General features: G+C 71.4%; 45 protein-coding genes and 1 riboswitch (1 of these 46 cut by a window edge). Of the genes, 12 read left to right on the top strand and 33 right to left on the bottom strand.

Going from position 1 to position 57671, the window contains the following annotated elements; translation table 11 throughout:
- Positions 1–97: 97 nt before the first annotated feature.
- From ACWDGI_RS37625 to ACWDGI_RS37640, 4 genes are all read right to left on the bottom strand, one after another.
- Positions 98–745, bottom strand: coding sequence for a thymidine kinase (locus tag ACWDGI_RS37625; RefSeq protein ID WP_450766993.1), 648 nt, complete (start codon positions 743–745; stop codon positions 98–100).
- Between the two features lie 40 nt (positions 746–785).
- On the bottom strand, positions 786–1979 hold the full coding sequence (locus tag ACWDGI_RS37630; protein ID WP_450766995.1) for an alkaline phosphatase family protein: 1194 nt from the start codon (positions 1977–1979) through the stop codon (positions 786–788).
- Positions 1979–2575, bottom strand: a complete 597-nt coding sequence (locus tag ACWDGI_RS37635; protein WP_352225937.1) for a DUF5998 family protein — start codon at positions 2573–2575, stop codon at positions 1979–1981. The genes ACWDGI_RS37630 and ACWDGI_RS37635 overlap by 1 nt, the downstream gene beginning before the upstream one ends.
- A gap of 81 nt (positions 2576–2656) precedes the next feature.
- Positions 2657–5719 carry a GNAT family N-acetyltransferase gene (locus ACWDGI_RS37640; protein ID WP_450766997.1) on the bottom strand — a complete coding sequence of 1021 codons (3063 nt, stop codon included), beginning with the start codon at positions 5717–5719 and terminating at the stop codon, positions 2657–2659.
- A 176-nt stretch (positions 5720–5895) separates the two neighbouring features.
- Here ACWDGI_RS37640 and ACWDGI_RS37645 point away from each other — a divergent pair, with 176 nt between their 5' ends.
- Complete coding sequence (locus ACWDGI_RS37645; protein WP_030563197.1) at positions 5896–6177, top strand: HPr family phosphocarrier protein; 282 nt, start codon at positions 5896–5898, stop codon at positions 6175–6177.
- Between the two features lie 312 nt (positions 6178–6489).
- On the opposite strand, the gene ACWDGI_RS37650 is transcribed toward ACWDGI_RS37645, so the two are convergent.
- The 4 genes from ACWDGI_RS37650 to ACWDGI_RS37665 form a co-directional block, all read right to left on the bottom strand.
- Positions 6490–7185 carry a GntR family transcriptional regulator gene (locus tag ACWDGI_RS37650; protein WP_351709601.1) on the bottom strand — a complete coding sequence of 232 codons (696 nt, stop codon included), beginning with the start codon at positions 7183–7185 and terminating at the stop codon, positions 6490–6492.
- Positions 7186–7395: 210 nt separating this feature from the next.
- Positions 7396–8151, bottom strand: a complete 756-nt coding sequence (locus tag ACWDGI_RS37655; protein WP_450767000.1) for a M23 family metallopeptidase — start codon at positions 8149–8151, stop codon at positions 7396–7398.
- A gap of 12 nt (positions 8152–8163) precedes the next feature.
- Positions 8164–8327, bottom strand: a riboswitch (cyclic di-AMP (ydaO/yuaA leader).
- Between the two features lie 246 nt (positions 8328–8573).
- Entirely contained in the window at positions 8574–9962 is a 1389-nt protein-coding gene (locus ACWDGI_RS37660; protein ID WP_450767002.1) for a M16 family metallopeptidase, read from the bottom strand.
- The gene (locus ACWDGI_RS37665; protein ID WP_450767004.1) at positions 9959–11362 is read right to left on the bottom strand and encodes a M16 family metallopeptidase; all 1404 of its coding nucleotides are present in this window, start codon (positions 11360–11362) and stop codon (positions 9959–9961) included. Before ACWDGI_RS37665 ends, ACWDGI_RS37660 begins: the two co-directional genes overlap by 4 nt.
- A gap of 284 nt (positions 11363–11646) precedes the next feature.
- Here ACWDGI_RS37665 and ACWDGI_RS37670 point away from each other — a divergent pair, with 284 nt between their 5' ends.
- Positions 11647–14103: a DNA gyrase/topoisomerase IV subunit A gene (locus tag ACWDGI_RS37670; protein ID WP_450767179.1), complete on the top strand. Its 2457-nt coding sequence runs from the start codon at positions 11647–11649 to the stop codon at positions 14101–14103.
- Here the strand turns inward: ACWDGI_RS37670 and ACWDGI_RS37675 are convergent.
- The gene (locus tag ACWDGI_RS37675) at positions 14100–15173 is read right to left on the bottom strand and encodes a CobW family GTP-binding protein (RefSeq protein ID WP_450767006.1); all 1074 of its coding nucleotides are present in this window, start codon (positions 15171–15173) and stop codon (positions 14100–14102) included. The two genes, ACWDGI_RS37670 and ACWDGI_RS37675, sit on opposite strands and share 4 nt — an antisense overlap.
- Before the next feature lie 150 nt (positions 15174–15323).
- Positions 15324–16487, bottom strand: coding sequence for a citrate synthase/methylcitrate synthase (locus tag ACWDGI_RS37680; RefSeq protein ID WP_450767008.1), 1164 nt, complete (start codon positions 16485–16487; stop codon positions 15324–15326).
- 109 nt (positions 16488–16596) lie between these two features.
- On the opposite strand from ACWDGI_RS37680, the gene ACWDGI_RS37685 reads away from it, so the two are divergent.
- The 4 genes from ACWDGI_RS37685 to ACWDGI_RS37700 all read left to right on the top strand — a co-directional run bounded on the left by ACWDGI_RS37685 (position 16597) and on the right by ACWDGI_RS37700 (position 21344).
- On the top strand, positions 16597–17853 hold the full coding sequence (locus tag ACWDGI_RS37685; protein ID WP_450767010.1) for a citrate/2-methylcitrate synthase: 1257 nt from the start codon (positions 16597–16599) through the stop codon (positions 17851–17853).
- A 78-nt stretch (positions 17854–17931) separates the two neighbouring features.
- Positions 17932–18876, top strand: a complete 945-nt coding sequence (locus ACWDGI_RS37690; protein WP_450767012.1) for a sucrase ferredoxin — start codon at positions 17932–17934, stop codon at positions 18874–18876.
- Between the two features lie 141 nt (positions 18877–19017).
- Entirely contained in the window at positions 19018–20667 is a 1650-nt protein-coding gene (locus ACWDGI_RS37695) for an ATP-binding protein (protein ID WP_450767013.1), read from the top strand.
- Positions 20664–21344: a response regulator gene (locus tag ACWDGI_RS37700; protein WP_450767015.1), complete on the top strand. Its 681-nt coding sequence runs from the start codon at positions 20664–20666 to the stop codon at positions 21342–21344. The genes ACWDGI_RS37695 and ACWDGI_RS37700 overlap by 4 nt, the downstream gene beginning before the upstream one ends.
- Positions 21345–21432: 88 nt before the next feature.
- Here the strand turns inward: ACWDGI_RS37700 and ACWDGI_RS37705 are convergent, their stop codons facing one another.
- From ACWDGI_RS37705 to ACWDGI_RS37715, 3 genes are read right to left on the bottom strand one after another with little or no spacing between them, the layout of a single operon-like run.
- Positions 21433–22476, bottom strand: coding sequence for an ABC transporter substrate-binding protein (locus ACWDGI_RS37705; RefSeq protein ID WP_450767017.1), 1044 nt, complete (start codon positions 22474–22476; stop codon positions 21433–21435).
- 51 nt (positions 22477–22527) lie between these two features.
- Entirely contained in the window at positions 22528–23394 is an 867-nt protein-coding gene (locus ACWDGI_RS37710) for an ABC transporter permease (protein ID WP_450767019.1), read from the bottom strand.
- Positions 23384–24199, bottom strand: a complete 816-nt coding sequence (locus ACWDGI_RS37715) for an ABC transporter ATP-binding protein (RefSeq protein WP_450767021.1) — start codon at positions 24197–24199, stop codon at positions 23384–23386. Before ACWDGI_RS37715 ends, ACWDGI_RS37710 begins: the two co-directional genes overlap by 11 nt.
- A gap of 158 nt (positions 24200–24357) precedes the next feature.
- On the opposite strand from ACWDGI_RS37715, the gene ACWDGI_RS37720 reads away from it, so the two are divergent.
- A complete protein-coding gene (locus ACWDGI_RS37720; protein ID WP_450767023.1) occupies positions 24358–25050 on the top strand; it encodes a response regulator in 693 nt (230 codons plus the stop codon).
- A gap of 48 nt (positions 25051–25098) precedes the next feature.
- Here the strand turns inward: ACWDGI_RS37720 and ACWDGI_RS37725 are convergent, their stop codons facing one another.
- From ACWDGI_RS37725 to ACWDGI_RS37750, 6 genes are all read right to left on the bottom strand, one after another.
- Positions 25099–26691 carry a solute symporter family protein gene (locus ACWDGI_RS37725; RefSeq protein WP_450767025.1) on the bottom strand — a complete coding sequence of 531 codons (1593 nt, stop codon included), beginning with the start codon at positions 26689–26691 and terminating at the stop codon, positions 25099–25101.
- Positions 26688–27245: a DUF485 domain-containing protein gene (locus ACWDGI_RS37730; protein WP_450767027.1), complete on the bottom strand. Its 558-nt coding sequence runs from the start codon at positions 27243–27245 to the stop codon at positions 26688–26690. The genes ACWDGI_RS37725 and ACWDGI_RS37730 overlap by 4 nt, the downstream gene beginning before the upstream one ends.
- A 69-nt stretch (positions 27246–27314) precedes the next feature.
- Positions 27315–27992, bottom strand: a complete 678-nt coding sequence (locus ACWDGI_RS37735; protein WP_450767029.1) for a response regulator — start codon at positions 27990–27992, stop codon at positions 27315–27317.
- Positions 27989–29140 carry a sensor histidine kinase gene (locus tag ACWDGI_RS37740; RefSeq protein WP_450767031.1) on the bottom strand — a complete coding sequence of 384 codons (1152 nt, stop codon included), beginning with the start codon at positions 29138–29140 and terminating at the stop codon, positions 27989–27991. The genes ACWDGI_RS37735 and ACWDGI_RS37740 overlap by 4 nt, the downstream gene beginning before the upstream one ends.
- Positions 29137–29670 (bottom strand): DUF1453 domain-containing protein, encoded by a 534-nt coding sequence (locus tag ACWDGI_RS37745; protein ID WP_450767033.1) that lies wholly within the window; start codon positions 29668–29670, stop codon positions 29137–29139. Before ACWDGI_RS37745 ends, ACWDGI_RS37740 begins: the two co-directional genes overlap by 4 nt.
- A gap of 448 nt (positions 29671–30118) precedes the next feature.
- Positions 30119–32242, bottom strand: a complete 2124-nt coding sequence (locus ACWDGI_RS37750; RefSeq protein ID WP_450767035.1) for a DNA gyrase/topoisomerase IV subunit B — start codon at positions 32240–32242, stop codon at positions 30119–30121.
- Positions 32243–32683: 441 nt separating this feature from the next.
- Between ACWDGI_RS37750 and ACWDGI_RS37755 the strand changes: the two genes are divergently transcribed.
- Entirely contained in the window at positions 32684–32914 is a 231-nt protein-coding gene (locus ACWDGI_RS37755) for a DUF7455 domain-containing protein (protein ID WP_351326738.1), read from the top strand.
- A 99-nt stretch (positions 32915–33013) separates the two neighbouring features.
- On the opposite strand, the gene ACWDGI_RS37760 is transcribed toward ACWDGI_RS37755, so the two are convergent.
- The 7 genes from ACWDGI_RS37760 to ACWDGI_RS37790 form a co-directional block, all read right to left on the bottom strand.
- A complete protein-coding gene (locus ACWDGI_RS37760) occupies positions 33014–33880 on the bottom strand; it encodes a serine protease (protein WP_450767037.1) in 867 nt (288 codons plus the stop codon).
- 121 nt (positions 33881–34001) lie between these two features.
- The gene (locus ACWDGI_RS37765) at positions 34002–35558 is read right to left on the bottom strand and encodes an RNA polymerase sigma factor (RefSeq protein WP_450767039.1); all 1557 of its coding nucleotides are present in this window, start codon (positions 35556–35558) and stop codon (positions 34002–34004) included.
- 520 nt (positions 35559–36078) lie between these two features.
- Entirely contained in the window at positions 36079–36966 is an 888-nt protein-coding gene (locus tag ACWDGI_RS37770) for a FadR/GntR family transcriptional regulator (RefSeq protein ID WP_360488655.1), read from the bottom strand.
- Positions 36967–37128: 162 nt separating this feature from the next.
- Positions 37129–39918: an ATP-binding cassette domain-containing protein gene (locus ACWDGI_RS37775; protein ID WP_450767041.1), complete on the bottom strand. Its 2790-nt coding sequence runs from the start codon at positions 39916–39918 to the stop codon at positions 37129–37131.
- 80 nt (positions 39919–39998) lie between these two features.
- Positions 39999–40757 carry an NUDIX hydrolase gene (locus ACWDGI_RS37780; protein ID WP_360488650.1) on the bottom strand — a complete coding sequence of 253 codons (759 nt, stop codon included), beginning with the start codon at positions 40755–40757 and terminating at the stop codon, positions 39999–40001.
- A gap of 165 nt (positions 40758–40922) precedes the next feature.
- Positions 40923–42839: a glycogen debranching N-terminal domain-containing protein gene (locus tag ACWDGI_RS37785; RefSeq protein ID WP_450767181.1), complete on the bottom strand. Its 1917-nt coding sequence runs from the start codon at positions 42837–42839 to the stop codon at positions 40923–40925.
- A 557-nt stretch (positions 42840–43396) separates the two neighbouring features.
- On the bottom strand, positions 43397–44893 hold the full coding sequence (locus tag ACWDGI_RS37790) for a DUF4192 family protein (RefSeq protein WP_450767043.1): 1497 nt from the start codon (positions 44891–44893) through the stop codon (positions 43397–43399).
- 129 nt (positions 44894–45022) lie between these two features.
- On the opposite strand from ACWDGI_RS37790, the gene ACWDGI_RS37795 reads away from it, so the two are divergent.
- Positions 45023–47188 (top strand): RecQ family ATP-dependent DNA helicase, encoded by a 2166-nt coding sequence (locus tag ACWDGI_RS37795; RefSeq protein WP_450767045.1) that lies wholly within the window; start codon positions 45023–45025, stop codon positions 47186–47188.
- 285 nt (positions 47189–47473) lie between these two features.
- Entirely contained in the window at positions 47474–48094 is a 621-nt protein-coding gene (locus tag ACWDGI_RS37800) for a hypothetical protein (RefSeq protein WP_450767047.1), read from the top strand.
- A 312-nt stretch (positions 48095–48406) separates the two neighbouring features.
- On the opposite strand, the gene ACWDGI_RS37805 is transcribed toward ACWDGI_RS37800, so the two are convergent.
- The 3 genes from ACWDGI_RS37805 to ACWDGI_RS37815 form a co-directional block, all read right to left on the bottom strand.
- Complete coding sequence (locus tag ACWDGI_RS37805; protein WP_450767049.1) at positions 48407–49033, bottom strand: hypothetical protein; 627 nt, start codon at positions 49031–49033, stop codon at positions 48407–48409.
- A 68-nt stretch (positions 49034–49101) separates the two neighbouring features.
- Positions 49102–49803, bottom strand: a complete 702-nt coding sequence (locus tag ACWDGI_RS37810; RefSeq protein ID WP_450767051.1) for a ribonuclease HII — start codon at positions 49801–49803, stop codon at positions 49102–49104.
- A gap of 82 nt (positions 49804–49885) precedes the next feature.
- On the bottom strand, positions 49886–50509 hold the full coding sequence (locus tag ACWDGI_RS37815) for a TetR/AcrR family transcriptional regulator (protein ID WP_450767053.1): 624 nt from the start codon (positions 50507–50509) through the stop codon (positions 49886–49888).
- A 193-nt stretch (positions 50510–50702) separates the two neighbouring features.
- Here ACWDGI_RS37815 and ACWDGI_RS37820 point away from each other — a divergent pair, with 193 nt between their 5' ends.
- On the top strand, positions 50703–52250 hold the full coding sequence (locus tag ACWDGI_RS37820; protein WP_450767055.1) for an MFS transporter: 1548 nt from the start codon (positions 50703–50705) through the stop codon (positions 52248–52250).
- A gap of 574 nt (positions 52251–52824) precedes the next feature.
- On the opposite strand, the gene ACWDGI_RS37825 is transcribed toward ACWDGI_RS37820, so the two are convergent.
- From ACWDGI_RS37825 to ACWDGI_RS37835, 3 genes are all read right to left on the bottom strand, one after another.
- Positions 52825–53766, bottom strand: coding sequence for an ADP-ribosylglycohydrolase family protein (locus ACWDGI_RS37825; RefSeq protein WP_450767057.1), 942 nt, complete (start codon positions 53764–53766; stop codon positions 52825–52827).
- 10 nt (positions 53767–53776) lie between these two features.
- Positions 53777–54436, bottom strand: coding sequence for a histidine phosphatase family protein (locus tag ACWDGI_RS37830; protein ID WP_450767059.1), 660 nt, complete (start codon positions 54434–54436; stop codon positions 53777–53779).
- 86 nt (positions 54437–54522) lie between these two features.
- On the bottom strand, positions 54523–55128 hold the full coding sequence (locus ACWDGI_RS37835; RefSeq protein WP_362579437.1) for a YdbC family protein: 606 nt from the start codon (positions 55126–55128) through the stop codon (positions 54523–54525).
- 122 nt (positions 55129–55250) lie between these two features.
- On the opposite strand from ACWDGI_RS37835, the gene ACWDGI_RS37840 reads away from it, so the two are divergent.
- Complete coding sequence (locus tag ACWDGI_RS37840) at positions 55251–55814, top strand: TerD family protein (protein ID WP_450767061.1); 564 nt, start codon at positions 55251–55253, stop codon at positions 55812–55814.
- A 75-nt stretch (positions 55815–55889) separates the two neighbouring features.
- Here ACWDGI_RS37840 and ACWDGI_RS37845 read toward each other — a convergent pair whose 3' ends face one another.
- Positions 55890–57671: the 3' portion of a vitamin B12-dependent ribonucleotide reductase gene (locus tag ACWDGI_RS37845; protein WP_450767063.1), read on the bottom strand. It continues 1113 nt past the right edge of the window; the window shows 1782 of its 2895 coding nt (coding positions 1114–2895); its start codon lies off the right edge, out of view; it ends in the stop codon at positions 55890–55892.

Consider the following 57671-nt stretch of genomic DNA (forward strand, 5'->3'; position numbering starts at 1 on the left):
CCGGGAGTCAGGTCGTGACGGGCAGGACGTCCGGGAGTCAGGTCGTGACGGGCAGGACGTCCGGGAGTCAGGTCGTGACGGGCAGGACGTCCGGGAGTCAGGTCGTGACGGGCAGGACGTCCGGGGAGAGGGCCGCCGCGCGAGCCGACGCGGCGGTCATCCGGCGCCGGTGGTGGCGACGGCACAGCACCTCGTAACCGACCTTCCCGGCCGACTCGTTGACATCGCCCACGACCACCTGGGCACCCTCGACGACCATCTCGCCGCCCACCGTGCGGGCGTTGTGCGTGGCACGGGCGCCGCACCAGCACAGGGCCTCGACCTGGAGCACCTCGACCCGGTCGGCCAGCTCCACCAGCCGCTGGGAGCCGGGGAACAGCTTGGAGCGGAAGTCGGTGGTGATGCCGAACGCGTAGACGTCCAGGCCCAGATCGTCCACCACGCGCGCGAGCTGGTCGATCTGCTCCGGCACCAGGAACTGCGCCTCGTCGGCGATGACGTAGTCCGCGCGGCCGCCCTGCGAGAGATGGTCGACCAGGTACGCGTACAGGTCCTGGCCGTCCTCGACCTCCACGGCGTCGGTGACCAGGCCGAGGCGGGAGGACAGCTTGCCGTGACCGGCGCGGTCGTCACGGCTGAAGATCATGCCGACGAGACCGCGGGCCGACCGGTTGTGCTCGATCTGCAGAGCCAGGGTCGACTTCCCGCAGTCCATCGTTCCGGAGAAGAAGACCAGCTCGGGCATGGGGAGTTGAGCACCTTTCGGGGAGGGGGGACGAGGGGCGCTAGGAGCGTACTTCGAGCAGCGGGACGAGCTGTTCGACGGGGGTCATCGAACCGTGGTTGCCGACCATCGCCGACTCCTTGGGCTCCCGCTCGGAGGCGATGATCAGGACGTCGTCGTGCGCGGCCGCGACCACATCGCCGATGCGCTCGTAGACCCGTTCGTCGAACCGGTCCGGCGGGCCGAACCACCCGGCCGCGATCGCCTCGTCCCGGGAGGCCACCCAGAACTGCTCGCCGAGCACCTCGCGCCAGCAGGTCAGCACGTCGTTCGCGGCGCCGGGGACCGCGTACACGTGCCGTGCCCGGCCCTCGCCGCCGAGCAGGGCGACCCCGGCCCGCAGCTCCCAGTCCTCGTCGAAGTCGATGCGGTGCTGCTCGTCGAACGGCACGTCGAGCATGCCGTGGTCGGCGGTGACGTACAGCGCGCTGCGCGGCGGGAGCTGCTCGGCGAGCCGCTGCACCAGCCGGTCGACGTGCATCAGCTGACCGCGCCAGGTGTCGGAGTCGACGCCGTAGCGGTGCCCGGCTCCGTCCAGCTCGGCGTAGTACGTGTACACCAGGGAGCGGTCGGCGGCGGCCAGTTGCTCGGCGGCGAAGTCCATCCGCTCCTCGCCGGTCAGCCGGCCGTGAAACGTTCCGCCGCTGAGCGCCACCTTGGTGAGCGGGGTGCGCTCGAAGGTCGGGGAGGACACCTGGGCCGAGTGCACGCCGGCGTCGGCGGCGAGCTGGAAGACGGTGGGGTACGGCTGCCAGGCGGCCGGGTCGCTCCACGGCTGCCAGCGCAGCTGGTTCATCAGCTCGCCGGTGGCGGGGTTGCGGACGGTGTAGCCGGGCAGGCCGTGCGCGCCGGGCGGCAGGCCGGTGCCGACGGAGGCGAGGGAGGTGGCGGTGGTCGCCGGGTAGCCGGCGGTGATCGGCCGTCCGGTGCCGCCGCGTGAACTGCCGAGCAGCGAGGCCAGGAAGGGCGCCTCGTCCGGGTGGGACCTGAGCTGCTCCCAGCCCAGACCGTCGACCAGGAAGACGCAGTTCCGGTCGGCCGCGGTCAGTTCCGTGATCGACGCGGTCATTCCGGGTACGGCCATCCCGGCGGCCAGGGTGGGCAGCAGGTCGGCGAGGGAACCGCTGCCGTACTCGGGCAGCGGCGCGGAGCCGAGGGCGAGCGGTTCCGGATGGTCCCAGGCGGCGTACGCCATCAGTGCGTGACGTCCGCGGTCGCCTCGGAGATGGCCTGGGCGAAGGCGAGCGCCTGGCGCACCGTCTCCGGGCCGTCCCCCGCCTCGCTGACGCGCAGGCTCAGGTCGTCCGCCGTGGAGTTGCCCGTGTAGCCGTGGTCGGCCTCGCAGTTGGGGTCGCCGCAGGCGGCGGGCTCCAGGTCGATACGGGAGACGGCGCCCCAGCCGATGGTCAGCACGATCTCGCGGGGCAGGGTGCCCGGCGTGTACTGCTCCGGGTTGGCCACCACCCGGCTGACCACGACCGACGAGATCCGGCCGAGCTTGACCGACTCCGTCGAGGTGGTGGCGTACGGCGTCGGGGAGGTGCTGTCGGCGGCCTGCTCGTCGGTGTGGCTCACGATGAAGCGGTTGCCGGTGAGGACGAGCACGGTCACATGCCGCCGCACCTCGTTCTGGTCGAACGTCGTCTCCTGGTGGACCAGGTACGACCGGATCGGCTCACCGCCCACGGCAGCCTCCACCGCCTCGGCCACGAGGGCCGGGTAGTAGCCGCTGCGCTCGATCGCGACGCGCAGCCCCTGGGTCGTCGTACTGGTCTTGGCCATGGCGTCCATCCTAATCCGTGGGCAAGGGGGGTCCGGGCCAGTCGACGCACCCTGGTCGAAAGCCACCACGGGGGCGGGTGTTCGCCGCGGTCAGTAGGCGGGCAGGGTCCGCGGGCCCAGGTCGTCGCGGGCGGGCGGCGGCGCGAGGCGGACGGTGGCACCGAGGACGCTGACGCCGTGCCGGGCGACCACGACCGGTTCCAGGGTGACCGCCACCACCTCGGGATGGTCGTCGACCAGCCTGGAGACGCGCAGCAGCAGTTCCTCCAGGGCGGGCGTGTCGACGGGGGTCGAGCCGCGCCAGCCGAACAGCAGGGGGGCGGTCCGGATCGACCGCACCAGCGAGGTCGCGTCCCGGTCCGTCACCGGGACCAGCCGGTGGGCCGTGTCGCCGAGCAGCTGCGAGGCCGCCCCGGCCAGCCCGAAGGACAGCACGGCCCCGGCCGCCGGGTCGATCACGGCCCGTACGACGGTGTCGACACCCCGGGGTGCCATCCGCTGCACCACCGGGCGCAGCTCCTGCGGTGGCCCGAACAGCTCGGTCAACTCGGCGTAAGCCCGGCGCAGTTGCTCCTCGTCCGCCAGGTCGAGCCGTACCCCGCCCAGGTCGGCGCGGTGGCGCAGGTGCGGGGCGGTGGCCTTCAGGGCGACCGGGTAGCCGAGGTCGCGGGCGGCCACGGCGGCGGCCTCGGGGGTGGGGGCGGGCAGCGCGCGGTGCACGGCGACGCCGTACCTGCCGAGGAGCGCACAGGTCTCCTCGGTCCCGAGGTTGAGCCCCTCCCCGCGCTCCAGCAGCGCGCCGATCAGCTCGGCGGCCCCCTTCTCGTCGATGTCGTCGTACTCGGGCACCTTCCCGGGATCGGCGGCCTCCCGCCGCCACTGCGCGTACTTCACGGCTTCGGCCAGGGCCCGGACGGCACGCTCGGCGGCGGGGTACGCGGGGATCAGCCGGGAGCAGGGGTGCGGGGTGGGCGACTGGACCGCCTCGGTGACGGCGGCGGGGGGTGTCTGGACGGCTCCCGTGGCGGACGAGGGTGCGCCCGGTCGTACGGTCGCCGCGGTGGGCGGCGTACCCGGTCGCGCGGTCGCCGCGGCGGGCGGCGTACCCGGCCGTGCGGTTGCCGCGTTGGGCGGCGTACCCGGTCGCGCCGTTGCCGCGGTGGAGGGCGGCTCGGCGGAGGGCGGCTCGGTGGGCGGCGGCTCGGCTCCCGCCTCCGTCGGTGCGGGGCGGAACCGGTGGGCACCGCCGGAGGCGCCGGGTGCCATGACCTGTGTCTGCGGTGCGGTGCGGCCCGCGGCCGAGAGCGCCTCCGCCAGCCCCCCGAGCTCCACGTGCACCACCAGCACCGGCTTCCCGTGCGCCCCCTCGGCCGCCGACCGCAGGGCCTCCGCCAGCTCCGCGTCCCCGACCGCGCCCTCCCCGATCGTCGGGATGGCCGTGACGACCACCGCGTCGCACGACTCGTCCGCCAGCGCCTCCGACAGCGCCCGGTGGAAGTCCGCCGGGGTCGCGGTGGTCGTCAGGTCCAGCGGCGGCGCCGGCCGCAGCCCCTCCGCCAGGCAGCGGTCGTAGGTCAGCAGCCCGAGCGACTCGGAGTTCCCGAGGATCGCCACCCGGGGCCCGGCCGGCAGCGGCTGCCGGGCGAGCAGCAGCCCCGCGTCGACCAGCTCCGTGATCGTGTCGACGCGGATCACCCCGGCCTGCCGGAGCAGCGCGGACACCGTGGCGTGCGGCAGCCGCGTGGCCCGTACCGCGTGCCCCTGCGGCGCCGAACCGGCGCTCTGCACCACCACCAGCGGCTTCGCCGCCGCCGTACGCCGCGAGAGGCGGGTGAACTTGCGCGGGTTGCCGATGGACTCCAGGTACATGAGGACGACATCGGTCTCGGCGTCGTCGTACCAGTACTGGAGGACGTCGTTGCCGGAGACGTCGGCGCGGTTGCCGGACGACACGAAGGTGGACACGCCCGTGGTGCCGGTGACGCCGCCGCCGCGCCGGTGCAGCCGGGACAGCAGGGCGATCCCGATGGCACCGGACTGGGCGAAGAGGCCGATCCGGCCGGGGCGGGGCATCTCGGGCGCGAGGGAGGCGTTCAGCCGTACGTCGGCGGCGGTGTTGATGATCCCGAAGGCGTTCGGCCCGATGATCCGCATGCCGTACGTGCGCGCGTGCCGGACGAGTTCGCGCTGGCGTTCGCGGCCGTCCGGGCCGCTCTCCGCGTATCCGGCGGCGAGCACGACGAGTCCCTGGACGCCGTGTTCGCCGCAGTCGGTGACGGCGTCCGGGACCTGCTCGGCGGGTACGGCGACCACGGCGAGGTCGACCGGTCCGTCGATGTCGCGCACGGAGCGGTGCGCGGGCACCCCGTCGACCTCCTTGAGGTCCTCGGGGAAGGCCTGGTTCACGGCGTGCAGGCGGCCGGTGAAGCCGGCGTCCCGGAGGTTGCCGAGGACGCTGCGGCCGACACCGCCGGGCGCCCGGCCGACGCCGATCACGGCCACCGAACCGGGCGTCAGGAGCCGTCGTACCGAACGGGCCTCCGCCCGCTGCTCCCGTGCGCGCTGGACGGCGACCGAGCGGTCGGTGGGCTCCAGGTCGAACTCCAGGCGGACCACGCCGTCCTCGAAGCTGCGCTGCTGGGTGTAGCCGGCGTCCGTGAACACCTTGATCATCTTGCTGTTGGCGGGCAGCACCTCGGCGGCGAACCGGCGGATACCGCGCTCCCGTGCGACGGCCGCGATGTGCTCCAGGAGGGCGGAGGCGACGCCGCGGCCCTGGTGGGCGTCCTGGACGAGGAAGGCGACCTCGGCCTCGTCGGCGGGCGCGGAGGCGGGCATACCGTCGGCGCCAATGCGGTCATAGCGTACGGTGGCGATGAACTCGCCGCCGATGGTGGCCGCGAGTCCCACCCTGTCCACAAAGTCGTGGTGCGTGAAGCGGTGGACGTCCTTGGCGGAGAGCCTGGGGTAGGGCGCGAAGAAGCGGTAGTACTTCGACTCGTCCGAGACCTGCTCGTAGAAGCTGACCAGGCGGTCGGCGTCATCAACGGTGATGGGCCGGACGCGCGCGGTACCACCGTCGCGCAGCACCACGTCCGCCTCCCAGTGGGAGGGGTACGCGTGCCCGTCCTGTCGGTCCGCCGGGGTCTGCATGGACCCCAGAGTACGGCTCGCGTCCGACAGTGGCGCGAGGCAGTCTGTGGAGGACGGAAGCCGGACCGAGGCCGCGGTCCGGCGACACACCCGGAGGGACTCACGTCAGCTCCGGGCATGCTTCACGATATGGGAAACTGGTCTAGACAACCCTGAACACCGAAGGGCAGCATCACATGGCTGAGCGCCGCGTCAACGTCGGCTGGGCCGAGGGCCTCCACGCCCGCCCCGCTTCCATCTTCGTCCGAGCCGCCACGGCCGCAGGCGTCCCGGTGACGATCGCCAAGGCCGGGGGCAACCCCGTCAACGCGGCCTCCATGCTGGCTGTCCTGGGCCTGGGCGCCCAGGGCGGCGAGGAGATCGTCCTCGCCTCCGACGCCGAGGGCGCGGACGCCGCCCTCGACCGCCTGGCCAAGCTGGTCGCCGAGGGTCTCGAGGAGCTCCCCGAGACCGTCTGAGCGCCACAGCGCCCGCACGACCGAGGCCGCGCCACCCCTCCGGGGGCGGCGCGGTCTCGTCGTTCCCGCCGTGCCGTCACCCGGAGATCCCGGAGATCCCGCCGTGGTGTCACCCGGAGCCGGTCTTTATGAACGACCGCCCTTTATCGGGAGCCAGACTTTGCACCGGGCATAGTTAATTCCACTCCGGGCACACCGAAGGCGCGCCATCGGAAATTCCGGGCGTGCGCGAAATAAGGGCGGCAGAACCCGCGAGCGGGCAACGGAAATACCGCTCCACCGAATAACACCTCTTTGTATACGGCGCCCGTGTTAATGCCGCAGGCCCGACATGTTTACGGGATGTTGCGAAGTCCTCACACCGTTGGCCCGGTCCGTGCCGCCGGAGAAGCGCAGCCGGTGGGAGACCGCTGACCGCTCGGTGTGCAGCGCGGTGATCGCCCGCGCGCGCTCGCTGTCGCCGCGCGTCACCGCGTCCACGATGGCGCCGTGCTCGGCCCAGGACTCCACGGGGTTGGCGGGCGCGTCGACGGCGTACATCCAGGCGATCTTGTGCCGCAGCTGGGTGAGTGTCGAGGTGAGGGCGTGGCTGCCGGTGGCCTGGGCGAGTGTCTCGTGGAACCAGCCGCCCAGGGAGCGCAGGTCCTCGCTGCCGCCCCGACGGGCCCGCTCCTGGCCCAGCCTGACCAGTCCGCGCAGCACCTTGAGGTGGGCCTCGGTACGGCGCTGGGCGGCCCGGGAGGCGCCGAGCGGCTCCAGGAGCAGACGCATCTCCAGCAGGTCGGCGGCCTCCTGCTCGGTCGGTTCCGCGACGCACGCGCCCGCGTGCCGGCGCGTCACCACGAAGCCCTCGGCCTCCAGGGTGCGCAGGGCCTCGCGGACGGGGACGCGCGAGACGCCGTAGCGACGGGCCAGGAGTTCCTCGGTGAGCCGGCTGCCGCGCTCGTAGACACCCGCGACGATGTCGTCCCGGATGGCTGTGCATACCGAGTGCGCCGGAATACGCATGTCCGACCTCCGCCTTAATCCCCGTGAAACGCCGCCGAGTGGCGTCCGTTCCGTGACTCTATTGCAATGAGCCGGAATTTCCGACGGGGGCCCTGAATCCATGCATATTTTTTGGACACCGGGCACACGAAAACGACGAAAGCCCCGGCTCGGGGGCCGGGGCTTCGGGGCTCTCGCCGGTGACGTCACATGTTCGTCGCCGTGCTCGGGTCAGACGTTCACGCCGTGCTTGCGGAGATAGGCGACCGGGTCGACGTCCGAGCCGTACTCCGGGGTCGTGCGGGCCTCGAAGTGGAGGTGGGGGCCGGTCACGTTGCCGGTCGCGCCGGAGAGGCCGATCTGCTGGCCCGGGGTGACCTTCTGGCCCACCGAGACGCCGATCGACGACAGGTGACCGTACTGGGTGTACATGCCGTCGGCCATCTTGATGACGATCTGGTTGCCGTAGGACCCGCCCCAGCCGGTGGAGACCACCGTGCCGGTGCCGGCCGCGTGCACCACCGTGCCGGTGGCGGCGTGGAAGTCGATGCCGGTGTGGGCGCCGGAGGACCACAGGGAGCCACCGGTCTTGTAGCCGGTGGAGACGTACGAGTCGGAGATCGGCGCGACGAAGGCGTTGAGGCGCTTGCGTTCGGCTGCCCGCGCGGCGCGCGCCTCGGCCTCGCGCTCCTTCTTGGCCTTCTCCGCCGCCTTCTTGCGCGCGGCCTCCTCGGCCGCCTTGCGCTCGGCGGCGGCCGTCTGCGCGGCGGCCTGGGCGTCGATCTGGTCGGCGACCGAGTCGCTGACCGTGATCACCGGGGTGAGGCCGGTCTGCTCGACGGAGTTCTCCGCGGCGAGCGCCGGGGCGGCCGAGACGGTGCCGATGACACCCGTGGTGGTGAGGGCCGCGATGCCGGCGGCCTGCGCGGTGGTGCGCTTCACCCGGCCGGGGCGACGGTGCTTCCCGGAGGCGCACATGAACGCCATGTAGAGGCTGGTCCTTTCCTTCCCTCTCGCCTACCGGGTTAGCTGACGGGTTCGGAGCAGGAAGGTCTCCTACGGGCCCCCTCGCGGCTCGCGCGGGCGCCCGATTCACCCCAGGGACTGCATGGGTCCCCGGCTCCCCTGGCTCGCGCCGTACGGGGACTCGGCGATGACTGTCCGGTGCCGCGGGCGCGGCGCACTGCCTGACGGACAGTCCGGAAGAACCTACGAGGACGTCCACGCCCTGCTCAAACCGATCACGGTTTTTGTCGCGCATCCCACAGGGCAGACAGGCAACCTCCGCCCCAATTCGGACATTCGGCGGCCCTGGTGACCTGACGGTCACCAGGGCCGCTGCACGCGCGCGTGCCGCTCGTCCGGCCGCGCTCCCTGCTTCGCCGCTCGCGCCGGCCGGTCCGCTCCGCCTACTCGGCGGCGACGACCGTCACTTCGCCGATGCCGAGGGCCTCGACCGGCTCCTTGATCTGCGCCGCGTCGCCGACGAGGACGGTCACCAGGTGGTCGACCGGGAAGGCGTTCACGACGGCAGCGGTGGCCTCCACGGTGCCGGTGGCGGCCAGTTGCCGGTAGAGCGTGGCCTGGAAGTCGTCGGGCAGATGCTGCTCGACCTGGTCGGCCAGGGTGCCTGCGACGGCCGCCGCCGTCTCGTACTTGAGCGGCGCCACGCCCACCAGGTTCTGCACGGCGACGTCGCGCTCGGCGTCCGTGAGGCCGCCGGAGGCGAGGGTGCGCAGCACCGTCCACAGGTCCTGGAGCGCCGGGCCGGTGTTCGGGGTGTCCACCGAGCCGCTGATGGCGAGCATGGCGGCGCCGCTGCCGTCGGGGGCGGACCGCAGGACCTGCCCGAAGGCGCGGACGCCGTAGGTGTAGCCCTTCTCCTCCCGCAGGACGCGGTCCAGGCGGGAGGTGAGGGTGCCGCCCAGGCAGTAGGTGCCGAGCACCTGGGCGGGCCAGACGCGGTCGTGCCGGTCGGCGCCGATGCGGCCGATGAGCAGCTGCGTCTGGACGGCTCCGGGGCGGTCCACGATGACGACACGGCCGGTGTCGTCGGCGGAGACCGGGGGCACCGGCCGGGGCTGGGCGGTGGAGCCGCGCCAGGCGCCCAGGGTCTCGCCGAGCAGTTCGTCCAGGTCGATGCCGGTGAGGTCGCCGACGACGACCGCGGTGCCGGTGGCGGGGCGGACATGCCGGTCGTAGAACGCGCGTACGGCGGCCGCGTCGATCTTCTCGACGGTGTCCTCGGTGCCCTGGCGCGGTCGGGACATCCGCGCGGTCGACGGGAAGAGCTCCTTGTAGAGCTGCTTGGCGGCCCGGCGGCTGGGGTTGGCCAGCTCGTGCGGGATCTCGTCGAGGCGGTTGCGGACCAGCCGCTCGACCTCGCTGTCGGCGAAGGCGGGCGCCCTGAGCGCGTCGGAGAGCAGCCCGAGTCCCTTGGCCAGGCGGGAGGCCGGGACCTCCAGGCTGAGCCGGACACCGGGGTGGTCGGCGTGGGCGTCCAGGGTGGCGCCGGCCCGCTCCAGCTCGGCGGCGTACTCCTCGGCGGAGTGCTTGTCGGTGCCCTCGGAGAAGGCGCGCGCCATGATCGTGGCGACGCCGTCCAGGCCGGCCGGCTCGGCGTCCAGGGGCGCGTCCAGGAGCACCTCGACGGCGACGACCTGCTGGCCGGGCCGGTGGCAGCGCAGCACGGTGAGCCCGTTGTCCAGGGTGCCGCGCTCGGGGGCCGGGAAGGCCCAGGGCCGGGCGTCGCCCGGCTGGGGCTGCGGGTGGAAGTCCATGGTGGCGAGCTCGGTCACTTGGCCGTCTCCTCGTCGTCGTGCTCGGCGGTGGCGGCCTCGACCGTGGCCTCGGCCTCGGGGTCCTCGGGTACGTCGGCGTCCTGGACCGTCTCCGGGGACTTGGGCTCGTAGACGAGCACCGCGCGGTTGTCCGGCCGCAGCCGGGCCTTGGCGACCTCCTGGACCTCCTGCGGGGTCACCGCGAGGACGCGCTGGACGGCGGTCAGGGCGAGCTGCGGGTCACCGAACAGGACGGCGAACCGGCACAGTTCGTCCGCGCGGCCCGCGACGGTCCCCAGCCGGTCCAGCCACTCGCGCTCCAACTGGGCCTGGGCGCGCTCCATCTCCTCGGGCGTGGGGCCCTCCTCGGCGAACCGGGCGAGTTCCTCGTCGATGGCGGTCTCGATGACCGGTACCTCGACGTCACCGGAGGTCTTCACGTCCAGCCAGCCCAGGGAGGGCGCACCGGACAGGCGCAGCAGGCCGAAGCCGGCGGCGACGGCCGTACGGTCGCGCCGTACGAGGCGGTTGTAGAGGCGGGAGGACTCGCCGCCGCCGAGGACGGTGAGGGCCAGGTCGGCCGCGTCGGACGCGCGCGAGCCGTCCTCCGGGAGCCGGTAGGCGGCCATCAACGCGCGCGCGGGCACCTCCTCCACGACGACCTCGCGCAGCTGCTCGCCCATGATGTCGGGCAGCGAGCCGTCGCGCGGGGCGGGCTTGCCGTCGTGCGCCTGGATGGAGCCGAAGTACTTCTCGACCCAGGCGAGGGTCTGCTGGGGGTCGATGTCACCGACGACCGACAGAACCGCGTTGTTGGGCGCGTAGTACGTACGGAAGAACGCCCGCGCGTCCTCCAGGGTGGCCGCGTCCAGGTCCGCCATCGAGCCGATCGGCGTGTGGTGGTAGGGGTGGCCCTCCGGGTAGGCGAGCGCGGTGAGCTTCTCGAAGGCGGTGCCGTAGGGGACGTTGTCGTAGCGCTGGCGGCGCTCGTTCTTGACGACGTCCCGCTGGTTCTCCATCGACTCGTCGTCCAGGGCGGCGAGCAGGGAGCCCATGCGGTCGGCCTCCAGCCAGAGGGCGAGCTCCAGCTGGTGCGCGGGCATGGTCTCGAAGTAGTTGGTGCGCTCGAAGCTGGTGGTGCCGTTGAGCGAGCCGCCGGCGCCCTGGACGAGCTCGAAGTGGCCGTTGCCCTTGACCTGGGCGGAGCCCTGGAACATCAGGTGCTCGAAAAGGTGGGCCAGGCCGGTACGTCCCTTGACTTCGTGCCGGGAACCGACGTCGTACCAGAGGCAGACCGCCGCGACCGGGGTCAGGTGGTCCTCGGAGAGCACCACGCGCAGACCGTTGGCCAAGCGGTGCTCGGTCGCTGTCAGGCCTCCGGAGCCTGTCTCGGCCGTGGTCGTGTGACCCATGGGCATGTACGTCCCTTCACTCGCGTCACTCACGTCACCCGCGGAAGCGGTCTCGGACCGCGGTTTTTCTGCCAGTCCTGCCACTGTATGCAAGCGTGCCGGGACTGGGCGAAGTTCCCGCACCACGTACGCCCACAGCGGATCGCGTAGCCTGCGTCCGACTCGCTCCCGAACGCCTCCCGGCACCGGGGCGGGCCGCGGAGACCGGGGCCTGGCCCGGGTTGTCAGTACCGCGGTCCACAATGGTCAGCGTCAGATCCCGTTCACGCATGAGCAAGGAGCCGGCAGCGATGGCCCGCCGCAGCACGAAGACCCCGCCGCCCGACGACTCGTACGAGGAGAGGATCCTCGACATCGACGTCGTGGACGAGATGCGCGGCTCCTACCTCGAGTACGCGTACTCGGTCATCTACTCGCGCGCCCTGCCGGACGCCCGCGACGGCCTGAAGCCGGTGCACCGCCGGATCGTCTACCAGATGAACGAGATGGGGCTGCGCCCCGAGCGCGGCTATGTGAAGTGCGCGCGCGTGGTCGGCGAAGTGATGGGCAAGCTGCACCCGCACGGCGACGCGTCGATCTACGACGCGCTGGTGCGGATGGCCCAGCCGTTCTCGATGCGCGTCCCGCTGGTCGACGGCCACGGCAACTTCGGCTCGCTGGGCAACGACGACCCGCCGGCCGCCATGCGGTACACCGAGTGCCGGATGGCCGAGGCGACCAGCCTGATGACCGAGTCGATCGACGAGGACACGGTCGACTTCGCGCCGAACTACGACGGCCAGGAGCAGGAGCCGGTGGCGCTGCCCGCCGCGTTCCCCAACCTCCTGGTCAACGGCTCGTCGGGCATCGCGGTCGGCATGGCGACGAACATGCCGCCGCACAACCTCGGCGAGGTGATCGCGGCCGCCCGCCATCTGATCCGGTACCCGAACGCGGACCTGGACACGCTGATGAAGCACGTCCCGGGCCCCGATCTGCCCACCGGCGGCCGGATCGTCGGCCTGGAGGGCGTCCGGGACGCGTACGAGACGGGCCGCGGCACCTTCAAGATCCGCGCCACGGTGGCGGTGGAGACGGTCACCGCCCGCCGCAAGGGGCTGGTCATCACCGAACTGCCCTTCACGGTCGGCCCCGAGAAGGTCATCGCCAAGATCAAGGACCTGGTCAACTCCAAGAAGCTGCAGGGCATCGCCGACGTCAAGGACCTCACCGACCGCGAGCACGGGCTCCGTCTGGTCGTCGAGATCAAGAACGGCTTCGTGCCCGAGGCGGTCCTGGAGCAGCTCTACAAGCTGACGCCGATGGAGGAGTCCTTCGGCATCAACAACGTCGCCCTGGTGGACGGCCAGCCGCTCACCCTGGGCCTGAAGGAACTGCTCGAGGTCTACCTCGACCACCGCTTCAACGTGGTCCGGCGTCGCAGCGAGTTCCGCCGCACCAAGCGCCGCGACCGCCTCCACCTGGTCGAGGGCCTGCTCACGGCCCTGGTCGACATCGACGAGGTCATCCGGCTGATCCGCTCCAGTGAGAACAGCGCGGAGGCCAAGCAGCGCCTGATGGAGCGCTTCTCGCTGTCGGAGATCCAGACGCAGTACATCCTGGACACCCCCCTGCGGCGCCTGACCAAGTACGACCGCATCGAGCTGGAGGCGGAGAAGGAGAAGCTCACCGCGGAGATCGCCGAGCTGACCCGGATCCTGGAGTCGGACGCGGAGCTGCGCAAGCTGGTCTCGGCCGAACTGGCCGCGGTGGCCAAGAAGTTCGGCACCGAGCGGCGCACGGTCCTGCTGGAGGCCTCGGGCGCCCCGGCGTCCGTGGTGCCGCTCCAGGTGGCCGACGACCCGTGCCGGGTGCTGCTCTCCTCGACCGGCCTGCTGGCGCGCACGACGAACGGCGAGCCGTTCCCGGAGGACGCCGACGGCAAGCGGGCCAAGCACGACGTGATCGTCTCGGCGGTCCCGGCGACCGCCCGCGGCGAGGTCGGCGCGGTCACCTCGTCCGGCCGTCTGCTCCGTATCAACGTGGTCGACCTGCCGCAGCTCCCGGAGACGGCGACCGCCCCGACCCTTGCGGGCGGCGCGCCGCTGTCCGAGTTCCTCTCCCTGGAGGACGGCGAGTCGGTGGTCTGTCTGACCACGCTGGACGAGTCGTCGCCCGGTCTCGCCCTCGGCACCGAGCAGGGCGTGGTCAAGCGTGTGGTCCCCGACTACCCGTCCAACAAGGACGAGTTGGAGGTCATCACCCTCAAGGAGGGTGACCGGATCGTCGGCGGGATGGAGCTGCGCACCGGCGAGGAGGACCTGGTGTTCATCACGGACGACGCGCAGCTGCTGCGCTACCAGGCCTCCCAGGTGCGCCCGCAGGGCCGGCCGGCGGGCGGTATGGCGGGCGTCAAGCTCACGGAGGGCGCGAAGGTCATCTCCTTCACGGCGGTGGACCCGGCGGCCGACGCGGTGGTCTTCACAGTGGCCGGTTCGCGCGGCACCCTCGACGACTCGGTGCAGACGACGGCCAAGCTCACCCCGTTCGACCAGTACCCGCGCAAGGGCCGCGCCACCGGCGGGGTGCGCTGCCAGCGGTTCCTGAAGGGCGAGGACTGCCTGGCCTTCGCCTGGGCGGGGCCGGTGCCGGCGAAGGCCGCCCAGAAGAACGGCACGCCGGCCGAGCTCCCGGAGGCCGACCCGCGTCGGGACGGCTCGGGTGTGTCGCTGCCGAAGACGGTGTCGGTGGTGGCGGGCCCGGTCTAGGCCCCGTACCCCTCCTCCTCAGGGCCTTCCTCCAGGCCCTGTACATAGCGCAGGACGCCCCACATGCCGTGCTCGTCGGCGTGTGGGGCGTCGTTCGTGCAGGCGTCCAGTTCCTTGCGCAGGGCGGGCACGTCGATGCCGGAGCCGATGAGCACGAGCTGGGTCAGCCGCTCCTCGTCCCGTCCCCAGGGCTCCGGGTAGAACCGCAGGAACCGCCCCACGGCATGCACGGCGTACCGGTTCCCGGTGTCGTACGGCCCGAAGTCGACGTACCCCTTGATCCGGTACAGCCCCTCGGGCCGGCTGTCGAGGAAGGCCATGAGCCGACGGGGATCGAGGGGCCGGCCGGAGACGAAGGACAGGCTGTCGTAACGGGTGTGCAGGTGTCCCGCGTGCTCATCGCCTTCTGGATGCTCGTGCAGATCGTCGAAGGACAACTGCCCGATGCGCTCCTCGCCCGGCCGGCAGTCGAAGAGGAACTCGGGGTCGATACGGCCGTAGGTGGCCGGGACGACGGCGGCCCCCTGGTCGCAGAGCGACCGCACGAGCCCCAGGACCCGCTCGCCGCCCCGCTCGGCCCGGTCGAGCTTGTTGACGACGACAAGGTCGGCGAGGGCGAGGTGCCGGTCGATCTCGGGGTGCTTCGCGCGCGTGCCGTCGAACTCGGCGGCGTCGACGACCTCGACGAGGCCGCCGTAGACGATGCCGGGGTGCTCGCTGGCGAGCAGCATCCGGACGAGTTCCTGGGGCTCGGCGAGACCGCTCGCCTCGATGACGATCACGTCGATACCGGTGGCCGGGTCGGCGAGCCGCTCCAGGTACCGGTCCAGTTCGCTCGCGTCGACGGCGCAGCACAGGCAGCCGTTGCCGAGCGAGACGGTGGAGTCGCCGAGGGCGCCGGCCACGGCCATCGCGTCGATCTCGATGGCCCCGAAGTCGTTGACGATCGCCCCGATCCGGCTGCCTCCGCTGCGGTGCAGCAGATGATTGAGGAGCGTGGTCTTCCCGGAGCCCAGGAATCCGGCAAGCACGACGACCGGGATCTGCTGGGGGCTGGGGCGGTGCTCCAACGGGGGGCCTCTTTCGTACCGGCGCGGACGTGATCGGTCCAGGATAGGAAACGACCTGCCGCCAAGGACCGCGCCCGTCGCCGCGGACGTGCCGGGCGAGAAGCCACGGTTCGTGACGATCGCCGCAGAGGCCTACCGAGCCGCAGAGGCCTACCGAGCCGCGGCCGCCACCTTCGGTGCCGGCCCCACATACCGTGCCACCGGTCGGATGATCTTCGAGTCGGCCGCCTGTTCCAGGATGTTGGCGCTCCAGCCGACCGCGCGGGCCGCCGCGAACGTGGGGGTGAACATCTCGCGGGGCAGGCCGCACAGTTCCATGACGACGCCCGCGTAGAACTCGACGTTGGTGTGGAGTTCGCGGCCGGGCTTCAGTTCGGCGAGGATGCGCTCCACATGGCGCTCGACCTCGACGGCGAACGCGACCCGGGGGCCCCCGAAGTCCTGCGCGATCTCGCGCAGCATGCGCGAACGCGGGTCCTCCGTACGGTAGATCGCATGCCCGAAGCCCATCACGCGGTCGCCGGCCAGGACCCGTTCCCGGATCCACGGGTCGATCCGGTCCGGCGTGCCGATCGCGTCCAGGGTGTCCAGCGCCCGGCTGGGCGCGCCCCCGTGCAGGGGCCCGGACAGCGCACCGACCGCTCCCACGAGAGAGGCCGCGACGTCCGCGCCGGTCGACGCGATGACGCGCGCCGTGAACGTTGACGCATTGAATCCGTGATCAATGGTTGAGATCAAGTATTGCTCGACCGCACGCGCCCGCCGGGGATCCGGTTCCGAACCCGTCAACATGTACAGGTAGTTGGCCGCGTACGACAGGTCATCGCGTGGCTCCACCGGGTCGAGTCCCCGTCCGAGCCGGTACAGCGCGGTGAGCAGGGTCGGTACGGCCGCACAGGCGGCGACCGTGTCGGCGCGTCGCCGGTCCGCGTCTATGTCGTACACCGGCCGGAACCCCTGCGCGGCGCCGAGCAGCGACAGCGCGGTGCGCATCCCGGCCAGGGGTCCGGACCCGCCGCTCGCCGCGGCCACCGCGGGCAGCGCCGCCCGGACCTCGTCGGGCAGGTGCCGCAGCGCGGCGGTCTCGGCGGCGAAGGCGGCGGCACGCGCCGCGTCCGGCAGTTCGCCGTGGACCAGGAGGTGCCAGACGTCCTCGAAGCCACGGGTGCGGGCGAGTTCGACGGCCGAGTACTGCCGGTAGTGGTAAAAGCCCTCGGCCCCCCGGACGTCCCCCACCTCGGTGTCGGTGACGACGACGCCGGCGAGCCCGCGCGGCACCTCGACAAGGGTCGACGCGCTCCTGTTGACGGTCATGACGTGCCTCCGCTTTCCTCCCTGAACTTGATTCGACTGTCCATGCTTGACTCGTCGTCTGTCAATATTGATTGGATCAATATCCGTCGGACACGGCTACGGTGGCGCCATGCGCGATCAACAACCCGCTCCCGGCAGTCCCGCGCGACGGCTGAGCACCAAGGAGACCGCCGAGCTGCTCGGGGTGAAACCCGAGACCGTGTACGCCTATGTGAGCCGTGGTCAGCTGAGCAGCAGGCGGGAGCCCGGCGGCCGCGCCAGCACCTTCGACGCCGGCGAGGTGGCGGCGCTCGCCCGGCGCAACAGGCGGGATGCCGCGGGGAGTCCGGGGTCCGGCGGGGATCTGTCGGTGCGCACCCGGATCACGCTGATCGAGAAGGACCGCTACTTCTTCCGGGGCGTCGACGCCACCGAACTCGCCCTGCGCCACTCCTACGAGGAGGTGGCCGAGTGGCTGTGGACGGGCCGGATGACTCCGGGCGTGACCCTCACCGCCCCGCGGGACACCGTCGCCGTCGCGCGCCGGGCCGTCGACGCGCTGCCGGAGCACACCTCCCCCACCGACCGGCTGCGGGTCGCCACGATCGCCTCGGCCGCCGAGGATCCGCTGCGCTTCGACCTGTCCGAGGACGCCGTCCTCGGCACCGCGCGCGTGCTGATCCCCACCCTGGTCGCGGCGTTGCCGGTGCAGCGCGAGCGCGGGCACGACGACGGCCCGCTGGCCCACCGGCTGTGGCGCCGGCTGACAGGCATCGACCCCAGCGCCGCCGAACTGCGCGTCCTGGACACGGCGCTCGCCCTGCTCGTCGACCACGACCTGGCCGCCTCCACGCTCGCGGTCCGGCTCGCCGCCTCCGCACGCGCCCACGCCTACGCGGCCGTGTCGGCCGGGCTCGGCGTCCTCGAAGGTCCCCTGCACGGCGCCTCCAGCGGCCTCGCCCACCGGATACTGCTCGACGTCCTCGACCAGGGCACCGCCGTCCCGGTGATCGCGGACGAACTCCGCGCGGGCCGCCGTATCCCCGGCCTCGGCCACCGGCTCTACCAGGGCGAGGACCCCCGCGCGCGGGTCCTGTTCGGCCTCCTCGAGGAGGTCCCCCGCGCGGAGCCCGCCCTGCTCGCGGCCCGGGACGTCGTCGCCACGACCGCCCGGCACGCTCCGCTGCACGCCAACGTCGACCTGGCGCTGGCCGTGTTCACGGCCTCCTGCGGCATGCCCGCCACCGCGGGCGAGACGATCTTCGCCGTCGCCCGGACGGCAGGATGGATCGCGCACGCCCTGGAGGAGTACGGGGAACGCCCGCTGCGGATGCGTCCCAGCGGTCACTACGTCGGCCCGAAGCCGCCGCAGCCGCTGCCGGAGTAGCCGAGGGCGGCCCACCGGAGAGACCGACTGAGCAGGGCCGGAAGTCATCCCGGGCAAAGTCAGGTTAGGCTCACCTCTGTGAGTAGGTGCACAACCGTCTCCCGGATGCTTGACGAGCCCGTTTCCGGCACCGCCGCCACCGCGACGACGTGGCTGCTGCTGGAACAGTCCGGCCCGTGGGGCGCCAAGGCGCTCACTTCGAGCCATCTGGACCCCGCCCTTGGCCGCGCCCTGGAGGCCGCCGCCAAGGGCACCGGCGTGCGGATCGCGCTCATCCGCCGCCCCGGCCGCCACGCCGATCCGGGCACCCCCGCCGTCCGCCAGGTGTACGCGGCCCACACGGTTCCCGGCAACGTCTGGCTGCACAGCGCCGCCACTCGCGACCCCGAACGGCTGCTCGGCCTCGACTTCGCAGCGCTCGGTGCGGGCGACCACCGGACGTTCGGCGCGGCGCTCGACGGCCGGCCGCACGCGGGCGGCCCGCTCGCGCTCGTCTGCACCAACGGCAAGCGCGACCGCTGCTGCGCGCTGCTCGGCCGCCCGCTCGCCGCCGAACTGGCCGCGTCCGGCGTGGCGGGCACCTGGGAGGTCACCCATCTGGGTGGTCATCGCTTCTCGCCGACGGTGCTCGTGCTGCCGTACGGCTACGCGTACGGCCGCGCCGAGGCCCATGCCGTCAAGGAGGTCCTGCACGGCGCCCAGGAGGGCCGTGTGGTGCTGGAGGGGTGCCGTGGGTGTTCCGCCTGGGAACGGCCCGGCCAGGCGGCCGAGCTGGCCGTGCGCGAGGCGGCGGGCGAGTACGCGGCGGGCGTGCTGAGCGTCGTGCGCACCGAGGGCGCGGCCCCGCACTGGGACATCACCGTCGCCCACGCCGACGGCCGCCGCTGGCGGGTCGGCGTGGCCCAGGGCACCTCCCTGCCGCCGCGCGCGGAGAGCTGCGGAGTGTCGGTGCTGGGGTCGCCGGCCCGCATGGACGTGGTGTCGCTGCGGGAACTGCGGACGACGACGGCTCTGGCGAGCTGACGCGGCGGCGAAGGCGGGCTGCCGCAGCCGCGAAGGGTGACCTGACGCGACCCCCGATGACGGATTTCCCCAAGAAATAGTCAAGAGATCCATGCCACACCCCCTACGGCCGGGCCCGCACGCCCACGTACCGTCGTGGGCATGAGCCCCACTCCTCCCGCACGCCGCCTGCGGCTCGGCCTGCCCCGACGGGCGTTCTCGCAGGTCCTGCTGATGCAGGTGGTGATCGCCGCCGGGGTCGCGGTGCTGGCGACCGGGCTCTTCCTGGCACCGCTGAGCAAACAGCTGGACCAGGAGGCGATGCGCCGGGCACTGGCGATCGCCCAGACCACGGCCCAGGATCCGGGGATCGCCGAGGGCGTCCTCACCACGCGGCCGACCACGACCGGCCCGGTGCAGCGGGAGGCGGAGCGGATCCGGCAGGCCACCCACGCCGAGTACATCGTGGTGATGGACCTGCGGGGATTCCGCTGGTCGCACACCACGCTCTCGGAGATCGGCGGCCATGTGTCGACCTCTCCGAATGAGGCGCTGGCCGGCAACGACGTCATGCAGATCGACACCGGCACCCTGGGCCGCTCCGCGCGCGGCAAGGTGCCGTTGTACGACGCGAAGCACCGCATCATCGGAGCGGTCTCGGTCGGTATCGCGTACGACAGCGTGCGGGCGCGCCTGCTGAGCGCGATCCCCGGGCTGTTCGCCTACGCCGGCGGCGCTCTCGCGGTCGGTGCGCTGGCCGCCTGGCTGATCTCCCGACGGGTCCAGCGACAGACCCGCGACCTGGCCTTCTCCGACATCTCGGCGCTGCTCGCGGAGCGCGAGGCGATGTTGCACGGCATCCGGGAGGGCGTCGTCGCGCTCGACCGCGGCGGCCGCATCCGCCTGCTGAACGACGAGGCGAGACGGCTGCTCGGCATCGGCGACGAGGCCGTCGGCCGCTCTCCTGACGAGGCGCTCGGCGAGGGCCGTACGACCGATGTCCTGGCCGGCCGGGTGACCGGCACCGATCTGCTCACCGTGCGCGGCCAGCGGGTCCTGGTCGCCAACCGCATGCCCACCGACGACGGCGGCGCCGTCGCGACCCTGCGCGACCGTACCGAGCTGGAGCAGCTCGGCCGCGAACTCGACTCCACGCGCGGGCTGATCGACGCCCTGCGCGCCCAGGACCACGAGCACGCCAACCGTATGCACACCCTGCTCGGGCTGCTGGAACTGGAGATGTACGACGACGCCGTGGACTTCGTCGGCGAGGTGGTGGGCGACCACCGGGTCACCGCCGAGCAGGTCACCGAGAAGATCCAGGATCCGCTGCTGGCCGCCCTGCTGGTCGGCAAGGCCACCGTCGCGGCCGAGCGCGGGGTCGCCCTGTGGGTGTCGGACCGCACCTGGCTCCCGGACCGGCTGATCGACCCCAGGGGCCTGGTCACGGTCGTGGGCAATCTCGTGGACAACGCCCTGGACGCGGTCGCCGGCACTCCGCACGCGCGCGTGGAGGTCGAGTTGTGCGCCGAGGGCCGCGCGGTCGTCCTCAGGGTGTGCGACACCGGGCCCGGGATCCCGGCGGAGCAGCGGGAGCTGGTCTTCACCGAGGGGTGGTCCACCAAGAAGCCGCCCGCGCACGGCAAACGCGGCATCGGGCTCTCGCTGGTACGCCGGCTCGCCGAACGGCAGGGCGGCAGCGCGGACGTGGGCGAGGCGGACGGCGGGGGCGCGCGGTTCACGGTCGCACTCCCCGAGGCACTGACCGAGCCGGAACCGGCGCTCGTCCCGGCCGACGAGGAGACGCGATGATCGAGGTCCTGGTCGTGGACGACGACACCCGGGTCGCCCGGGTGAACGCCGCCTACGTCGAGAAGGTGCCGGGCTTCCATGTGGCCGGCGAGGCCCACAACGCGGCCGAGGCGCTGCGCCGGTTGGAGACGCTGCCCCGCCTCGACCTGGTGCTCATGGACCACTATCTGCCCGACGACACGGGTCTCGCGGTGGTCCAGGAGATGCGCCGGCGCGGCTACCGGACCGACGTGATCATGGTGACGGCGGCCCGGGACGTGTCGACCGTGCAGGCGGCGATGCGGCACGGCGCTCTGCAGTACCTCGTCAAGCCGTTCGCGTTCGCCGGGCTGCGCGCCAAGCTGGAGGCGTACGCCGAGCTGCGGCGCACCCTGGACGGCGGCGGCGAGGCCGAACAGGCCCAGGTGGACCGCATCTTCGGCGCCCTGTCCACGACGTCCGAGCCGGACCTGCCCAAAGGGCACTCCCCCACCACGGCCGAGCTGGTGCGCCAGTCCCTGATGAACGCCCAGGGCCCGCTGTCGGCCCAGGAGATCGCCGAACGGACGGGGGTGAGCCGCCAGACCGCCCAGCGCTACCTGAAACTCCTGGAGCGCACGGGACGGGCACGGCTGACCCTCAAATACGGCGACGCGGGCCGCCCCGAACACCGTTACGTGTGGGCGACCCGCGGCTGAGACCCGCTCAACCGGCCGTCACTCGGCGACCTCTGCTCAGCAGCCTCTACTTCGCGGCCTCTCCTTGGCGGCCTCTACTTGGCAGCCTCTACTTGGCGGCCTCGACGAACTCGGTCGTGTACGTCTTGCCGAGGTCGACATCCGCGTTCTGGATGTTCGTGTTGAACGCCTTCAGCACCTTCTCCACGGTCTCCGGGCCGTTCTCCGGCATCACACCGTCGTCGGTGAACATCGGCAGCGTGCTCTTGATGGACTGCGTGTAGAGGGCCTTGTCGCCCTGGGCATAGTCGGCGGGCATCTTGGCCGCGATCTCGGTGGCGCTGTGCGTGGACATCCACTTGAGCGTCTTGACGAATGCATTGACCAACTTCTGGACGGTGTCCTTGTGACCGTTGACCCAGTCCGTCTGCATGTACAGGCTCGACGACGGGTACGGGCCGCCCAGCGCCTTCTGGGAGCCTTCGGGCGTCCGCATGTCCAACAGGACCTTGCCCGCCTTCTTGTCCAGGATGGTCGCCACCGTCGGATCGGTCGTCATGCCGCCGTCGATGGAGCCCTGCTGGAGCGCCGAGATGAAGGTCGCGCCCGCTCCGACGGCGACCGGCGAGAAGTCGCTGACCTTCACCCCGTTCTTGACGGCGAGGTACTTGGTGAGGAAGTCGGTCGACGACCCGAGGCTGGTGATGCCGAGCTTCTTGCCCTTGAAGTCCTTGGGGGAGGTGATGTCGCCGGCCGCCTTGGTCGAGACGACCTCCACCTCACCGGGCGCACGCGAGAACTGCACGACGGACTCGACCGCCTTGCCCTTGGTCTGGAGGTCGAGCGTGTGGTCGTAGAAACCGACCGTTCCCTGGACCTGTCCGGCGACGAGCGCGGTCTCGGCCTGTACGCCGGCCGGCTCGGTCAGCAGCTCCACGTCGAGGCCCTCGGCGTCGAAGTAGCCGAGCCGCTGGGTGAGCATGGCCGGCATGTAGATGACCTTGTCCAGGCCACCGACCATGATCTTGACCTTCGTACCCTTGCCGGAGCCGGTGGAAGCCGTGCTCGCCGCGTCGTTGGCGCAGGCGGTGAGGGAGGAGACGGCGAGCAGACCGGCGGCGGCCAGGGTGCTGTATCTGACGGACTTGCGCATGCGGTTCACGTCCTTGTGAGAAGGCGGTGCAGGGAGGAGTGGAGGAGGGGGTCAGCTGTCGGAGCCCGACGGCTTCCACCGGAAGATGCGGCGCTCGGCGAAGGTGAGGAGCCCTTCGGCGGCAAGCGCGACGACGGCGAGGATGGTCATCGAGGCGTAGACACCGGCCGCGTTGAAGGTGCCCTGCGACTGCGCGACGAGCAGGCCGATGCCCTTGGTGGCACCGATGAACTCGCCGACGATGGCACCGATCAGGGCGAAGCCGAAGCTGACGTGGAGGCTGGTGAAGATCCACGAGGTAGCCGACGGGATGACGACCTGAAGGGTCACCCTGCGGTCGCTCGCGCCGAGGATCCGGGCGTTGGCGACCAGGTTGCGGTCGACCTCGCGGGCGCCCTGGAAGGCGTTGAAGAACACCGGGAAGAAGACCAGTACGACGGCGGACGCGACCTTGGACGAGGCGCCGAGCCCGAACCAGATCACGAAGATCGGGGCGAGCACGATCCTGGGGATCGAGTTGAGCACCTTGATGTAGGGGCCAAGTACATCGGCAAGGAAGGCGATCCGCCCGAGGGCGATGCCGAAGAGCACACCGGCGATGACACCGATGACCCAGCCCAGCAGCGCCTCGTAGAGCGTGTACCAGACCTGCTCGCCTAGGGAGCCCTGGGCGGTCCCGTGCAGCACCCAGGTCCAGATCTGGTCCCAGATCTTGGAGGGCATCGAGAAGTTGAACGGGTCGATGACCTCGGCCCGGGACAGGGCCTCCCACAGGCCCAGGACGGCCACCAGGAGAAGCACGCGTACGGCGAACACGATCGCCTTGCGTCTACGGGCGGCCTGGGCCCGCGACCGGGCGCGGTCCGGGCCGGCCTTGACCGTGTCGACGACCGGTGTGCTGAGCACCTCAGGCGACATGAGCGGCACCCCTCTCGCGGGTGATGCGGACCTCTTCGCCGAGGGACTCCCAGATCTCGCGGTAGATCTCGATGAACCGCGGCTCCAGACGCACCGACTCGACCTTGCGGGGGCGGGGCAGGTCGATGTCGAAGACCTGCTTGACGGTCGCGGGCCCGGCGGTCATGACGACGACCTTGTCGGCCAGCGCGATGGACTCCTCCAGGTCGTGGGTGACGAACACCACGGAGGCGCCCGTGCCCTCCCACAGTTCAAGGAGCTCGTCCGACATCAGGGCCCGGGTCTGCACGTCGAGCGCGGAGAACGGCTCGTCCATGAGCAGGATCTCGGGGTCGTTGACGAAGGTCGCGGCGAGTGCGACGCGCTTGCGCTGGCCGCCGGAGAGCTGGTGCGGGTAACGGTCCTCGAAGGCGGCGAGACCGACCTTGGCCAGCCAGGCACGGGCCTTCTCCTTCGCCTCCGCCTTGGGCACGCCCCGGAAGCGGGGGCCGGCCATCACGTTGGACAGCACGGTCCGCCAGGGGAAGGTGGCGTCCTGCTGGAAGACGAATCCGACCTTGTCGCCTACCCCGGCCACCGGCTCACCGGCCACCAGCACGTCGCCCTCACTGGGCTCCTCCAGCCCGCTGACCAGGGTCAGCGTGGTGGACTTGCCACAGCCCGTCGGCCCTACGACGGCCACGAACTCACCACGCCCCACGGTGAGGTCGAGGTCGCGGACAGCCGTGTGCAGACCCCCCGACGGGGTCTTGAAGATCTTGCTCGCGCCCCGCAGCTCGATGGCGGGGCTGATGTCTGCGCTCATGGGCCGGGACGGTAGGTGTGGCCCGGACCACAGCAGCAGTCTTCTGGGCGCAAGCCGTTCTTTTGCTCGCAAGCCTCTGTTGTGCTCTTTTTGCTCGCGCTACAACTGCGGAGCCGAAACACGGGCTTAACGCTCGCCGGCCTTGAAGGAGAGGCCTGATGATTGACGTCCTGGTGGTCGATGACGACTTCCGCGTCGCTGAGATAAACGCCAAGTACGTGGGGAAGGTTCCCGGCTTCCGGGTGGCCGCCCGCGCGCACAGCGCCGCCCAGGCCCTGGCCGCCGTGGAACGCGGCGCCATCGACCTGGTCCTGCTGGACCACTACCTGCCGGACCAGACCGGCCTCGAACTCGTCCACCGGATGCGGGAACAGGGCCATGGCACCGACGTCATCATGATCACGGCCGCCAGCGATGTGGCCACCGTCCAGAGGGCGATGCGGCTGGGCGCCCTGCACTACCTGGTCAAGCCGTTCACCTTCGCCGCGCTGCGCACCCGCCTCGACTCCTACGCGGCGCTGCGCCGCACCGTCGACCGGGTCGGCGGCCGGGGTCTGACCGGCCAGGAGCAGGTCGACCGGATCTTCGGCGCGCTGCGCACCTCACCGGTGCCGTCCGCGCCCGGGCTGCCCAGCGGCCACTCCGAACCCACCACCGACCTCATCTGCGGCGTCCTGCACCGAGCCGACCACCCGCTCTCCGCCCACGAGGTCGCCGCCGAGACGGGCCTCAGCCGCTCCACCGCCCAGCGCTACCTCCGTCACCTGGAACAGGTGGGCCGGCTCCACCTCTCCCTGAAGTACGGCGACACGGGCCGCCCGGAGCACCGGTACGCCTGGGTGGCGCCGTAGCGGCTCCGTAGCGGCTCCGTAGCAGCTCCGTAGCGGGTCCGGCACGGGTCAGACGGCCCCCGCCCCGGTCAGCGACCGCACCTCGGTCTCCGCCTGCTTGGCCTCGTCCGGAACCTCGTCCGAGGTGACCGTGCCGAGCCACCCGGCGAGGAAGCCCAGCGGGATGGAGACGATCCCCGGGTTCTGCAACGGGAAGTACTGGAAGTCGACGGCCGGGAACAGCGCGCCCGGGCTTCCCGAGACCACCGGGGACAGCACGACCAGCACCAGGGCCGGGACCAGCCCGCCGTATACGGCCCACACCGCGCCGCGGGTCGTGAAGCCCCGCCAGAAGAGCGAGTACAGCAGCGCGGGCAGGTTCGCCGAGGCGGCCACCGCGAAGGCCAGCCCCACCAGGAAGGCGACGTTCATGTCGCGGGCCAGCAGGCCGAGGGCGATCGCCACCACCCCGATGCCGACCGCGGCCGTCCGCGCCACCGCCACCTCGCTGCGCTGCTTGGCGTGCGGTCTGCGCAGCGAGGCATACAGGTCATGGGCGACGGACGCGGACGAGGCAAGGGTGATCCCGGCGACCACCGCGAGAATCGTCGCGAAGGCGACGGCCGCGACCACCGCGAACAAAACCGTTCCGCCTGTGGAGCCCGCGCCGCCGCCCAGGTCGAGCGCCAGCAGCGGAACGGCCGTGTTCCCCGACGCGTTCGAGGCGCGCACCGCGTCCGGTCCGACGAGGGCCGCCGCCCCGAAACCGAGCACGATCGTCATCAGGTAGAAGCCGCCGATCAGCCCGATCGACCAGACCGCCGAACGCCGTGCCGCCCGAGCCGTGGGAACCGTGTAGAAGCGGGACAGGATGTGCGGCAGCCCCGCCGTGCCCAGCACCAGCGCCAGCCCCAGACTGATGAAGTCCAGCCGGGCGCTCCAGCTGCCGCCGTACTTGAGGCCCGGAGCCAGGAACGACTTCCCGTGCCCACTGCGGTCGGCCGCCGTGAGCAGCAGGCGGTCGATGTCGCCGTGGAACCGCACCAGCACCAGCACGGTCAGCACCACCGTGCCGCTGAGCAGCAGGACCGCCTTCACGATCTGGATCCAGGTGGTCGCCCGCATCCCTCCCAACGACACGTAGATCACCATCAGCGCGCCGACCCCGATGACCGTCCACGCCTGCGCGGCCTGGCTCGTCCGCCCCAGCAGCAGCGCCACCAGGCTGCCCGCCCCCACCATTTGCGCCACCAAATAGAGAACGGACACGGTGATCGAGGAAGTTCCCGCCGCGATCCGCACCGGCCGCTCCCGCATCCGCGCCGCGATCACATCGGCGAGCGTGAACCGCCCGCAGTTGCGCACCAGTTCGGCCACCAGGAACAACACGACCAGCCAGGCGACCAGGAAGCCCACCACGTACAGCAGTCCGTCGTAGCCGAAGAGCGCGATGAGGCCGGTCACACCGAGGAAGGAAGCCGCCGACATGTAGTCGCCCGCGATGGCAAAACCATTCTCCATCGGGGAGAAGAGCCGCCCGCCGGCATAGAACTCCTCCGCCGAACCGTGCCGCCGTCGGCTCACCCACGTCGTGATCCCGAGCGTCACCGCGACGAACGCGCTGAACAGCAGCAGAGCCAAGGTCTGATGATGCCCCGTCATGACTCACCGCCCCGTGCGCCCCTGGTCAGCTCCTGGGTGTCCCAGCGCAGCTCCAGCGCGGCACGGTCCCTGCGCAACCGCGCGTGCCGGGCGTAGGCCCAGGTGAGCAGGAACGTGGTGAGGAACTGCCCGAGGCCCGCGACCATCGCCACGTTCACGGCCCCCGCGACGGGCCTGGCCATCAGCCCCGGCGCGGTCGTCGCGGTCACCACGTACCCCACGTACCAGGTGAGGAAGACGACGACTCCCGGCACCACGAACCTGCGGTAGCGGCTGCGCACCTCCTGGAAGGCAGCACTGCGCTGCACCTCCAGATACACGTCACGGGCGCGAACGGCCGCCCCCTCCCGCTCCGCCCGCGCGGCCGGTACGGCGGGAACCGGTACCCCGGCGCCGTCCAGCTCGCCCCAGCCGGAGGCCAGCGCGTCGTACCAGGGATCCTCGTAGCTGACTTCTCGGGAGGCCGCGCCGTACTCGCCCTGGTCCTCGTGCTGCTCGGCCGAACTCTCGGGACCGCCCCCGCCGTCGCGGTGACGATCGTTGCTTGACTGCATGCCCAAGGATGGACAGACCGGGAAGATCCCCGACACTTCTTCCCGCGGCTCTTCACCCCATCAGGTGACTCAATTCGCTGGTGGCCGCACCAGTCCCTTCGCATAGGCGTAACGCACCGCCTGGGCCCGGTCCTTGAGGCCCGTCTTGGCGAAGAGGTTGTTGATGTGTGTCTTCACGGTCGCGGTGGAGACATGCAGTCCCCGGGCGATCTCCTGGTTGGTGAGCCCCTCGGCGATCAGCACCAGGACCTCGGTCTCCCGCACGGTCAGCCCGTCGGGCGCCTCCGTGGCCACGGCCGTCGGCTCGGGCTGTGACAGCCTCTCCAGCAGCCGCCGTTGGATGCTCGGCGACAGTCCCGCGTCTCCCGAGAGCACGCTCTGCACCGCCCGCACGATCTCGTCGCCGCCCGCGTCCTTGGTGAGATAGCCACGTGCACCGGCTTTCAGCGCCGGGAACAGCGACTCGTCGTCCGCGAACGTGGTGAGCACCACGACCTGTGTCCCCGGGTACTCCGCCCTGATCCGCCGGGTCGCCTCCACACCGTCGCAACGCGGCATCCGAAGATCCATCAGCACCACGTCCGGGGCGAGTTCGGCGACCAGCCGCACAGCTTCCTCCCCGTCGCCCGCCGCTCCCACGACCTCCACGCCGGGCAACAGGCCGAGGAGCATCACGATGCCCTCCCTGACCACTGTCTGGTCGTCGGCGACCACCACCCGCGCGGGCTTCTGCTCCGCCTCCGTCATACGGGCACCCTCAACGTCACCTCGAACCCCTCGTCATCACGCCCTGCCTCCAGCGAGCCACCCAGCAACTCGGCCCGCTCCCGCATACCCAGCAGACCGTACCCGCTGCCCGCGCCGGTGAGATCGCCGGGACGACCGCCCGAATCCCTCACGTTCAAGGTCACTTCGTGCTCCTGATAGTCCAGCCGTACCTGGACCTTGGCGCCGTGCGCATGTTTGCGGACGTTCGTCAGCGCCTCCTGGGCGACGCGTCGTACGGTCTGCGACGCCTCTGCGGGCAGGGCCCTGCGTTCGCCCGTGACGGTGACCTCGGCACCGTCGGCCGAAGCGACGACCTCCGTGAGGAACTCCTCCAGCGGCGTCAGCTCGCCGCGCAGGGCGGACAGGGCCTGGCGGGTCTCGGCCAGCCCGTTGCTGGCCATTCCCCGGGCGGCCACGACCCGTTCGAGGATCTGCTCCCGGTCGGCTCCGCGCTCGATCAGCAACCGCGCCGCCTCCAGGTGCACCATCTGGGCCGAAAGGCTGTGGGCCAGCACGTCGTGGATCTCCCGTGCGATCCTGGCCCGCTCCGCCAGCGCCGCCGACTCCGCCTCGGCCGCTCTCGCCGCGCGCTCCTGGGCCAGTAGCCGCTGAGCGTGTCCCCGGGCCTCGGCGTCGAGTCTCATCACGTAGCCGCCGAGTGCCAATCCGACGACGGTGGCCGCGGTGGTCAGCCATACGTCGTTGGTGAACGCGGAGTACGAGGCCAGGGCCACGGATGTGACGGGCACCGCGATCGCGATCGGCAGCCGCTCCAGGGCGGAGATGCCGCAGCCGCACCAGATCACGAGGGCCGGTCCCCGGAATCCGTTGGCCTCCGCCGCGACCGCGACGGCCAGGAGGACACCGATGAGGAGCAGGGAGGGCACGAGCCGGTGGGCGTACGTGGTCCGGTAGAAGCCCCAGGAGGCCAGGGCGGTCACGACGACACCCGCCACCGCCGCGGCCATGCCCCAGCCGTGGACGTGCGACTGGTGGAAGGTGCCCCACAGCAGCAGGGCGAGGACCACCACCCGCACGGCCCAGGCGAGCATGCGCCGGGGCTGGGTGACCCCCGCGCGGCCCAGCGCCTCGCGCGAGGGCCAGCGCGTCCAGACGTTCTCCGTCACACGCCTTCCTTCCTGGTGACCCGGGCCATGCCGTCACCGTACGCCCGGGTGAGACCGCCTGCGGACGGGGCGGAGGGGAGGGACTGCGCACGCCAGACGAGGATGCCGGCGCGAACCAGCAGCGTGACCGCCAGGCCGAGCATGAGGGCCGAGCTGTGCTGGTGGACGCCGACGAGGGCGCCGACGGCGACGAGACCGACGCGCACGGCTATCCCGGCGAACCAGACGATCGCGCTGGCCTTGGTGCTCTTGGTCCATACGACCCCGTCGGGCTCCGTCCACACCCGGGTGGTCCAGGCCCAGGCGGCCCCCATCCCCAGCCCCACCAGCAGCTCCGTACCGAGCAGCAAGGCGGATTCGGTGCGGTGATGGGCGTCGAGTATGCCGGGTTCGCGCAGTGCGACGACCGCGAGGATCACGGGCAGCAGCCACCAGCGCCGACCGGTGTCGATCGGGCGGGCACGGAACTGGCGCACGATCACCACGACGACGACTGCCACGATCAGCAACGCGTTGACGAGCCCGGACATCAGTGCCTCCGTGAGCGGAAAGGGACGGTGCCGGGAGCGGGAGCTGCCGACACCTCCGACGCTACGGAAATGCGCAGGTCAACAGATCGCAGCGTGGGTGGATCACGGGTGGAATCCAACGAGTGGGATCTCTCCACCCCCGGGTGGAGGCGCCGCCCTCGCGGGGCCGTGCGGGTGGGGATGCGCCGCGCATCCGGCGGGCGCGCGGCGAATGGTGGCCGCGCGGTGAGTGCCGGGCGCGCGGCGAAAGGCGGGCGCGCGGCGAAAGGCGAGCGTGTTTCACCACCCCTGCCTTCACCGCCGCCCACCTTCACACCGGCGACCAGCGCACCGCCCCGTCCTCACCGGCGACCAACACACCACCCCGCCTTCACCGACGACCAACACACCACCCCGCCGTCACCGGCGACCGGCTCATCGCCCCGTCGGGCAAGGCCCAGCGCAGCGGCTACGCGTCGATCCGCGAGCGGTCCAGCGTCGCCGCCGAGCCGGAGATGAACTCCTTTCGGGGAGCCACGTCGTTGCCCATCAGCAGGTCGAAGACCTGCTCCGCCGCTTCGAGGTCGGAGAGGTTGATCCGGCGCAGGGTGCGGTGGCGCGGATCCATGGTCGTCTCGGCCAGCTGGTCGGCGTCCATCTCGCCGAGACCCTTGTAGCGCTGGATGGAGTCCTTGTACCGGATGCCCTTGCTCTGGAACTCCATGAGCTTGTCGCGCAGCTCACGGTCCGAGTACGTGTACACGTACTTGTCCTGCCCCTTCTTGGGCTGGACGATCTCGATGCGGTGCAGCGGCGGCACCGCGGCGAAGACCCGGCCGGCCTCGACCATGGGACGCATGTAGCGCTGGAACAGCGTCAGCAGCAGGCAGCGGATGTGGGAGCCGTCGACATCGGCGTCGGTCATCATGATGATCTTGCCGTAGCGGGCCGCGTCGATGTCGAAGGTACGGCCTGAGCCCGCCCCTATGACCTGGATGATCGCGCCGCACTCGGCGTTCTTGAGCATGTCCGTCACCGAGGACCGCTGCACGTTGAGGATCTTGCCCCGGATCGGCAGCAGCGCCTGGAACTCCGAGTTCCGGGCCAGCTTCGCCGTACCGAGCGCGGAGTCTCCCTCGACGATGAAGAGCTCGCTGCGCTCGACGTCGTCGCTGCGGCAGTCGGCGAGCTTGGCCGGCAGGGACGAGGACTCCAGGGCGGTCTTCCGGCGCTGCGCGTCCTTGTGCTGACGGGCGGCGATGCGGGTCCGCGCGGCGGCGACCACCTTCTCCAGGACCACCCGGGCCTGGGCCGCCGAGTCCCGCTTGGTGGAGGTGAGGAACGCCTTCAGTTCCTTGGTGACCACGTTGTTCACGATCCGGCGGGCCGCCGAGGTGCCGAGGACCTCCTTGGTCTGACCCTCGAACTGCGGTTCGGCGAGACGGACGGTGACGACGGCGGTGAGGCCCTCCAGGGCGTCGTCCTTGACGATGTCGTCCTCGGCGACACGCAGCAGCTTCTTGGCGCGCAGCACCTCGTTGAGGGTCTCGCGGACGGCCTGCTCGAAGCCGGCCATGTGGGTGCCGCCCTTGGGGGTGGCGATGATGTTGACGAACGACCTCATGGTCGTGTCGTAACCGGTGCCCCAGCGCAGCGCCACGTCGACGCCGAGTTCGCGGGTGACCTCGGTGGGGGTCATCTGACCGTGGTCGTCCAGGACCGGGACGGTCTCCTTGAAGGTGCCCTGTCCGGAGAAACGGAGGACATCGCAGACCGGCCTGTCGGTGGCCAGGTACTCGCAGAACTCGCTGATGCCGCCGTCGAAACGGAAGGACTCCTCGCCCTTGCTGCCGTCGGCGCCCAGACCGTACTCGTCACGGACGACGATGGTCAGTCCGGGCACCAGGAACGCGGTCTGGCGGGCCCGCTGGTGGAGGGTCTCCAGGGTGAGCTTGGCGTCCTTGAGGAAGATCTGGCGGTCGGCCCAGTAACGCACCCGGGTGCCGCTGCGGGTCCTGGGGATCTTCTTGGTCTTGCGCAGCCCGCTCGTGGCCTCGAACTTCGCGTCCGGGCCGTCACCTGCGAAGGCGCCGGGGACACCGCGGCGGAAGCTGATCGCGTGCACATGGCCGCCGCGGTCCACCTCGACGTCGAGCCGCGCGGAGAGCGCGTTGACCACCGAGGCACCGACGCCGTGCAGGCCGCCGGAGGCCGCGTAGGAGCCGCCGCCGAACTTGCCGCCGGCGTGCAGCTTGGTCATCACGACCTCGACACCGGACAGGCCGGTCTTGGGCTCGACGTCCACGGGGATGCCGCGGCCGTTGTCCCGGACCTCGACGGAGCCGTCGTCGTGGAGGATGACCTCGATGTGGTCGCCGTAGCCGCCCAGGGCTTCGTCCACGGCGTTGTCGATGATCTCCCACAGACAGTGCATCAGACCGCGACTGTCGGTCGATCCGATGTACATACCGGGGCGCTTGCGCACTGCCTCGAGGCCCTCGAGGACGAGCAGGTGCCGCGCGGTGTAGTTGGAGCCGTCCCGGTCTGCTCCTGCCAGCAGCGCTGTGGACGGCACGGACGTATCGGCGGTCACGCGGTTCGCTCCTCGCTGAATTTCAGTGGAGCCCCTTTTGGGTAAGGGGCCGGCTTCGGTCGCCGTTCAGAGGGTACCGAGGCCTGGTAGAGCCGTTGTAACGCCACCCTCGTCGTGAACTCACCCTAGTCCACGGTCGTATGCGTGTTCGATCCCTCGATGGAGTGAAGTACATATCACGTTCCCTTCGAGGCATGAACCATTTAGGCTCCGGGCACGTCCTCACAAACAACCGGCAACCCGGCCGGGAGGATGAGACCGATGAACCGCGCGAACCCGTAAGCACTTAAGACGACGCAATACGGCACATTCGCCGCCAACCGGCAGCAGACGGCCACCTCGAAAGATTTTTTTCGAGGAGAAGCCCCGAGCGGGAACGTTTTCGGGCTGGTTGGATGTTGACCCTGGTACGACAGCTCGTCGAGCTAGAGAAGAGGCGACGTGACTACTGTTCTGACCCCCGCGAGCCACCTGACGGCCGCCGATCGCTGCGACCGCTGCGGCGCCCAGGCATACCTGCGCGTCGTGCTGCTCAGCGGCGGAGAACTGCTCTTCTGCGCCCACCACGGACGCAAGTTCGAGCCGGAACTCAAGAAGATCGCCGCTGAGATACAGGACGAGACGGAGCGGCTGACGTCCGTTCCGAACACCGCCTCCGAAGATGAGCGCTGACCTCTCGCACACACGACGAGCCAGCCCCGGCCCAGACCGGTGAACGGGCGGCCGCTCCCTCGGGAGCGACCGCCCGTCGTCATGTGCCCACAGCAGCCCTCAGGAGGGCTCGTGAGGCCTTCGTGAGCGGCTGAAGCCACCGTCCGGCCCCAGGGCCCGCACGACCTCGGAGACGCGCGTGTAGACACCGGGACTCCCCGGGCGGCCGCAGCCGCTGCCCCACGACACGAGTCCGATGAGCCGCCCCTGCGCCACCAGCGGTCCCCCGCTGTCCCCCTGACAGGCGTCGGGTCCGCCCGAGGTCTCCCCCGCGCACACCATGGAATCCGCCCGGTAGGTGCCGTCGGCGCCGCCGGGATAAGCCCGCTCGCACGCCTGGTCGGGCAGCACATGGACCTGCGCCGCGTACAGCCGGCGCGCGTAGTCGCCGCCACCCGTGACGTCACCCCATCCGGAGACCAGGGCACCGGTGCCGGCCCGGTAGGCGGCGTCGCCTTCGGCCGCCATCTTGACGACGGCGCCGGCCGGCAGGGGCTGCGCGAGGGTGAGGACGGCGAAGTCGCCGGTGTTCGCATCGGGGTCGTAGCGCGGATTGACCCGTGCGACGGTCACCGGGATCTCCTGGCCCTGCGTCGAGAGCAGATCCGTGCGGCCCGCGATGACCTTGAGGTCGCGCACCCGGTCGGCGGGCCCCCCGATCACCTCGTCGGCCAGGCAGTGGGCCGCGGTCAGCACCGTGGTCCGGCCGATCGCCACCCCACCGCAGAACTGGCCGGCCCGCGTACCTCCGAACCGGTCACGGCTGGACAGCGCGACCGTCCAGGGAGACTGCGAGACGTCGACGGGGAATCCGCCGACGACAACGCTGTCGGCGACTGCCGGAGGCGGGCCGGCCAGCGGTATTACGGCGGTGACGGCCGCCAGGATCAGCGGTCGGATCAGGACCGGGGCAAAGGGACGGCGCATGCACGCTCCTCACTCTGGGTGGTACCAGGACACCCAGAGTCATCCAGCGCACCGCGACCCGCAGCCCGAAGGCCCGGCTCCCCTGTGGGGAGCCGGGCCTTCGACGTCGTACGACCGCGACCTAGTCGAGGTAGTCGCGCAGCACCTGCGAACGCGAGGGGTGGCGCAGCTTCGACATGGTCTTGGACTCGATCTGGCGGATGCGCTCGCGCGTGACGCCGTAGACCTTGCCGATCTCGTCGAGGGTCTTCGGCTGACCGTCGGTGAGGCCGAAGCGCATCGAGACGACGCCGGCCTCACGCTCGGAGAGCGTGTCGAGGACCGAGTGCAGCTGCTCCTGGAGGAGGGTGAAGCTCACCGCGTCGGCGGGGACGACGGCCTCGGAGTCCTCGATGAGGTCACCGAACTCGCTGTCGCCGTCCTCACCCAGGGGGGTGTGCAGGGAGATGGGCTCGCGGCCGTACTTCTGGACCTCGATGACCTTCTCGGGGGTCATGTCGAGTTCCTTGGCCAGTTCCTCCGGGGTGGGCTCGCGGCCCAGGTCCTGGAGCATCTGGCGCTGCACGCGCGCGAGCTTGTTGATGACCTCGACCATGTGCACCGGGATACGGATGGTGCGGGCCTGGTCGGCCATGGCGCGGGTGATCGCCTGACGGATCCACCAGGTGGCGTACGTAGAGAACTTGTAGCCCTTGGTGTAGTCGAACTTCTCGACCGCGCGGATCAGACCGAGGTTGCCCTCCTGGATGAGGTCCAGGAAGAGCATGCCGCGGCCGGTGTAGCGCTTGGCCAGGGAGACCACCAGACGGAGGTTGGCCTCCAGGAGGTGGTTCTTGGCGCGGCGCCCGTCCTCGGCGATGATCTCCAGCTCGCGCTTGAGCTTCGGGGCGAGCTTGTCGGCGTTGGCCAGCTTGTCCTCGGCGAACAGACCGGCCTCGATGCGCTTGGCGAGCTCGACCTCCTGCTCGGCGTTGAGCAGCGGGACCTTGCCGATCTGCTTGAGGTAGTCCTTGACCGGGTCGGCGGTGGCACCGGCCGCGGCGACCTGCTGCGCCGGCGCGTCGTCCTCGTCCTCGTCGGACAGGACGAAGCCCGCGCTCTCGGTGCCCTCGGGCTCCTCGGCGCCCGCCTTGGCCTCTTCGAGGACCTCTTCCTCGAGAAGCTCGGCGTCGTCCTTCTTGGCGGCGGTCTTCTTCGCCGGCACCGCCTTCTTCGCGGCGGTCGCGGTCTTCTTGGCGACAGCCTTCTTGGCGGTGGGGGCGGCCTTCTTGGCGGCGGCGGCCTTCTTCACAGACCCCTCCTCCTCGGCCGGATCGTCGGCTACGGAGGGGGACACGGCAGGGGCGGCCGTGGCGGTGGCCTTCCTGGTGGTCACCGTCTTCGCCGCGACCGTCTTGGTGGCGGTGCGCTTGGCCGGACTCTTCGCTGCGACGCTCTTTCGGGTGCGCTTGGGCTCCGCGGCACTGACCATCAGCGTCACACCCTCTTCCTCAAGGATCTGGTTGAGGCTGCGCAGTACGTTCTTCCACTGAGTGGCCGGAATCTGGTCAGCTTCGAAGGCCCGACGCACATCGTCGCCGGCGATCTGCCCCTCAGCCTTTCCCCGCTCAATGAGAGCCATGACAGAGACGGACTCGGCGATCTCCGGCGGGAGCGTACGGGATGTGCTGGCCGACACGAACAACCTCTCGGAACGTTGGAAAACGGCTTCCGGCCCCGTCCTGGACGGACTGGAGCCGACCGCCGGCTTGGGGATGGGCCGACGGCGCGGGCGGGGGCCGGGAAGATACACAGCGCCATGAATGGCGTCCGTATTCCCTCCGCGGCTGTCACCTCTTAGGTCATCGCGTTGTTCGCAAGAGCGTTACGCCCAATCTACGTGGCCCGAGTCACACCGCGTAAGCGCCCAAAAACGGTCAGACATGGACAGAGGTTGTCGCCGATGATCTCTCCGGGCGGTTCGGACGCCGACGCGTGCGCCGTACGGCCACCACCGAGCCTGTCATACACCGCTCGACCGTTGCGGTGTCCGTCGCTCGACCGTTGCCGTTTCCGTCATACGACCGCCGCGTGTCCGTCCCGCCGCCGGACCCCGCCGGAGCCCTGAGGGATCCGGCGGGGTCCGGCGGAAGCGGGGTCCGGGGCCGGTGGCGCTCCCAGAGCGCGGAACCGACCTGGCGCACCGCTATCGACGCGGGTCAGTGCTCACGCGGGGCGGGAACCACGCGCTCGACCTCGGGGTGGACGGTGAGCAGCTGACGCATGGCCGACTCGGCCGCCGTGCCGTCGCCCGTGCCGAGCGCGTCGACGATCCGCGCGTGCTGGGCCAGGGACGTCTCGTTCGGCCGCTCACAGCCGGTGACCGGGCCGCCGGAGACCTGGAGGGCCGACGACACGATGCCGGAGAGGTGCTCCAGCATGCGGTTGCCCGCGATCTGGATGAGCATCGAGTGGAACTCGGCGTCCGCGCGCGAGAACGTCAGCGCGTCACCCTGCGCCATGGCGTGGCTCATGATCTCGACCATGTCGGACAGGCGCTGCTGGACGTCCTCGCGCCCGTGTCCGGCCGCGAGCCGGGCGGCGAGTGGCTCGATCGTCCAGCGCAGCTCGCTGAGCTCGCGGCGCTGGTCGTCGCGCTGCGGCCCGAAGGCCCGCCACTCGATGATGTCGGGGTCCAGGAGGTTCCAGTCACTGACGGGACGCACGCGCGTGCCGACGTTCGGGCGGGCACTGACCAGGCCCTTGGCCTCCAGGACCCGGAGGGACTCACGGACGACGGTGCGGGAGACCTCGAATCGCTGGCCGATCTCCTCGGGCACCAGCGGGCGGTCCGCGCCCAGGTCACCCGAGACGATCATCTGACCCAGCTGTTGGACGAGTTGACCGTGCAGTCCGCGGCCGCGGCTGCCCGCGGCACGCCGTCCCACCCGGCCCAGCTCGGGGTCCGGGCCCTCCCAGGAGGGCGCCCCGACACGATCGGTGGCCGGTGCATCCACGTACGGGTAGCGGTCGAGTTCGCCCGGGCCGACCAGACCAGAGTCTGCGGAGCGGGCGGCGGTCATCATGGTGTGCGCAAGGGTACTCACGGATCCTTTGTCGGCGCTGTCTCCAACTCCCTTGAGGTCTTTGGTGAAAAGCACACGAAAGGGTGATCGCTCACCCCATCGCAATTGACGCCTTATCGGAAAGAAATGGCCTTTCTGCGGGGAGTTGTGCACACGGGAGGATCGGAAGCGCCCGGTCCGTGGTTATCGGAGCCTGGCCCGGAAGGTGGTGAACAGATACGCGCAGAGCAGCGTGGCCAGCGACAACGCCATTGCCCCGCCCACTGGTTGGGCCAGCACCCGGGCCGCGGCGACCAGATAGCGCTCGCCCCCGAAGGGCCACTGCAGCAGCAACATCTCCCGCATCCGCATCGGGAGTCCGGCGGCCATCCGCACACCCGACCCCTGCAGCGCCTTGTGTACGACGGGCACGACGAGTACGGGTACGGCGAGCACCGCGGCGAGACCGGCCGTGGTGGACCGGAAGACGCCCGCCGCCAGCACACCGGCCCAGGCACAGCCGACGATCAGTCCGAACCAACTCGCGGTCATCGGAAGCCAGTCCGCGGGAACCTTCGCGAGTTCCCGGCCGTAGACGACATAGAGCATTTCGGCATCGCAGCCCAGGGTGAGGAACGAGAGCAGTACGGCGGTGGCTCCGGAGACCGCCAGTTTCGCGGTGAGCAGCCCCAGTCGGCGGGGCACGGTGCCGCGGTCCGCCGCCAGCGCGGGGTGGCGGAACTCGTCCCCGAAGGCCAGCGCCCCGAGCAGCCCCGCGCCGAGCGCCGCAGGGGGCAGCGGCAGCTCCCGCGGCCAGGCGGCGAACAGTCGGGCCTGCGGGGTGTGCCCGAGCCGGGCGAGCAGGACGGTGATGAGGGCGGACACCACCAGGACAGCACCGCAGGTGACAAAGCCGGTACCGATCCCGGCGGCTCGGCGGAGCTCGTACCGCAGCGGACGGAGGGGGCTGGGGGCGGAGCGGACTGCGATGGCGGGTGGGAGCGGCGACGAGTCGTCCGGAGTGATGGCGTGAGCCCGTCGCGCGGACCCGGCCGGAAGGGGGGTGCGGTCGCCAACGGCTGCCGGAGGTTCGCCGGTCTGCGACTTCCGCCGCGGCAGCCTGGCGGAGAGTTTGGCGGGCGGGGCCTCGCCGGGCTGAGCTACGCCGGACACGGTGGGGGTCGGCGACTGCGGGGAGGCGGCGCGGGCGGAGGGATCGTCCAGGACGGGGCGCGGTGACGACTGGGGGGATGCGGTGGGGGCCTGCGATTGACCGGATGCGGCGGAGGCCTGCGGCGGGGCGGACGCGGTGGCGGCGGCTGCCGGTGCGTGAACGGATGCCGCGGTGGCGGGCGCCTGGGCAACGGCGGCAGTGGTCGAGGAATGCGCGGAGGCGGCCCCGACGGGTGGCCGGCCGGATCCGGTGACCGCTGGCGGGTGAGCGGAGGAGGCCGCGGCCGACGGCTGGGCAGGGGCGGCGGTCGATGAGTGAGCCGAGGCGGCGTCGGCCGGTGGGTGGGTGGACGCGGCGGCGGACGGCTGGGCGGGATCGGCGGTGGAGGGCGGCTGGGCGGGGACGGTGGCGGACATGGGGTCCGGGGCCGGGGCGTGGATCGGCGGCTCGGGCGATGCGGGCGGGGCCACAGACGATGAGGACGCGGTGCCGGCCGACGCCGGCCGGGCAGCCGCCGAGGCGCCCGTCGACCGGGCCGAGAGCGCCACGGTCGGGGTCTCGGTGACGACGGCGCGGCCTGGCTGTTCCGCGTGCGGGGCCCTGGGCGCGGCAGCCGGGCCGCCGGCGGATGCGCCGCCGGATTCGGGCTGCTGCTCAGCTCCGGCCGTGTGCCCCGCTGTGTTCGCGGGCAGATCCGGGCCCGGCTCCTGGTCGGCGGTGCGGGACTGACTCACCGACTTCGATCCGGCCGACATCCGAGGCTGCGGGGTGACCGTAGAACCGCTCGTGTCCTGACGGCTACCCACCCCGGGCGTGTCCCACCGGTCGGTGGTCGGCGCCCCGCCGACCGGCCGGTGTTCCTCCGCCGCGGCCGGCTCGCTCTCGCCCCGTTGCCGCCGTACGGCCTCCGGTGCGGCGTCCGTGACCGGCCCCGATCCGGCTCCCGCCCCCATGTCGCCGACCTCGTCCGCGAGTTGGTGGACGAGGATGCCGTGACGGAACGCCGCCTCGCCGACCTCGGCCGTCGTGCTGCCGTACACCGACAGGCGGTTGCCGCCTTCGCTGACGACCTCCACCGAGCGGTGGTCCGTGCGGGCCTCTTTGGTGAGGAGGGCGGCGAGCCGGGCGGCGTAGGGGCTGCGGACGGCCACGCGGGGGCGCAGCCGGGTTCGGGCGAAGTCGGTGGCCTCCTGGTCCGCGACAAGTCTGCCGGCCTCCAGGGTGACCACCCGGTCGGCGGCACGGGCGGCCTCCTTGGGGTCGGAGGTGGCGAACAGGACCGTGCCTCCCTGCGCGGCGTGCGCCCGGAGCATGCGGTGCAGCCAGTGGCCCTCACGGGTGGAGAGACCGTGCGCGGGTTCGTCCAGGACGAGGGTGTGCGGGTCGGGGAGCAGGGCGCAGGCCAGGCCCAGTCGGCGGTCCACGCCGCGCGAGAGCGTGCCCAGGCGCTCCTCGCGCAGGCTGACGAGCCCGACCGCTTCGAGTACTTCGTCGGCACGCCGGACCGGGACTCCGGTCGCCGCGCACAGCATGCGCAGATGCCCACGCACGGAGCGGGCCGGGTGACCGGGGACGTCACCGAGGAGAACGCCGACCTCGCGCGAGGGGTGGGCGATCCGATGCAAGGGGCGACCCCTGAAGTAGGTGAGTCCACGGCCCTGTTGGAGTTCGAGCATCAGTCTGAGCGCCGTGGTCTTGCCCGCGCCTGCCTCGCCCAGGAGTGCGGTGACGCGGCCCGCGCACGCTTCGAAGGTCACGTCGTCGACGGCGGGCGGGTGCGCCTTGCGGGGATTGCTGGTCAGTCCGAAGGCCTCGATCACCTTAGGGAAGATAGCGCGGAATGACCGTTTTTCCGGGTATAGAAGGGTTTAACCGCGACAGGGTTCGCGCTGTCGGACGGTCAGACCTCCGGTCGCAGCATCGGAGGGTTGAGCAGAGTCGCGCCGCCGGCACGGAAGAGCTGGGCCGGACGGCCGCCCTGACGGGTGGTCGTACCGCCGGTGGGGACGAGGAAACCGGGGGTTCCGGTCACCTTGCGGTGGAAGTTGCGCGGGTCGAGCGCCACGCCCCACACCGCCTCGTAGACCCGGCGCAGCTCACCGACCGTGAACTCGGGCGTGCAGAACGCGGTGGCCAGGGACGAGTATTCGATCTTGGAGCGGGCGCGCTCCACCCCGTCGGACAGAATCTGGGCATGGTCGAAGGCGAGCGGCGCGACCGTCTCGCCGTCCCGGCCATAGCCACCCTGCGCGAGCAGTTCCTCGACCGGCGCCCAGCGCGCGTTGCTGGCATCGCCGCCCGCGCGGGGAGCGGGGAGGTCGGGGGCGAGGGCGAGGTGGGCGACGCTGACCACGCGCATCCGGGGGTCGCGCTTGGGGTCGCCGTAGGTCGCCAGCTGCTCCAGGTGGGCCCCGCCGTCCTGGGCGGGGGCGTCGGGGTCGTGAGCGCGCAGCCCGGTCTCCTCCGCGAGTTCCCGCGCCGCCGCCTGCGAGAGATCCTCGTCTGCCCGCACGAAGCCGCCCGGCAGCGCCCAGCGCCCCTGGAACGGCTGCTCGCCTCTGCGGACCGCCAACGCGCACAGGGCATGGCGGCGCACAGTCAGCACGACCAGGTCCACGGTGACGGCGAAGGGCGGAAAGGCTGACGGGTCGTAGGGCATGCGGTGATCATAGTCGTCTGCCTGACGATAAACACTCCCTTCGTCGCTCGCTCCGACGGCTGATCCACTTCGCTCCGGTATGCACCCCGTGGTTCGTTCCGGCACACGCCCGACGGCCGCCCGCCCGTTCGTCGCGCCGGTCACGTCTCGCCCGGTTGCCTTGGGTCATGCCCCCAACTGCAGGCCGTCCGCGGCCTCTTCGACCATGGCCAGGCCGAGTCGGCTGACCCGTATCGAGAAAGGCGCGCCGGCCACTCGCAGGCCGGTCAGGCCGAGTTCACCCAGGGGCGCGCTGTGGACGGGCCGGAGGGTGACGGTCCCGGCCGGGGCGTCGGGGCGGATGCCGGCGAGCGTGGTGAGGAGCAGCACCCCGGAGGCGGCGGCCGTGGCCGCCGGACGGCAGGCCGCGGGGTGCGGAAGGGGGGCGCTCCCGTCGGTGCGCTGCTCACCGGCGAACATCTCGGGCAGCCGGTGGCCGAAGTGCTCGGCTGCCGCCAGCAGGCCGCGCAGCAGCCCGCCCGCCTCCTTCTCGTAGCCCGCGGCGGCCAGCCCGGCGACGGCGAGTGCCGTCTCCTGGACCCGGACGGCCCCGGCCCGGTGGCCGAACGGATTGTGTCCCGGCTCCTTGGCCCCGAGTCCGCGCAACCCCCATCCCGAGTCCATGGCCGGACCGCCGAGCAACCGGGCGAGCTGCTCGGTCTGCACCTTGTCGAGCAGGCCGTCGGCCGGTCTGCCGGCGCCGAGCAGGCCGGTGTCGAGCAGGTGGACGGCGGCTGAGCCCAGGTGGGTCAGGGGGCGGCCGTCCGGGGTCAGCGCCGCCGCCGGACGGCCGCCGCTTCTGTCCTCGGTCCAGAAGTCCGCTTGGAACGACTTCCTCAGCTCCCCCGCCCACTCCCGCAGTCCGGCGCCGCCCGGCCGGTCGTACGCGTCGAGGAGCTCGGCGCCGAGCAGCGCGGCCCGGTGGGCGTGGGCCTGGGTCTCGCTGCGCGCGGGTCCGCCGGGCTGTGGGTCGCAGAGGTAGGTGTGGTCGCCGACCGTGGTGAGCAGCCAGGTCAGGCAGCGCTCGGCCGCGGGCAGCAGTTCCCGCGTCTCCTGGTCCGGGAGCCCCCAGCGGCGGGCCTCCGCCAGCAGTACGGGGAAGAGCAGGGTGGCCTCCGTGCCCGTGCAGCCCGGGGGCAGATGTGCTCCGGCGTCCCGGCGCGGGCCGGGGATCATGCCGGCCTGCGGACCCGGACCGCGCAATTGGGTGCGGGCGAGGGTGCGCAGGGTGCCGGCGGCGAGGCGGGTGCCGAGAGGCAGGGTCATCCGGGCCGCGGCGAGCGCCTCGGCCGGGGCCAGGCCGCAGCGCCAGGGCGCCCCGGCCCCGAGGTAGGTGTCGGAGGGGTGTGCCGGGTCACGGAGCAGCAGCGCCTGGAGATCCTCGATGCTGGTCCTGAGCAGGGCCGCGGCTCTCGGATCGTCACCCGCGGCCCTGGCGGGCGCCAGGGGGCTCGTGGCGGCGCGTCCCACGGCGCGCGGGGGACCCGTGCCGTCCGGGCGCACCCGCAGTTCCACGCTCGCCGTTCCGCCCGGGGGCAGTTCGAACTCCCAGCGCAGCAGTCCCGCGGAGGCCAGTGCGTCGGTGGGTGGCGGGTCCGCCGTGACCGACGAGTTGCCGGTGGGGGTGGTCCAGCGCAGCCCGGAGTCGTGGACACTGGCCGGGAGTTCGGGGCCGGGGCTGCCGGAGGCGATGGCGCTCAGCTCCGCGAGGTCGGTGCCGAGGGCCACCTCAAGCGCCAGGCGCAGGGGGTGGCGCGCGGAGCTGTACAGGGTGATGCGCTCGGTGCCCTCGGCGTGACGGATTCGTTCCACGACGACGTCCGGATCCGGGCCGGCCGCCGGGGAAGCCCGCAGGGTGCCCACGAAGCGTGTGGAGTCCGCACCCGCCATCCGCGCCTGCACTGGGAGCGGTTCGCGGCCGGCGACACGGACCTGGCAGCGCGCGAGCAGCCGCCGGCCCGCCCGGTAGAACCCTTCCAGGCCGCGGCCGGTCAACTGGCCATGCTCCGTGGAGATGGCGAGGCCGGGCAGCGCGACGCAGATCAACGCGGTGTGCGAGGGCGGCAGCCCGCCGACGTGCCACGGGCTCTGCGGCGCCGGGGTCGATCGTGGGGGCGTGGCCCGGGTCGTGCGGTTGGGGGGCTGCCCCGACGGGTCTTCCGCCCGCGATTGCCAGGGTGGGGGGCCGTCCCGGAGTCGGCGGTTGCCGTCGGCGGTGAAGGTCGGACTCGGCTGATGCACGGGAGGCTCCTTCTGCGCTCTGTGCGCCCGGGACGTGCTGGGCGCCGGACGGAGGACTCCGGAGGGACAGAGGACGGGCGGCGGCACGACCCGTCCAGGCGTTCCGCCACTCAGGTGAACGGAGGAGGGCTCCTCCTGGTCACGCCCCCGCCCGCCGAACCCGATCGGGCGACAGTGCGAGGAGGCGTCGTGCAGGCCGCTCGGCCCACGCCTTCGGACGCCGAGGGCCGACAGGCCGACACGGCGCCGGCCGACCGGCGAGCAGTCGCGGAACCGCCCGGGTCCGATGAGGTTCCGTGTCCAGCGGCGGACAGCACCGGCCCACGCCCGCCCGCGTGCCGTCCCTGGCCGGCCCCCGTTCATTCGTCCCCCTCGCCACGGCCCTTGGTGCCTGAGTCCTCCCGGGCGGCTCGGCCGCCTCGGGCGTCGGACTTCCCCGCCGCGCGGGTGCGCGTGCCGTCGCCCGGCCTGGACGACCCGGGGCGGGTGCGGGTGTGACCTGCGCCCGCCGGTCGCGGACGGGCGCCCTCCGGCCGTGGCCGCCGCGAGTCGGAACTGTCTTCGGTGCGCGGACGGCGACGACGTCGGGTCTCGGAGGCGGCGGTCGGCTCGTGGTCGGTGCCCGGGTCGGCCGGAGCAGCGTCGCCGACACCCTCCGCGCCGTCGGCCGGCTCGCGCCCCGCGCGTTCCGTGCGCAGGCAGCGGCGGATCGACTCCGGGTCCAGGCCCTCGTTGCAGGCCTGGTGCAGGAGGCGGGCGAAGAGATACTCGGGATCCGCGCCCAGAGCCATCGCCAAAGCCTCCCGCGCCTCCAGGTCGTCGCCGGTCGACCAGGCGACCCAGCCGGCCAGCGTCAACGGAGCGGCGGCGTGTTCGCCGTAGGGGCCTACGCAGCGGCGGGCCAGGGCTCGCCACAGGCGCAGGGCGGGTGCGGCCTCGTCGCCCTCCATCCAGGCGGCCGCCCGGTCGCGGGTGGTGCGGTCCTGCAGTCCGAGAATCAGCCGGGCGGCCTCGCCGTGCGCGAGCAGAGCGTCGTCGCGGAGGTCCGCCTGGTGGACGCCGGACACCGGGACGGCCGCGGCGTACCGGCTCATGAGCTGCTCGGCGAGGGCGAGCGACTCCTCGGCCACCTCCGCGCGGGAGGCATCGTGGAGGATGCGGGGCACCAGCGCCATTCCGGCGCGGTCCAGGGCGCGCTCCTGTTCCGGCGCAGCGCCGGACTCCCAGGGCTGCAGCCTGGCCCGCAGCTCGCGCAGAGTGCCGCGCACCTGGATCCCGGCGTAGGTGGCGGCGGCCGCGAGCACGGAGGTGCCGGGCAGGCCCATGGGGGCGCCGTCCGGAGGACAGCACTCGTCCGCCGGGCAGCAGTACGACCAGAAGCGGCCCCCCGAGACGCACAGCGCCTCGATCACCGGCACGTCGAGGCGGCCGCACTCGGTGCGCAGCAGTTGGGCGAGCGGGGCGAGCCGGCGCATGACGTCCCGGCCCGTTTCGCCGGGCGACGGTTCCTGGCAGACGTAGGCGACCATCTGCTCGGGGCGGGTTCCACGGCGTTCACTGCCCGCCGTCAGGCCCTGGGCCAGCTGGCGTGCCGCCGATTCCCAGTCGTCCTTGTTCGCGGGGATGCCGAGCCGGGCCCGCCCGCCGAACCGGCCACGGCCGCCCCGGTCGTGCAGGGCCACCAGCACCATGCTGTCCTCGGGGCGGTACCCGAGCAGGTAAGGCAGCGCGTCGGCCAGTTCGGCCGGGGTACGCAGCGTGATCTGGGTGTCGTGGGCGGGATGGCCGAGGGGCTGCACACCTCCCGTGATGTCGCCGTTTTCGGAGGGTCCGGTGGTTTCGCTGTGATTCGTCATGCGCCGACGATCTCGCGGATCGCGGAGTTCCGGTTTCCCTGTGGACAAGTCGAATCAGGGACACGTCAAAGCCGCCTCGCTCGTCCACAGCCCGCCCGGCTGTCGGTCCCGTCCTGTTGTATGGGACGCATGGAGCACACGAGCAACGCGGAACTCCGGACGCGGGCGGACGCCGTCCTCGCCCGTCTCGTCGGCGACGACACCGGTACGGCCCGGCTGCGCGAGGACCAGTGGCGGGCGATCGAGGCGCTGGTCGCCGACCGGCGCCGGGCCCTGGTCGTCCAGCGCACCGGCTGGGGCAAGTCCGCGGTGTACTTCGTGGCGACCTCGCTGCTGCGGGCCGCGGGCAGCGGCCCGACGGTCATCGTCTCCCCGCTGCTCGCGCTCATGCGCAACCAGGTGGGCGCGGCGGCCCGGGCCGGTATCCACGCCCGCACCATCAACTCCTCCAACACCGAGGACTGGGAGGCGATCCAGGCGGAGATCGCGGCCGGCGAGGTCGACGTCCTCCTGGTGTCCCCGGAGCGCCTCAACAACCCCGACTTCCGCGACGAGGTGCTGCCCAAGCTCGCCGCGGCGACCGGACTGCTCGTGGTGGACGAGGCCCACTGCATCTCCGACTGGGGCCATGACTTCCGGCCGGACTACCGGCGGCTGCGCACCATGCTCGCCGAACTGCCGCCGGGTGTGCCGGTGCTGGCGACCACCGCCACGGCCAACGCGCGCGTGACCGCCGATGTGGCCGAGCAACTGGGCACCGGTGGCGGCTCGGACGCACTGGTGCTGCGCGGTCCGCTGGACCGGGAGAGCCTGAGCCTGGGTGTGCTGCGGCTGCCGGACGCCGCGCACCGGATGGCGTGGCTCGCGGATCACCTGGACGAGCTGCCGGGCTCCGGCATCGTCTACACGCTCACCGTGGCCGCCGCCGAGGAGGTCACCGCGTTCCTGCGGCAGCGCGGGCACACCGTGGCGTCGTACACGGGGAAGACGGAGAACGCAGACCGGCAGCAGGCCGAGGACGACCTGATCGGCAACCGGGTCAAGGCACTGATCGCCACCTCGGCCCTCGGCATGGGCTTCGACAAGCCCGACCTCGGGTTCGTGGTGCACCTGGGATCGCCCTCCTCTCCCATCGCCTACTACCAGCAGGTGGGCCGCGCGGGGCGCGGTGTCGAGCACGCCGAGGTCCTGCTGCTGCCGGGCCGGGAGGACGAGGCGATCTGGGACTACTTCGCCTCGCTCGCCTTCCCCTCGGAGGAGCTGGTGCGCCGCACCCTGGACGTACTCTCCCGGGCCGGCGGCCCCATGTCGCTGCCCGCGCTGGAGCCGCTGGTGGAACTGCGTCGCTCCCGGCTGGAGACCATGCTGAAGGTCCTCGACGTGGACGGCGCGGTCAAGCGGGTCAAGGGCGGCTGGATCGCGACCGGGCAGCCGTGGACGTACGACGCGGAGCGGTACGACTGGGTGGCACGGCAGCGGGCCGCCGAGCAGCAGGCGATGCGCGAGTACGCGACCACGACGGACTGCCGGATGGAGTTCCTGCAGCGCCAGCTCGACGACGAGGGCGCGAAGCCCTGCGGCCGCTGCGACAACTGCGCACGGCCGCGGTTCACGGCGGACACCTCCACAGCCGCAGTGGACGCCGCACGGGTCGACCTCGGCCGCGCGGGCGTCGAGGTGGAGCCCCGGAGGATGTGGCCGACCGGCCTGCCGGCCATCGGCATCGATCTCAAGGGACGCATTCCGGCCGGTGAACAGGCCGCGGCGGGGCGAGCCCTGGGGCGCCTGTCGGACATCGGTTGGGGCAACCGGCTACGGCCGCTGTTCGCGCCCCAGGCCCCGGACACGGCCGTGCCGGACGACGTCGCCCGCGCGGTGGTGGACGTACTGGCCGACTGGGCGAAGGGCCCCGGTGGATGGGCCCCGGGAGCGGCCGACGCGCAGCCGCGCCCGGTGGGTGTCGTCACCGTCGCCTCGCGCTCCCGGCCCCGGCTGATCGACTCCCTGGGCGCCCGCATCGCGGAGATCGGCAGACTGCCTCTGCTGGGTTCCGTGGAGTACGCGGGAGAGGCGGCACACGTCTCGCGCAGCAACAGTGCCCAGCGTCTGAAGACCCTCGACGGCGCGCTGACCGTGCCACCCGCCCTGTCCGCCGCGCTCGCCGCGGCCCAGGGTCCGGTGCTGCTGGTGGACGACTTCACCGAGACCGGCTGGACGCTGGCGGTCGCGGCGCGCATGTTGCGGAGGTCCGGGGCGCGCGGGGTGTTGCCGCTGGTCCTGGCCGTACAGGGCTGATCGGCCCGGGGCTGTTCGAATACGGCACCGGGTGCGGCGTTCGCACGTGTCGTACTCGGACGTCCCGGAGTCCTCCGGTGCCTCGCTGGGTAGGGATATAAGCCACGCACCACCAGATAAGAGTCGGTGGCCCCATTTGCTCGTTGCCGCAATCAAGTTCGACAGGAAGAATTGAAGTCCGCTCCCCGCACGGCTCGTCCGTGATCCGGTTGGGCCTTACTGCGGTGCGCGCTCCCCCGAATCCGATCTCGCCCGCTGTGTGGGCGCGTAGCCGAAGGGAGGAACGTGACCTTCGGATTCGCTCCGTCCTCGGCAGCATCGTTGTCGACGTCCGCGTCCGCCGTTTCCGCCAGCCGCCTGCTCGAGCCCGCGGAGTGGGCCGACGCCGGCATACCGCTGCTCCGCAACCCGCGTGAGGTGGTCAGCGGGCTGCACGCCCGGCACCGTCCCAGGCCGACGACGGCGATCGTGGCCGTCCTCGACCCGGAGGAACGGCTGTGCGCCAGCGCCTCGTTCACCCGGCGCTCGGCGCAGGCCGACGGCTGGATGTTCCGCAACGCGCTGCTGGCGCAGTTGCGCCGGGTCATTCCGCACGACCTGCGCCGCCGCACCCCAGTGCGGACCGCCGTACTGCTCTACTGCCGCGAGGGGGACGCGCGTTGGACGGAGGAGGACGGTGCCTGGATGTGGGGGCTGCGCGACGCCTGCACCCTGCACGGACTGCGCTGCGGGTCGTACATCACGCTGACCCACGACGGCTGGCAGGTACTCGGTGAGGGTCGCGGCGGCCGGCGCCCGAACGCCGACTCGCCTCCCGAACCCTTCGCCCTGTCCGAGTCCGCGCCCCTGCCACCACGCACCGGAGGCGCCGCCTCCGAGGTACTGCGCCGCGCGGCCGCCCGCTGAAGCCGGCCCCGCGCGGGGGCACCGGCCGAGCACCCGCCGCCGGGCACGCCACCCTGAAACATGCCGTACGGCGTGCTCAGCGGACTCGCTCACCCCGTTCCGGGCGGTGGCGGACGTAGCCTGGTTCGGTCACTCGACAGATCCGGCGCGGTACCCGCGTACCCGCGCTCTGGATCCTCCGTCCGTCGAACGACCGCGCCCCGACCGCCGGTGCCCCTCGCCCGGCGTCCGGGCATGCCGAGGGCACCACCGTGCGAGTCCGTCGCCACGACTCCTTCGGTACCTCAGGAGTCCCAGAGGCGCCGAGGTGGCTCAGACGCCGGCGCCCAGCACCGAGTTGATCCGCTGCGGGTCGCCGCAGACGATCAGCAGCGCACCGGCCCGGGAGAGGGCCAGCGGCAGGACGGTGGCGGCGACGGCGTCGGAACCGCCGTTGACGGCGACGACGACCACGGGGCGGGTCGCGGCACGGGAGGCGACGGCGGCGTCCGTGTAGAAGACGTCGTCGCCCGCGTCGTGCTGCGCCCAGTAGGAGGCTTCACCGAAGGTCAGCTCGTGGTCGGCCCACGGATGCTGCGCGCCGGTGGTGATCACCAGCACGTCACCGGGGGCACGGCCCGAGTCGAGAAGCAGGTCCACTGCCTCCTCGGCGGAGTCGAGAGCGCTCTCGACCGATGCCGGGATCAGCTGGATCTGCGGGGCCGCCGCTGCCGCGGCGGGAACGGCCGGGCCGGACGGGCCTGGCTTGGCCATGTCACGCGGCGCGCGCTGTACCGGCGGCGTGGGCCGCACAGGGCCGGGACGACCGGGACGCGACGGAGCCGCGGGGCGGGGGCCGGGTACGGGACGAGGGGTCGGCGCGGTACGGCCACTGGCCGGAGTGGCGCGGGGACCCTGGGCACTCTCGTGAATCTGAGGCTCCTCGGGAATGAGAGGCATGAGCTGATATCTATCAAACGTTGGTGCTGGTCACGTGAACTGGGTGGCACAACAGTGCGACAGGAACGTCAGAAGTCGAAGCCGAGCTGACCCTCGATCTCCGGAACGCTTCCCTCCGCCCAGCTGCGGACCTTCTTGAGGTGCTGCCACTGGGGCAGCGCATCAAGATACGCCCACGACAACCGGTGGTACGGGGTGGGGCCCCGCTCCTCCAGTGCGGCCTTGTGCACGGGCGACGGATACCCGGCGTTGTCCGCAAATCCGAAGTCTGCATGGTCGATACCCAGTTCGGCCATCATTTTGTCGCGCTGAACTTTGGCGATCACCGAGGCCGCCGCGACGGCCACACACGATCGGTCACCCTTGATGACCGTGCGCACCTGCCACGGGGTACCGAGATAGTTGTGCTTCCCGTCGAGGATGACCGCGTCGGGACGGATCGGGAGGGCCTCCAGGGCGCGGACTGCGGCCAGCCGCAGCGCGGCCGTCATCCCGAGACTGTCGATCTCCTCCGGCGAGGCATGGCCCAGGGCGTAGGCCGTGACCCATGTCCGCAGCACCTCGGCAAGTTCCGTACGGCGCTTGACGGTCAGCAGCTTGGAGTCGGTGAGGCCCTCGGGTGGTCGGCGAAGACCGGTGACCGCGGCACAGACGGTGACGGGCCCGGCCCAGGCACCGCGCCCCACTTCGTCGACACCGGCAATGACCTTCGCTCCGGTCGTGGCGCGGAGGGAGCGCTCGACGGTGTGAGTAGGTGGTTCGTACGGCATGGCGCACTCAGGGTACGCCGCGCCGATCCCCGAGCGACACCCCGGCTTCCCCGACCGGCCCGCGGGCCGCCGGAGCGCCGGATCAGACGCCGCGCGACAGCAGCAGCGGAAGCATGTACTGGTCGATCATCCGCTCGACCTCCTGGTCGCTCCATTCGCTTCCAGAAATCTTGTTGCGGTACATCATCATCGCCGGAATGGCGTCGAGCACATAGTCGTTGGCCGCATCGGCGCGCACCTCCCCCCGCTCTATGCCGCGGGCGACGATGTCACCGATCAGCCTGGTGGTCGGCCCCACGACGCCATCGAAGATCACCCCATGGAACCGCTCGACCTGCGTCGGATCGCATTCGTGAATCACCGACCGCAGGGCGAACCCGGGGCGCGAGAACATCGCGTCCCGGGCCTGCCGGCACAGGGCCAGCAGGTCTTCGCGCACACTTCCGAGGTCGGGGGCCTCCTCCAAACGTGGCAGACCCGCCTGCAAGGCGTCGGCGACCAGTTCCTCCTTCGAGGACCAGCGCCGGTACACCGCGGCCTTTCCGGTCTGCGCGCCGGCGGCGACACCCTCCATGGTGAGGCCGTTCCAGCCGACCGTGCTGAGCTGCTCCAAGGCAGCGTCCAGGATCGCGCGTTCAAGGACCGCACCGCGCCGACGAGGGGAGGCCGCCTGAGCAGGAGCGGCAGTCCAGCGCGAGGTAACCATCTGAGTTTCTCCAGCGAGCGAGGGGAAGCGGGGATTGCGGAGCGGGGGGACGATGCGCGGCACGCGACGGCAAAGGGGGACGCGGCACGCGACGCGCAGTTAAGTGAACGCTTGCGTTCTCTACCGAGGACTCACTACCGTTGTCGCGACAGTGAACGCGGGCGTTCACTAACACCTTCGTGGGGGACCCAAAGTGACAACCTCTCAGCTGATATCCGAACAGAAACCCGGCGCGGCCCGCAGGCAGGGGCGTCCCGGCATCGCGCTCGCCGTGATTGCCGCCTGCCAGCTCATGGTCGTACTTGACGCGACGATTGTGAACATCGCGCTCCCGCACATTCAAGACGCCCTCAAGTTCAGCACCACGGACCTCACCTGGGTGGTCAGCGCCTACACGCTCACCTTCGGGGGTCTGCTCCTGCTCGGTGCGCGAGCCGGTGACATTCTCGGCCGGCGCCGGGTGTTCATGACCGGCATCCTGCTGTTCACCTTCGCCTCGCTCCTCGGCGGTCTCGCCCAGGAACCCTGGCAGCTGCTGGCCGCCCGCGCCCTCCAGGGCATGGGTGGCGCGATCGCGTCGCCGACCTCGCTGGCGCTGATCACCACCACCTTCCCGGAAGGCCCCGAACGCAACCGGGCGTTCGGCGTGTTCGCCGCCGTCTCCGCGGGCGGTGGCGCCATCGGCCTGCTGGCCGGCGGCATGCTCACCGACTGGCTCGACTGGCGCTGGGTGTTCTTCGTCAATGTGCCGATCGGACTGCTGATCGTCGCCCTCACCCCGCAGTACATCAACGAGTCCGAACGGCATCCCGGGCGGTTCGACATCGCGGGCGCGCTGGCCTCCACGCTGGGCATGGTCTCCCTGGTGTACGGCTTCATCCGGGCTTCGGAGGAGGGCTGGCACGACGCTCTGACCCTCGGATCCTTCGGTGCCGCGGTGGTGCTTCTGCTGGCCTTCGCCCTCATCGAGACCCGGGCGAAGGAGCCCATCACCCCACTGCGGATGTTCGCCGACCGCAACCGCTCCGGCACGTACGTGATCATGCTGAGCCTGGCCGCGGCGATGTTCGGGATGTTCTTCTACATCGTGCTGTTCGTGCAGAACGTACTGGGCTACAGCCCGATCCGGGCCGGTCTGGCCTTCCTGCCCGTGACGGTGGCGATCGCCGTCGGCGCCGGACTCTCGCAGCGGTTCCTGCCCGCCCTCGGCCCGAAGCCGTTCATGATGACCGGCTCCGCCCTCGTGGCCGTCGGCCTGACCTGGCAGACGTTCATCAAGCCCGACAGCTCGTATCTCGGCGGGATTCTCGGGCCCATGCTCATCTTCGGCTTCGGCATGGGCCTGAACTTCGTGACCGCGACCGTCACCGCGGTCTCCGGAGTCGCCCAGCATGAGGCCGGAGCGGCCTCCGGCCTGCTGAACGCCATGCAGCAGGTGGGCGGTTCGCTGGGCCTGTCGATCCTGACCACGGTCTTCGGCTCGGCCAGCAAGGACGAGGCGAAGAAGCAGCTGCCGAAGTTCCTCGCCGACGGCTCGCCGGAGCAGAAGGCGGAGTTCGCCAAGTCCCACCAGCTGCCCGCGCCCTGGGCACACGAGGTGCTTGCGCACGGGATCTCGACGGCGTTCGTACCCGCCGCCGCCATGGCCGCGCTCGGCCTGCTCACCGCCTGGCTGGTGATCAAGGTCCGCAAGAGCGACCTCGAAGCCCTCGCAGGCACGGCCGGCCCCGGCCTGGGCTGACCTCACCGGTTCCGCGCGAAGCCGCGGATGGCCGGACCGCCGCCAGGGGACAGACGGCAGAGGCAGAGGTCCGGCCATCCGCACCAGGGCCGACAGAACCACGAACGCCACCGGAACAGAGACTCCGAGCCACACCGCCAACACCGTCCCCCCGCGACCTCCGCCGCCTTCTCCTCCGTCCGCACCCGGGCGGAGCGGGGAGCGGTTGCCGGGAAAACGCCCGACGGTCACGGAGAGTTCCCGTCGACCACGCAGTGTTCTGAGCGTGCCCGGAGTGCCGGGATCCCAGGCCCAGGGCATGGGGCCCACCACTGTTCCGGGGATACACAGGGCCGCCGCGTCGCTGAGACGGCCGGGCCGCCGCGCCCCCGCAGCACCACACAGGGCCTACAGCCCCGAGGCCCCACAGAACACGAATGCCCCGACCGGGCAGCCTTCGCATCCCGACGGCCGTCCACCGACAGCGGCCTTCGTACGCCGGCGGCCAACCGCCGACTGCGGCCTTCTTACGCCGGCAGCCAACCGCCCACCGCGGCCTTCCTACGCCGGCAGCCAACCGCCCACCCCAGCCCTCCTACGCCGGCGGTCTGCCGCCGACCGCGGTCCCCGTCCCCGTCGGCACCCACTCCGGCAGCGCCTCCGTCCGCTCCGTCCATGCGGCCGGAGGCGCTCCCGCCGCTCCGGACGCGAGCACGCCGCCGACGATGGCGCAGGTGGTGTCCACATCGCCGCCCACCTGGGCGGTCGCCCAGAAGGCCGTCTCGTAGTCGCCGAGGGCACGTGCCGCCGACCAGAGGGCGAAGGGGACCGTGTCATGGGCGCTCGTACGCCGTCCGCAGCCCAGGACGGCCGCCACGGTGCCCTCGTCGTCGTAGTCGAGCATGTCGCGGGCGCGCCGCAGGCCCTGGCCTACGGCGCTCCTGGGGACGAGCGCGACGACCCCGTCGAGGAGTGCCTCGGGACTCGGCGGGCCGCCGGGCGCCGCCACCAGTGCCGCTGCGGCAGCGACCGCCATGGCCCCGACCACCGCCTCGCGGTGCTGGTGCGTGGGGTAGGCCGAGATCTCGGCCTGGTGGGTGGCCTGCTCCGGATCGTCCGCGTACCAGGCGCCCAGGGGCGCGATCCGCATCGCCGCGCCGTTGCCCCACGAGCCCCGCCCGTTGAAGAGTGCGGCAGCCAGTTCGCGCCACTCGCCACCTTCCCTGACAAGGCGGAGCAGCCGGTTGACGGCGGGGCCGTAGCCCCGGTCGAAGTCGTGGTGCGCGGCGAACGAGTGGGCCAGCGCGTCCTGGTCGATGCGGTGGTGAGCGGCGAGGACGGCGACGACGGAACAGGCCATCTCCGTGTCGTCGGTCCACTGCCAGGGGTCCGGCGGCAGCTCGCGCCGCTGCAGCAGCGGGTAGTTCACCGGAACGAAGAACTGTGAGCCCAGCGCGTCGCCGGTGGCGAGTCCGCGGAGGCTGGCCAGGGCGCGGTCCAGGCGCCCGGCGTTCGGAGTGTAGGAGGAATCGGTCATCTCGGCCAGCCTAGCCGCTCATCCAGTGGGACTCCGGGTCCCGCCAGCGGTCGAACGGCCGGTCGAGCGTGTACCTGTCGTCGTCCCCGAGAACGAGCATCCGCATCTCGGCGTTCCCGGGGTTGGACAGCGACTCGAAGTCCGCGACCGTCCAGTGGAACCAGCGCATGCAGAACAGCCGCATCGCCAGGCCGTGGGTCACCAGGAGCACGTTGGGCGGATGGTCCGGTGCCTCGAAGCTGCGGAACAGGCTCTCCAGGAAGCCGCCGACCCGGTCGTACACGTCGGCCCCGGACTCGCCCTGGGGGAAGCGGAAGAAGAAGTGGCCGTACGCGTCCCGGTACGTCTTCTGCAGCCGTACGTCGTCGCGGTCCTGCCAGTTCCCCCAGTCCTGCTCACGCAGCCGGGGCTCCTCACGTACGCGTATGAGGTCCGGATCGAGATGGAAGGCTCGCAGGGTCTCGTGCGTACGGCGGTACGGGGAGACGTACACGCTGACTGGCTCCTGGCCGAAGATCTCCCGGATGCGTTTTCCGGTCTCCTCGGCCTGCCGCCAGCCCCGCTCGGTCAGGGCCAGTGAGTGGTCGGGTTCCCGCTCGTACACGGAGTCGTCGACATTGCCGGTTGACTCGCCGTGCCGGACAAGGACGATGCGCCGTGGTCGTGCCATGCCAAAACCCTAGATCGAGTGGCGGAAAATCGAGCACTCGGATGGGCTCCATACAGCATAGGTCACACAAATCAGGGGTTGGAGATTCAAACGATCCAGCTCGGTTCGAGCTCCACGATGTCGCCCGTGAGGGCCGCGATGTCGGCCTCCGTCTGGGCGCGCAGTGCCAGTCGCTCCACTCGCTCGGTGCGGTACTTGCCGTGTTCCGCGGCCGACCGCCACATCGAGAGGATCATGAACTCGTGCGCCGGGGCCTCCGCGAACATGCCGCGGATCATGCCGGGCGAGCCGGCCATCGCCGGGTTCCAGACCTTCTCCTGCATCAGCGTGAAGTGCTCGACGCGCTCCTCGTGCACCCGGCAGAGGGCCACCCGGACCAGGTCGGAGTCCGTGAACCGCGGTTCGAAGCCGGTCTTCACATCGAACCGGTACTCGAACAACTTGACCTGCTGGTCCTTGTACGTGCCGGACTGGGACGCGGCCAGACGGTCGTGCGAGCGCGCCATGAAGGAGTCGTAGAAGGCACGGCTCTCCCAGAAGGCGAAGGTGTGCGCCACTCCGGCTCGCTGCCGGCTCCAGCCCCCGCCCTGTCCGCGAAATCCCGGCTCCCCCAGAAGCCCCGCCCATTTCCGCTGCCCCCGCTCGAACCCGCGGCGGTCCACCACGGTGCAGCGAATCCACTTGACCAGCACCGCGCCATCGTAAGGCCATGGGACGTGGCGTCGGTCACGCTCCGGCGGAGATCACCCGCGCATGCGCCCCCGCGCGCGTGGCACGATGGACAAAGAGCCTTGGTAGCCCATCAGTTGGGGCAGTGGACCTCAAGGGGGGAAGGGGACGCGTGATGAGCGGTTTCAGCAAGGCGATGAGCAAGGTCGAGGTCGCGCTGAAGTGGGATCCCAGCCCGGCCGGGCAGCCGCCCACCGATCTCGACATCATCGCCGGTACCTACACGGCGGGCGACCCGTACGGGACCGCGGCCTATCTGGTGCACTTCGACAGCCGCTCGCCCGATGGCACGATCTTCCTCAACCGCGACAGCCAGGACGGCAAGGGCTTCGGCTGGGACGAGGTGATGAAGCTCGAACTCGACCGACTCGACGGCCGGTACACGCGCGTGGTGGTCGGCGTCGTCATCCAGCAGCGGTCCGCGCACCGGACGTTCGTGAACGTCCTGAACCCGGAGGTGCGCGTCCGGGAGGGCTACAACGTGCTGGCCGAGGACGACTTCGGCTCGGTCCTCGGGGCGACCGCGGCCGCGGTCGCGGAGTTCGTGCGCGACGGGTCAGGTGACTGGAGTTTCCGACCCGGCGTGCACGGCTTCGAGGACGACCCCGTGGTCTTCACCCGTGCGATGGGCGGCCTCGGCCGGCCGTGACGGCGAGCGACCAGGAGCAGCGGTAAGGGGCGTCGGCCATGGCCGACGCCCCTTACTTCACTTCATGTCAACTCGTCAGCTGCAGCCGCTGGTCGAGCCGCAGCCCTCGCAGATGTAGCAGGAACCGGCCCGCTGCATCTTCGTACCGCAGGAGAAGCAGAGCGGGGCGTCGGCCTGGATGCCCAGCTGCATCTCCACCAGCTCGGCGCTGGTGTGGGCCTGCTTCGGGGCGGGCTTGGCCACCGCGGCCTCGGCCTTCGGGGAGGCGACGGCCTTCAGCTCCTGGGCGCGCGGCGCCGACTGGGCCAGCCCCTCGACGTCGACCTCGTCGTCGGACGGCTCGTACGAACCGGTCTCCAGGTGACGCTGGCGCTCCGGAGCGGAGTGGATGCCGAGCGCGGAGCGCGTCTCGAAGGGCAGGAAGTCCAGCGCCAGGCGGCGGAAGATGTAGTCGACGATCGACTGCGCCATCCGCACGTCCGGGTCGTCCGTCATTCCGGCCGGCTCGAAGCGCATGTTGGTGAACTTCGAGACGTAGGTCTCCAGCGGCACGCCGTACTGGAGGCCGACGGAGACCGCGATGGAGAAGGCGTCCATCATGCCCGCGAGGGTCGAACCCTGCTTGGACATCTTCAGGAAGACCTCGCCCAGGCCGTCGTCCGGGTAGGAGTTGGCCGTCATGTAACCCTCGGCGCCACCGACGGTGAAGGACGTGGTGATGCCGGGACGACCCTTCGGGAGGCGCTTGCGGACCGGGCGGTACTCGATGACCTTCTCGACCGTCTCGCGGATGGTCGCCTCGGCCTTCTCGGTGACCTCGGCCTTCTCCTTCTCCTTGGTCTTGGCGGAGAGCGGCTGGCCGACCTTGCAGTTGTCGCGGTAGATCGCGAGCGCCTTGACGCCGAGCTTCCAGGCCTCGTAGTAGATCTCCTCGACCTCCTCGACGGTCGCCGTCTCCGGCATGTTGACCGTCTTGGAGATGGCGCCGGAGATCCACGGCTGGATCGCGGCCATCATGCGGACGTGGCCCATCGGGGAGATGGCGCGCTCGCCCATGGCGCAGTCGAAGACCTCGTAGTGCTCGTGCTTGAGGCCGGGGGCGTCGATCACATTGCCGTTCTCGGCGATGTGGGCGACGATCGCCTCGATCTGCTCCTCCTGGTAACCCAGGCGGCGCAGGGCCTGCGGGACCGTGCCGTTGACGATCTGCATCGAGCCGCCGCCGACCAGCTTCTTGAACTTCACGAGCGCCAGGTCGGGCTCGACACCGGTGGTGTCGCAGGACATCGCGAGACCGATGGTGCCGGTGGGGGCGAGGACGGACGCCTGGGAGTTACGGAAACCGTTCTTCTCACCGAGGCGGACCACGTCCTGCCAGGCCTCCGTGGCGGCGGCCCACACCGGGGTGTCCAGGTCGTCCATGCGGTCGGCCACGGTGTTGGCGTCGGCGTGCTGCTTCATGACGCGGTTGTGGGCGTCGGCGTTGCGGGCGTAGCCGTCGTACGGGCCGACGACCGCGGCCAGCTCGGCGGAGCGCTTGTACGCCGTGCCGGTCATCAGGGAGGTGATGGCACCGGCCAGCGCGCGGCCGCCGTCGGAGTCGTAGGCGTGGCCGGTCGCCATCAGCAGGGCGCCGAGATTGGCGTAGCCGATGCCGAGTTGGCGGAAGGCGCGGGTGTTCTCGCCGATCTTCTGGGTCGGGAAGTCCGCGAAGCAGATGGAGATGTCCATCGCGGTGATGACCAGCTCGACGACCTTCGCGAAGCGCTCGACCTCGAAGGACTGGTGGCCCAGGCCGTCGTCCTTCAGGAACTTCATCAGGTTCAGCGAGGCGAGGTTGCAGGACGTGTTGTCCAG

Source organism: Streptomyces sp. NPDC001220 (assembly GCF_053597895.1).

Bases quoted from the DNA above. Each gene is read 5' to 3' on its own strand.
- ACWDGI_RS37780 (WP_360488650.1), bottom strand. From the start codon at position 40,757: ATGCCCTACGACCCGTCAGCCTTTCCGCCCTTCGCCGTCACCGTGGAC.
- ACWDGI_RS37720 (WP_450767023.1), top strand. From the start codon at position 24,358: ATGATTGACGTCCTGGTGGTCGATGACGACTTCCGCGTCGCTGAGATA.
- ACWDGI_RS37805 (WP_450767049.1), bottom strand. From the start codon at position 49,033: ATGCCTCTCATTCCCGAGGAGCCTCAGATTCACGAGAGTGCCCAGGGT.
- ACWDGI_RS37725 (WP_450767025.1), bottom strand. From the start codon at position 26,691: ATGACGGGGCATCATCAGACCTTGGCTCTGCTGCTGTTCAGCGCGTTC.
- ACWDGI_RS37810 (WP_450767051.1), bottom strand. From the start codon at position 49,803: ATGCCGTACGAACCACCTACTCACACCGTCGAGCGCTCCCTCCGCGCC.
- ACWDGI_RS37825 (WP_450767057.1), bottom strand. From the start codon at position 53,766: ATGACCGATTCCTCCTACACTCCGAACGCCGGGCGCCTGGACCGCGCC.
- ACWDGI_RS37795 (WP_450767045.1), top strand. From the start codon at position 45,023: ATGGAGCACACGAGCAACGCGGAACTCCGGACGCGGGCGGACGCCGTC.
- ACWDGI_RS37790 (WP_450767043.1), bottom strand. From the start codon at position 44,893: ATGACGAATCACAGCGAAACCACCGGACCCTCCGAAAACGGCGACATC.
- ACWDGI_RS37830 (WP_450767059.1), bottom strand. From the start codon at position 54,436: ATGGCACGACCACGGCGCATCGTCCTTGTCCGGCACGGCGAGTCAACC.
- ACWDGI_RS37735 (WP_450767029.1), bottom strand. From the start codon at position 27,992: ATGACGGAGGCGGAGCAGAAGCCCGCGCGGGTGGTGGTCGCCGACGAC.
- ACWDGI_RS37730 (WP_450767027.1), bottom strand. From the start codon at position 27,245: ATGCAGTCAAGCAACGATCGTCACCGCGACGGCGGGGGCGGTCCCGAG.
- ACWDGI_RS37705 (WP_450767017.1), bottom strand. From the start codon at position 22,476: ATGCGCAAGTCCGTCAGATACAGCACCCTGGCCGCCGCCGGTCTGCTC.
- ACWDGI_RS37645 (WP_030563197.1), top strand. From the start codon at position 5,896: ATGGCTGAGCGCCGCGTCAACGTCGGCTGGGCCGAGGGCCTCCACGCC.
- ACWDGI_RS37650 (WP_351709601.1), bottom strand. From the start codon at position 7,185: ATGCGTATTCCGGCGCACTCGGTATGCACAGCCATCCGGGACGACATC.
- ACWDGI_RS37630 (WP_450766995.1), bottom strand. From the start codon at position 1,979: ATGGCGTACGCCGCCTGGGACCATCCGGAACCGCTCGCCCTCGGCTCC.
- ACWDGI_RS37655 (WP_450767000.1), bottom strand. From the start codon at position 8,151: ATGGCGTTCATGTGCGCCTCCGGGAAGCACCGTCGCCCCGGCCGGGTG.
- ACWDGI_RS37760 (WP_450767037.1), bottom strand. From the start codon at position 33,880: ATGCGCCGTCCCTTTGCCCCGGTCCTGATCCGACCGCTGATCCTGGCG.
- ACWDGI_RS37715 (WP_450767021.1), bottom strand. From the start codon at position 24,199: ATGAGCGCAGACATCAGCCCCGCCATCGAGCTGCGGGGCGCGAGCAAG.
- ACWDGI_RS37685 (WP_450767010.1), top strand. From the start codon at position 16,597: ATGCGCGATCAACAACCCGCTCCCGGCAGTCCCGCGCGACGGCTGAGC.
- ACWDGI_RS37710 (WP_450767019.1), bottom strand. From the start codon at position 23,394: ATGTCGCCTGAGGTGCTCAGCACACCGGTCGTCGACACGGTCAAGGCC.
- ACWDGI_RS37640 (WP_450766997.1), bottom strand. From the start codon at position 5,719: ATGCAGACCCCGGCGGACCGACAGGACGGGCACGCGTACCCCTCCCAC.
- ACWDGI_RS37815 (WP_450767053.1), bottom strand. From the start codon at position 50,509: ATGGTTACCTCGCGCTGGACTGCCGCTCCTGCTCAGGCGGCCTCCCCT.
- ACWDGI_RS37625 (WP_450766993.1), bottom strand. From the start codon at position 745: ATGCCCGAGCTGGTCTTCTTCTCCGGAACGATGGACTGCGGGAAGTCG.
- ACWDGI_RS37700 (WP_450767015.1), top strand. From the start codon at position 20,664: ATGATCGAGGTCCTGGTCGTGGACGACGACACCCGGGTCGCCCGGGTG.
- ACWDGI_RS37745 (WP_450767033.1), bottom strand. From the start codon at position 29,670: ATGTCCGGGCTCGTCAACGCGTTGCTGATCGTGGCAGTCGTCGTCGTG.
- ACWDGI_RS37635 (WP_352225937.1), bottom strand. From the start codon at position 2,575: ATGGACGCCATGGCCAAGACCAGTACGACGACCCAGGGGCTGCGCGTC.
- ACWDGI_RS37670 (WP_450767179.1), top strand. From the start codon at position 11,647: ATGGCCCGCCGCAGCACGAAGACCCCGCCGCCCGACGACTCGTACGAG.
- ACWDGI_RS37665 (WP_450767004.1), bottom strand. From the start codon at position 11,362: ATGCCCATGGGTCACACGACCACGGCCGAGACAGGCTCCGGAGGCCTG.
- ACWDGI_RS37695 (WP_450767013.1), top strand. From the start codon at position 19,018: ATGAGCCCCACTCCTCCCGCACGCCGCCTGCGGCTCGGCCTGCCCCGA.
- ACWDGI_RS37680 (WP_450767008.1), bottom strand. From the start codon at position 16,487: ATGACCGTCAACAGGAGCGCGTCGACCCTTGTCGAGGTGCCGCGCGGG.